This window comes from Thermodesulfovibrionales bacterium (assembly GCA_026417875.1).
Lineage (GTDB): Bacteria > Nitrospirota > Thermodesulfovibrionia > Thermodesulfovibrionales > CALJEL01 > CALJEL01.
Genome location: JAOACK010000003.1, coordinates 1 through 57,671 on the forward strand (window position 1 = coordinate 1; position 57,671 = coordinate 57,671).

At 40.2% G+C, this 57,671-nt stretch carries 60 protein-coding genes and 1 pseudogene (1 of these 61 running past the window's edge); 33 read left to right on the plus strand and 28 right to left on the minus strand.

Features of this window, described 5'->3' with window-relative positions:
• Positions 1-1,157 (minus strand): serine--tRNA ligase (gene serS / locus N2257_00985; GenBank protein MCX7792972.1); only part of this gene is annotated, 1,157 nt, incomplete at its 3' end.
• Positions 1,158-1,334: 177 nt separating this feature from the next.
• Here serS and N2257_00990 point away from each other — a divergent pair.
• From N2257_00990 to fdhD, 3 genes are read left to right on the plus strand one after another with little or no spacing between them, the layout of a single operon-like run.
• Positions 1,335-1,781 carry a hypothetical protein gene (locus tag N2257_00990; protein MCX7792973.1) on the plus strand — a complete coding sequence of 149 codons (447 nt, stop codon included), beginning with the start codon at positions 1,335-1,337 and terminating at the stop codon, positions 1,779-1,781.
• Complete coding sequence (locus N2257_00995; GenBank protein MCX7792974.1) at positions 1,774-2,457, plus strand: endonuclease III domain-containing protein; 684 nt, start codon at positions 1,774-1,776, stop codon at positions 2,455-2,457. The genes N2257_00990 and N2257_00995 overlap by 8 nt, the downstream gene beginning before the upstream one ends.
• Positions 2,414-3,184, plus strand: a complete 771-nt coding sequence (gene fdhD / locus N2257_01000; protein MCX7792975.1) for a formate dehydrogenase accessory sulfurtransferase FdhD — start codon at positions 2,414-2,416, stop codon at positions 3,182-3,184. Before N2257_00995 ends, fdhD begins: the two co-directional genes overlap by 44 nt.
• On the opposite strand, the gene N2257_01005 is transcribed toward fdhD, so the two are convergent.
• Genes N2257_01005 through N2257_01035 form a run of 7 tightly spaced genes read right to left on the minus strand, consistent with a single transcriptional unit; the run spans position 3,179 to position 13,603 of the window.
• Positions 3,179-4,135: a hypothetical protein gene (locus tag N2257_01005; protein MCX7792976.1), complete on the minus strand. Its 957-nt coding sequence runs from the start codon at positions 4,133-4,135 to the stop codon at positions 3,179-3,181. The genes fdhD and N2257_01005 overlap by 6 nt on opposite strands.
• Entirely contained in the window at positions 4,132-5,511 is a 1,380-nt protein-coding gene (locus N2257_01010) for a sigma-54 dependent transcriptional regulator (protein ID MCX7792977.1), read from the minus strand. The genes N2257_01005 and N2257_01010 overlap by 4 nt, the downstream gene beginning before the upstream one ends.
• Before the next feature lie 5 nt (positions 5,512-5,516).
• Complete coding sequence (locus N2257_01015) at positions 5,517-7,145, minus strand: ATP-binding protein (GenBank protein ID MCX7792978.1); 1,629 nt, start codon at positions 7,143-7,145, stop codon at positions 5,517-5,519.
• Positions 7,142-8,344 (minus strand): type II secretion system F family protein, encoded by a 1,203-nt coding sequence (locus N2257_01020; GenBank protein MCX7792979.1) that lies wholly within the window; start codon positions 8,342-8,344, stop codon positions 7,142-7,144. Before N2257_01020 ends, N2257_01015 begins: the two co-directional genes overlap by 4 nt.
• A 4-nt stretch (positions 8,345-8,348) precedes the next feature.
• On the minus strand, positions 8,349-9,446 hold the full coding sequence (locus N2257_01025; GenBank protein MCX7792980.1) for a type IV pilus twitching motility protein PilT: 1,098 nt from the start codon (positions 9,444-9,446) through the stop codon (positions 8,349-8,351).
• A gap of 18 nt (positions 9,447-9,464) precedes the next feature.
• Positions 9,465-11,246 carry a type IV-A pilus assembly ATPase PilB gene (gene pilB, locus N2257_01030; protein ID MCX7792981.1) on the minus strand — a complete coding sequence of 594 codons (1,782 nt, stop codon included), beginning with the start codon at positions 11,244-11,246 and terminating at the stop codon, positions 9,465-9,467.
• A gap of 35 nt (positions 11,247-11,281) precedes the next feature.
• On the minus strand, positions 11,282-13,603 hold the full coding sequence (locus tag N2257_01035; protein ID MCX7792982.1) for a vitamin B12-dependent ribonucleotide reductase: 2,322 nt from the start codon (positions 13,601-13,603) through the stop codon (positions 11,282-11,284).
• A 313-nt stretch (positions 13,604-13,916) separates the two neighbouring features.
• Here N2257_01035 and N2257_01040 point away from each other — a divergent pair.
• From N2257_01040 to N2257_01130, 19 genes and pseudogenes are all read left to right on the plus strand, one after another.
• A pseudogene (locus N2257_01040) lies at positions 13,917-14,192 on the plus strand (NADH-quinone oxidoreductase subunit A).
• Positions 14,183-14,710, plus strand: a complete 528-nt coding sequence (locus N2257_01045; protein MCX7792983.1) for an NADH-quinone oxidoreductase subunit B — start codon at positions 14,183-14,185, stop codon at positions 14,708-14,710. The pseudogene N2257_01040 and the gene N2257_01045 overlap by 10 nt, the downstream one beginning before the upstream one ends.
• Positions 14,692-15,240, plus strand: coding sequence for an NADH-quinone oxidoreductase subunit C (locus tag N2257_01050; GenBank protein ID MCX7792984.1), 549 nt, complete (start codon positions 14,692-14,694; stop codon positions 15,238-15,240). The genes N2257_01045 and N2257_01050 overlap by 19 nt, the downstream gene beginning before the upstream one ends.
• On the plus strand, positions 15,237-15,674 hold the full coding sequence (locus tag N2257_01055) for a hypothetical protein (protein ID MCX7792985.1): 438 nt from the start codon (positions 15,237-15,239) through the stop codon (positions 15,672-15,674). Before N2257_01050 ends, N2257_01055 begins: the two co-directional genes overlap by 4 nt.
• Positions 15,675-15,687: 13 nt before the next feature.
• Complete coding sequence (locus tag N2257_01060) at positions 15,688-16,458, plus strand: hypothetical protein (GenBank protein ID MCX7792986.1); 771 nt, start codon at positions 15,688-15,690, stop codon at positions 16,456-16,458.
• A gap of 760 nt (positions 16,459-17,218) precedes the next feature.
• On the plus strand, positions 17,219-18,244 hold the full coding sequence (nuoH, locus tag N2257_01065) for an NADH-quinone oxidoreductase subunit NuoH (protein ID MCX7792987.1): 1,026 nt from the start codon (positions 17,219-17,221) through the stop codon (positions 18,242-18,244).
• A gap of 9 nt (positions 18,245-18,253) precedes the next feature.
• A complete protein-coding gene (gene nuoI / locus N2257_01070) occupies positions 18,254-18,865 on the plus strand; it encodes an NADH-quinone oxidoreductase subunit NuoI (GenBank protein MCX7792988.1) in 612 nt (203 codons plus the stop codon).
• Complete coding sequence (locus tag N2257_01075; protein ID MCX7792989.1) at positions 18,865-19,368, plus strand: NADH-quinone oxidoreductase subunit J; 504 nt, start codon at positions 18,865-18,867, stop codon at positions 19,366-19,368. Before nuoI ends, N2257_01075 begins: the two co-directional genes overlap by 1 nt.
• A 10-nt stretch (positions 19,369-19,378) precedes the next feature.
• Positions 19,379-19,681, plus strand: coding sequence for an NADH-quinone oxidoreductase subunit NuoK (gene nuoK, locus N2257_01080; GenBank protein MCX7792990.1), 303 nt, complete (start codon positions 19,379-19,381; stop codon positions 19,679-19,681).
• 8 nt (positions 19,682-19,689) lie between these two features.
• Positions 19,690-21,633 (plus strand): NADH-quinone oxidoreductase subunit L, encoded by a 1,944-nt coding sequence (gene nuoL, locus N2257_01085; protein ID MCX7792991.1) that lies wholly within the window; start codon positions 19,690-19,692, stop codon positions 21,631-21,633.
• 24 nt (positions 21,634-21,657) lie between these two features.
• Positions 21,658-23,118, plus strand: coding sequence for an NADH-quinone oxidoreductase subunit M (locus N2257_01090; protein MCX7792992.1), 1,461 nt, complete (start codon positions 21,658-21,660; stop codon positions 23,116-23,118).
• Between the two features lie 13 nt (positions 23,119-23,131).
• Entirely contained in the window at positions 23,132-24,541 is a 1,410-nt protein-coding gene (locus N2257_01095; protein ID MCX7792993.1) for an NADH-quinone oxidoreductase subunit N, read from the plus strand.
• A 40-nt stretch (positions 24,542-24,581) separates the two neighbouring features.
• Positions 24,582-24,983 (plus strand): EamA family transporter, encoded by a 402-nt coding sequence (locus tag N2257_01100; GenBank protein MCX7792994.1) that lies wholly within the window; start codon positions 24,582-24,584, stop codon positions 24,981-24,983.
• Positions 24,984-24,991: 8 nt separating this feature from the next.
• Positions 24,992-26,029, plus strand: a complete 1,038-nt coding sequence (locus N2257_01105; protein ID MCX7792995.1) for a deoxyguanosinetriphosphate triphosphohydrolase — start codon at positions 24,992-24,994, stop codon at positions 26,027-26,029.
• A gap of 20 nt (positions 26,030-26,049) precedes the next feature.
• The gene (gene mqnB, locus N2257_01110) at positions 26,050-26,772 is read left to right on the plus strand and encodes a futalosine hydrolase (protein MCX7792996.1); all 723 of its coding nucleotides are present in this window, start codon (positions 26,050-26,052) and stop codon (positions 26,770-26,772) included.
• Positions 26,773-26,944: 172 nt separating this feature from the next.
• Positions 26,945-27,175 (plus strand): RNA chaperone Hfq, encoded by a 231-nt coding sequence (gene hfq / locus N2257_01115; GenBank protein ID MCX7792997.1) that lies wholly within the window; start codon positions 26,945-26,947, stop codon positions 27,173-27,175.
• Complete coding sequence (locus N2257_01120; protein ID MCX7792998.1) at positions 27,168-27,560, plus strand: NUDIX hydrolase; 393 nt, start codon at positions 27,168-27,170, stop codon at positions 27,558-27,560. Before hfq ends, N2257_01120 begins: the two co-directional genes overlap by 8 nt.
• An 18-nt stretch (positions 27,561-27,578) precedes the next feature.
• Positions 27,579-28,241, plus strand: a complete 663-nt coding sequence (locus N2257_01125; GenBank protein ID MCX7792999.1) for a SurA N-terminal domain-containing protein — start codon at positions 27,579-27,581, stop codon at positions 28,239-28,241.
• A 261-nt stretch (positions 28,242-28,502) separates the two neighbouring features.
• Positions 28,503-28,913: a hypothetical protein gene (locus N2257_01130; protein MCX7793000.1), complete on the plus strand. Its 411-nt coding sequence runs from the start codon at positions 28,503-28,505 to the stop codon at positions 28,911-28,913.
• Between the two features lie 49 nt (positions 28,914-28,962).
• On the opposite strand, the gene N2257_01135 is transcribed toward N2257_01130, so the two are convergent.
• The 4 genes from N2257_01135 to N2257_01150 are packed head-to-tail and all read right to left on the minus strand — an operon-like array spanning position 28,963 to position 31,851.
• Entirely contained in the window at positions 28,963-29,304 is a 342-nt protein-coding gene (locus tag N2257_01135) for a histidine triad nucleotide-binding protein (protein ID MCX7793001.1), read from the minus strand.
• The gene (gene hisI / locus N2257_01140; GenBank protein ID MCX7793002.1) at positions 29,304-29,639 is read right to left on the minus strand and encodes a phosphoribosyl-AMP cyclohydrolase; all 336 of its coding nucleotides are present in this window, start codon (positions 29,637-29,639) and stop codon (positions 29,304-29,306) included. The genes N2257_01135 and hisI overlap by 1 nt, the downstream gene beginning before the upstream one ends.
• A 51-nt stretch (positions 29,640-29,690) precedes the next feature.
• Positions 29,691-31,613: an ASKHA domain-containing protein gene (locus tag N2257_01145; protein MCX7793003.1), complete on the minus strand. Its 1,923-nt coding sequence runs from the start codon at positions 31,611-31,613 to the stop codon at positions 29,691-29,693.
• A gap of 58 nt (positions 31,614-31,671) precedes the next feature.
• Positions 31,672-31,851 (minus strand): ferredoxin, encoded by a 180-nt coding sequence (locus N2257_01150; protein MCX7793004.1) that lies wholly within the window; start codon positions 31,849-31,851, stop codon positions 31,672-31,674.
• 127 nt (positions 31,852-31,978) lie between these two features.
• Here N2257_01150 and N2257_01155 point away from each other — a divergent pair, with 127 nt between their 5' ends.
• The 3 genes from N2257_01155 to N2257_01165 are packed head-to-tail and all read left to right on the plus strand — an operon-like array spanning position 31,979 to position 35,590.
• Positions 31,979-32,737 carry an AAA family ATPase gene (locus N2257_01155; protein ID MCX7793005.1) on the plus strand — a complete coding sequence of 253 codons (759 nt, stop codon included), beginning with the start codon at positions 31,979-31,981 and terminating at the stop codon, positions 32,735-32,737.
• 44 nt (positions 32,738-32,781) lie between these two features.
• The gene (locus tag N2257_01160; GenBank protein ID MCX7793006.1) at positions 32,782-34,185 is read left to right on the plus strand and encodes an ATP-binding protein; all 1,404 of its coding nucleotides are present in this window, start codon (positions 32,782-32,784) and stop codon (positions 34,183-34,185) included.
• 34 nt (positions 34,186-34,219) lie between these two features.
• A complete protein-coding gene (locus N2257_01165) occupies positions 34,220-35,590 on the plus strand; it encodes a sigma-54 dependent transcriptional regulator (GenBank protein MCX7793007.1) in 1,371 nt (456 codons plus the stop codon).
• Positions 35,591-35,621: 31 nt separating this feature from the next.
• Here N2257_01165 and pfp read toward each other — a convergent pair whose 3' ends face one another.
• From pfp to N2257_01195, 6 genes are all read right to left on the minus strand, one after another.
• Entirely contained in the window at positions 35,622-36,890 is a 1,269-nt protein-coding gene (gene pfp / locus N2257_01170; GenBank protein MCX7793008.1) for a diphosphate--fructose-6-phosphate 1-phosphotransferase, read from the minus strand.
• Entirely contained in the window at positions 36,887-38,128 is a 1,242-nt protein-coding gene (locus tag N2257_01175) for a class II fructose-bisphosphate aldolase (protein ID MCX7793009.1), read from the minus strand. The genes pfp and N2257_01175 overlap by 4 nt, the downstream gene beginning before the upstream one ends.
• Positions 38,115-38,303: a hypothetical protein gene (locus tag N2257_01180; GenBank protein MCX7793010.1), complete on the minus strand. Its 189-nt coding sequence runs from the start codon at positions 38,301-38,303 to the stop codon at positions 38,115-38,117. Before N2257_01180 ends, N2257_01175 begins: the two co-directional genes overlap by 14 nt.
• Positions 38,300-39,139: a hypothetical protein gene (locus tag N2257_01185; protein ID MCX7793011.1), complete on the minus strand. Its 840-nt coding sequence runs from the start codon at positions 39,137-39,139 to the stop codon at positions 38,300-38,302. The genes N2257_01180 and N2257_01185 overlap by 4 nt, the downstream gene beginning before the upstream one ends.
• Before the next feature lie 2 nt (positions 39,140-39,141).
• The gene (locus N2257_01190) at positions 39,142-39,546 is read right to left on the minus strand and encodes a secondary thiamine-phosphate synthase enzyme YjbQ (protein MCX7793012.1); all 405 of its coding nucleotides are present in this window, start codon (positions 39,544-39,546) and stop codon (positions 39,142-39,144) included.
• Between the two features lie 106 nt (positions 39,547-39,652).
• A complete protein-coding gene (locus N2257_01195) occupies positions 39,653-40,135 on the minus strand; it encodes an adenosine-specific kinase (protein MCX7793013.1) in 483 nt (160 codons plus the stop codon).
• Positions 40,136-40,262: 127 nt separating this feature from the next.
• Between N2257_01195 and N2257_01200 the strand changes: the two genes are divergently transcribed.
• Genes N2257_01200 through N2257_01210 form a run of 3 tightly spaced genes read left to right on the plus strand, consistent with a single transcriptional unit; the run spans position 40,263 to position 44,484 of the window.
• On the plus strand, positions 40,263-40,931 hold the full coding sequence (locus tag N2257_01200; protein ID MCX7793014.1) for a DUF4390 domain-containing protein: 669 nt from the start codon (positions 40,263-40,265) through the stop codon (positions 40,929-40,931).
• Complete coding sequence (locus tag N2257_01205; GenBank protein ID MCX7793015.1) at positions 40,928-43,078, plus strand: ATP-binding protein; 2,151 nt, start codon at positions 40,928-40,930, stop codon at positions 43,076-43,078. The genes N2257_01200 and N2257_01205 overlap by 4 nt, the downstream gene beginning before the upstream one ends.
• A gap of 38 nt (positions 43,079-43,116) precedes the next feature.
• On the plus strand, positions 43,117-44,484 hold the full coding sequence (locus N2257_01210; GenBank protein ID MCX7793016.1) for a sigma-54 dependent transcriptional regulator: 1,368 nt from the start codon (positions 43,117-43,119) through the stop codon (positions 44,482-44,484).
• Positions 44,485-44,494: 10 nt separating this feature from the next.
• Here the strand turns inward: N2257_01210 and cobA are convergent, their stop codons facing one another.
• From cobA to N2257_01235, 5 genes are read right to left on the minus strand one after another with little or no spacing between them, the layout of a single operon-like run.
• Positions 44,495-46,012, minus strand: a complete 1,518-nt coding sequence (cobA, locus tag N2257_01215) for a uroporphyrinogen-III C-methyltransferase (GenBank protein MCX7793017.1) — start codon at positions 46,010-46,012, stop codon at positions 44,495-44,497.
• 2 nt (positions 46,013-46,014) lie between these two features.
• Positions 46,015-47,001, minus strand: a complete 987-nt coding sequence (gene hemC, locus N2257_01220; protein ID MCX7793018.1) for a hydroxymethylbilane synthase — start codon at positions 46,999-47,001, stop codon at positions 46,015-46,017.
• A gap of 1 nt (position 47,002) precedes the next feature.
• Positions 47,003-48,277 carry a glutamyl-tRNA reductase gene (gene hemA, locus N2257_01225; GenBank protein ID MCX7793019.1) on the minus strand — a complete coding sequence of 425 codons (1,275 nt, stop codon included), beginning with the start codon at positions 48,275-48,277 and terminating at the stop codon, positions 47,003-47,005.
• Positions 48,278-48,287: 10 nt separating this feature from the next.
• Positions 48,288-49,118, minus strand: coding sequence for a c-type cytochrome biogenesis protein CcsB (ccsB, locus tag N2257_01230; protein MCX7793020.1), 831 nt, complete (start codon positions 49,116-49,118; stop codon positions 48,288-48,290).
• 17 nt (positions 49,119-49,135) lie between these two features.
• Positions 49,136-49,774: a hypothetical protein gene (locus N2257_01235; GenBank protein ID MCX7793021.1), complete on the minus strand. Its 639-nt coding sequence runs from the start codon at positions 49,772-49,774 to the stop codon at positions 49,136-49,138.
• Positions 49,775-49,875: 101 nt separating this feature from the next.
• Here N2257_01235 and N2257_01240 point away from each other — a divergent pair, with 101 nt between their 5' ends.
• The 3 genes from N2257_01240 (at position 49,876) to N2257_01250 (ending at position 51,373) form a co-directional block, all read left to right on the plus strand.
• Positions 49,876-50,298, plus strand: coding sequence for a DUF3842 family protein (locus N2257_01240; protein MCX7793022.1), 423 nt, complete (start codon positions 49,876-49,878; stop codon positions 50,296-50,298).
• A 1-nt stretch (position 50,299) separates the two neighbouring features.
• The gene (locus tag N2257_01245) at positions 50,300-50,494 is read left to right on the plus strand and encodes a CooT family nickel-binding protein (GenBank protein MCX7793023.1); all 195 of its coding nucleotides are present in this window, start codon (positions 50,300-50,302) and stop codon (positions 50,492-50,494) included.
• A gap of 108 nt (positions 50,495-50,602) precedes the next feature.
• Positions 50,603-51,373, plus strand: a complete 771-nt coding sequence (locus tag N2257_01250; GenBank protein MCX7793024.1) for a lipoate--protein ligase family protein — start codon at positions 50,603-50,605, stop codon at positions 51,371-51,373.
• Here N2257_01250 and N2257_01255 read toward each other — a convergent pair.
• Together N2257_01255 and mqnE are read right to left on the minus strand one after the other, a co-directional pair.
• A complete protein-coding gene (locus N2257_01255) occupies positions 51,302-52,186 on the minus strand; it encodes a hypothetical protein (protein ID MCX7793025.1) in 885 nt (294 codons plus the stop codon). The two genes, N2257_01250 and N2257_01255, sit on opposite strands and share 72 nt — an antisense overlap.
• A gap of 38 nt (positions 52,187-52,224) precedes the next feature.
• Positions 52,225-53,304, minus strand: a complete 1,080-nt coding sequence (mqnE, locus tag N2257_01260; protein ID MCX7793026.1) for an aminofutalosine synthase MqnE — start codon at positions 53,302-53,304, stop codon at positions 52,225-52,227.
• A 194-nt stretch (positions 53,305-53,498) separates the two neighbouring features.
• Here mqnE and N2257_01265 point away from each other — a divergent pair, with 194 nt between their 5' ends.
• Both N2257_01265 and N2257_01270 read left to right on the plus strand, forming a co-directional pair.
• The gene (locus N2257_01265) at positions 53,499-53,918 is read left to right on the plus strand and encodes a lytic transglycosylase domain-containing protein (protein MCX7793027.1); all 420 of its coding nucleotides are present in this window, start codon (positions 53,499-53,501) and stop codon (positions 53,916-53,918) included.
• Positions 53,918-54,943 carry a tetratricopeptide repeat protein gene (locus N2257_01270; protein ID MCX7793028.1) on the plus strand — a complete coding sequence of 342 codons (1,026 nt, stop codon included), beginning with the start codon at positions 53,918-53,920 and terminating at the stop codon, positions 54,941-54,943. The genes N2257_01265 and N2257_01270 overlap by 1 nt, the downstream gene beginning before the upstream one ends.
• On the opposite strand, the gene N2257_01275 is transcribed toward N2257_01270, so the two are convergent.
• The 3 genes in view from N2257_01275 to N2257_01285 are tightly spaced (at most 1 nt apart) and all read right to left on the minus strand, a layout consistent with a single transcriptional unit that may run on beyond the window.
• Positions 54,893-55,780 carry an AAA family ATPase gene (locus tag N2257_01275; protein MCX7793029.1) on the minus strand — a complete coding sequence of 296 codons (888 nt, stop codon included), beginning with the start codon at positions 55,778-55,780 and terminating at the stop codon, positions 54,893-54,895. The genes N2257_01270 and N2257_01275 overlap by 51 nt on opposite strands.
• A 1-nt stretch (position 55,781) precedes the next feature.
• Positions 55,782-56,996, minus strand: a complete 1,215-nt coding sequence (locus N2257_01280; protein MCX7793030.1) for a type II secretion system F family protein — start codon at positions 56,994-56,996, stop codon at positions 55,782-55,784.
• A 1-nt stretch (position 56,997) separates the two neighbouring features.
• Positions 56,998-57,671 carry the 3' portion of a GspE/PulE family protein gene (locus N2257_01285; GenBank protein MCX7793031.1) on the minus strand. 997 nt of this gene lie beyond the right edge of the window, so only the last 674 of its 1,671 coding nucleotides appear in the window; its start codon lies beyond the right edge, outside the window; the stop codon is at positions 56,998-57,000.

Consider the following 57,671-nt stretch of genomic DNA (forward strand, 5'->3'; position numbering starts at 1 on the left):
TTAAGGGTGTGAACAAACTCCGTACCCTTTTTACCTGTCCTTCTGAACCTTATATTTGCCCTCCTTGCCTGATAGGCCTCGAAATTAGAGCAGGAGGAAAACTCCCTGTATCGCCTCTGTCCTGGAAGCCAGACCTCTATATCATAGGTCTTGGAGGCAGAGAATCCAAGGTCTCCTGTGCAGAGACATACAAGCCTGTAAGGAAGTCCAAGTTTCTTTAAAATCTCCTCAGCATCAGCTGTTAGGGTTTCAAGCTCTTCATAGGAATCCTCTGGTTTGACAAATTTTACAAGCTCAACCTTGTTGAACTGATGCTGTCTTATGAGTCCCCTGATATCCTTACCATATGAACCTGCTTCTTTCCTGAAACAGGGTGTATAGGCAGTGTAATAAATTGGAAGGTCCTCCTCTCTTAAAATCTCTTCTCTATGAATGTTTGTTACAGGAACCTCGGCAGTTGGTATGAGATAGAGTTCAGGGTCAAGTGTTCTGAAAAGTTCTATTTCAAACTTTGGCAGCTGTCCTGTGCCTGTCATGCTCTGGCGATTAACAAGAAGGGGTGGAAATATCTCTATGTATCCCTTTGATGTGTGAGTATCAAGCATGAAATTAATAAGGGCTCTCTCAAGTTTTGCACCGGCTCCTTTCATGATGCTGAATCTTGTCTGGCTTATCTTTGTTGCCCTCTCAAAGTCTATTATCCCAAGTGTTTCCCCTATGTCCCAGTGATTCAGAGGCTCAAAATCAAATTCCCTGGGTTCACCCCACCTTCTTATCTCTACATTATCTGAATCATCTTTGCCGGGAGGAACACTCTCATGTGGCATATTGGGGATATTAAGCAGCAGATTGTTTAATTCTTCTTCTAGGTTTCTGAGGGTCTCCTCCATTTCGGCGATCCTGTCAGATACTGCCTTGGCCTCAGATAATCTGGACTCAATCTCAGGTGAAATGTCCTTCTTTGCTGCTCTGAGCTCTGATATCTCCTTTGAAATTCTGTTTCGTTTCTGCCTCAGTTCTTCAACCTCTCTGAGAAGGGACAATCGCATTGAATCTTTCTCTAGAAAGGAATCAAGAATTTCTGTCCCGTAACCCCTTAGATTAAGGGCAGACCTGACCTTATCAGGATTTTCTCTTATAAATTTTGGATCAAGCATGATATATTAAAATAACAAAAGAATGCTAAAAAGTAAATCTGAGGTGTAAAGCTGGATATTCTTGTTTTCATAAGTGCACTGGTAATTACTACAGGTATTTCCCTGCTTATAACTTATGCATTAACAAGATTTACAGGTCTCAGGAGAATTCCTGAGTTTGAAGATGCGGGTGTGATTTTGAAAGCGATAAAGGAAAGGATTGAAAATGAGGATTTTCCACTTGACATTAAGGATTTAGCAAGGCTCAGAGAATTTCTTAACGAAAGGATATTAACTGAGTTACAGGAATCAGCAAAGGAACTGAACATTCTTTTTATGATAATGAAGAGAGAACTTGTTCCAATGCTGGATACCTCAGGATTAATTGAGAGCTCAGAGGATGAGCTCAGACGTGCCCTTTCCATCGAACAATTTATCATAAAATGTGGGGAGGATAGTCTTTCTGAAGAGGAACTCTTGAAAATACCGTCGGAGAAAGAAAGGCAGGTTTTTATTCTCAGGGATGATGTATTAAAAAGATTCTGCAAAGAATTAAAAGAAAAAAATTCTGTAAAGAGATTTCTGGAGGCCAAGAGGGACTTTTTATCACTAATAGAGAAGCTGGTATCAAAGATAGATGGATAGAAAAAACCATAGGAGAACCCTTAAAGAGATATTCATAAAGCTCTACAGTACCTTTGGTCCCCAGCACTGGTGGCCTGCCGAAACACCCTTTGAGATTGCTATAGGAGCTATCCTTACTCAGAATACGAACTGGCAGAATGTAGAGAGGGCGATCAGAAACATTAAGGAAAGGGGAATTCTTGAACCAGCTAAACTTTATGTTATCAAAACAGATGAGCTTGCTAAACTCATCAGGCCTGCTGGATATTATAATGTCAAGGCTAAAAGGCTTAAAATCTTTGTTGATTTTTTAGTAAGGGAATTTTCCGGTCGGATAGAGAATATGGCTTTAATGGATACAGAGGATATCAGAAAAAGACTCCTTGAGCTTGATGGCATCGGACCGGAAACTGCTGATTCTATTATCCTTTATGCACTGAATAAACCCGTCTTTGTTATTGATGCTTATACAAAGAGGGTGCTTTCCAGGCATGGTATAATTGAAGAAAATGCCTCTTATGAAGAGGTTCAGTCCCTTTTCCATAAAAATCTTGAAAGGGACAGTGCTCTTTATAATGAATATCATGCCCTTTTTGTTAGACTTGGTAAAACCTTCTGTAAAACAAAACCAGTCTGCGAAGGATGTCCTTTAGATGAGCGGAATAATAAAAAGAAAGGTAAAAAAGGCAAAAATTAAAGAGAATACCCTTCATATTGAAGAGGTTGATGACCCCATAGCAGTGGAGAGGGCCTTAAGGATCAGGGTAAATGGAAAGGATGTCCTGAGACTTTACTGTACACCACTCATGGTAAGAGAACTGGTTGTGGGTCTTCTCCTTGGCGAGGATATTATAAGGGGCTCATGGTGTGCTGAAAGGATGGAGATTTTATACGGAGACGAGATAACGGTGAATGTCATTGCAGAGGAAGAGCCTGTTCTTGAGGGTGTAACTATTACATCAGGATGTGTTGGTGGTTTAACCTTTGAAAAAAAGGAGCTGAGACATGTGGGAAGCCAGTCCCTTAGACTTGAACCCTTCAGGCTAAAGGAATTATTCAATGAATTCCAGCTTCGCTCCATACTCTACCGTAGCACTGGATGCATACACAGTGCAGCGCTTTCTGATGGCAAAATACTACTTGCCTTTGCCGAAGATATAGGAAGACATAATGCCATTGACAAGATTATAGGTTATTCTATTCTTGAGAGAATTGAACTTGAGGGCAAGATTATCTTTGCCAGTGGAAGGCTCTCTTCAGAGATGATAACCAAGTGTGCACGATGGTCAGTACCTGTTGTGGTCTCAAGGACAGCGCCAACAACGAGGGCCCTTGATATAGCTGAAAGAACAGGAATGACAGTTGTAGGTTTTATGAGGGCTGATCGTTTTAATGTCTATACCCATCCTGAAAGGATATTATAGTTCCATTATCCTCTTTTTGAGAATCAGTATCTCAAAACTCAGTGCCGCCATTGATGAGATTCTTAAAAGATGGGAAATATTAGCATTAAGCACCGATTCGTTACCGTTGTCAATATAAAGCATTAAGACAATCCTGTCCCTTATGTTAACAGGAATGAGAAGAGCATCCTGTGGTGCTCCACCGAGAAACTTTATAATTCCTTCATTTCCTTTTATTTTCAGCACCGGTCCCCTGTAATAATTTTTTGTTCTTAAAACCTCTGAGAAGATAGAGGTCTCCTCCTCGGGCAATTCAAATCCCTCAATATTCAACCCCTTTGCCTTCCATCCCGTGATCTTCCCATCTTTTATTAAAAAAAGTGCTGCCCTTTCAGCTATTCTCCTTGCTTCATTTAGAAGGATTGCTCCAATCTCGTCTCTGTCTTTCACTCCCGCAAGTGCCTCTTTTATTTTATTTATTGATTCTTCTTTAATCTCATCCTGTTCAGGCCTTTCTCTCTCAGGAATGCTTATGTATCTCAGGTCTCTCTTTATTCCGTAATATTTTTCCATTGCAAACAGAAGTCTCAATTCAGTAATAACATATGGTATGATATCAAATCCTGTTGTGAACCTCAGTTCATCAATAGCTCTCATGTCCTTTGGATTGAGCATTGCTACATGGAGCCTATTTTTGTCCTTTCTGAAGGGTATGATCCTGTATTTTTCTATTGTTTCCTTGTTTAAGCAAGCTGTAACATCTTCTGGCACCGAATTCAATTCTTTTAAAGGTACTGCCGGCAGTCTGAAGTATTTGCTTAAGAACTGTAGAAGTTCATCTTCTTTGATAACGCCAAGTTCTACAAGATTTGTCCCTATTCTGCCACCGAAGATTACCTGTCTTTCTAGGGCCATGTTTAGCTGAGCCGGGGTTATTAGACCTTCCTTTACTAAAGCCTCTCCGAGTTTCATATCTCTATATTGTATTTTTTAAGTCTGTATCTGAAGGACCTGAAAGTGAGACCCAGAAGTCTGGCTGCCTCAACCTTTGTATTCTTTGTAAGTTTAAGGGCTTTCATTATATATTGCTTTTCTATCTCCTCCACGATCCTGTCAAGGTTTATACCTGATGGGGTCAGTTCAGGAATGAGTGGTTTTTCTTTTGCATCTATTATAATCTCAGGAGGCAGGTCTTTTAATTCAATCAGGTCAGAGCTTACTAAAAGGCATAGCCTTTCAATAACATTCTCAAGCTCCCTCACATTACCTCTCCACCTGTAATTCTTTAGTGCCTCCATTGCCTCTTGAGAGATACTTTTCCCGGGATGGTATTTTTTTATAAAATGCTCTATGAGTAAAGGTATATCTTCTCTTCTTTCCCTGAGAGGAGGGATATGGACAGGAATTACATTAAGTCTGTAATAAAGGTCTTCTCTAAATTTTCCTTCTTCCACCTCCTTTTTTATATCCTTATTTGTAGCAGCAATTATTCTAACATCTACCTTTATATCAGAGATTCCGCCAACCCTTCTGAATGTTCCATTTTCTATTACTCTAAGGAGTTTTGCCTGTAGACTGATGGGCATGTCTCCTATCTCATCAAGAAATACTGTACCACCATCGGCAATCTCAAAAAGCCCCTGTTTGTTATAATGGGCATCTGTGAAAGCACCTTTCATATGTCCGAAGAGTTCACTTTCTAGCAACCCCTCTGGAAAGGCTGCACAGTTTATTGCAACAAATTCTTTGCTGGCTCTGGGACTGAGCTTATGAAGGGCATGGGCAAATAGCTCTTTACCCACACCGCTTTCACCTGTGATTAAAACATTTGAACTTGACTGTGCAATCCTTGGAAGGGCCTCCATGAGGGTTTTCATCTTTTCACTGCTGTAAATAATATCTGAAAGTGCCTCGGTTCTTTTAAGACGTTCCTGAAGTGAAAGTCTTGAGACAAATTTCTTTCTCTCAAGAGCTCTCTTTATAACAACTCTGATCTCCTCTATCTTGAATGGTTTTTCTATATAATCATAGGCACCGAGCTTTATTGCCTCAAGGGCTGATTCTGTTGTACCATAGGCCGTTATCATAATAACCACTGTATCAGGAGAGACCTCTTTCACCTTTCTGAGCACCTCAAAACCATCAGCTCTGGGCATCTTAATATCTGTAATTACAAGGTCAAATATATCTTTTTCCAGTGCCTCTATAGCAGCTCTACCATCCCTTACAGAAAGGGTCCGGTAACCCTCCTCCTGAAGAAAGATTTCAAGAACCTCCCTCATTCCCTTTTCATCCTCTGCAATCAATATCTTTGCCCTGTCCTGATTTGTCTGTTTTGTTTTTTCCATGTTATTCACTTTGGTAAAATCACCTCAAAAGTTGTTCCAGGATCATTGTTTCTTACAGATATTTTACCACGATGCTCTTCTATTATCTTATAAGCAATTGAAAGGCCAAGCCCTGAACCATTTTCTTTTGTTGAATAGAAGGGAATGAAAATCTTATCGAGATCCTCTTCTTTTATACCTTCACCTGTATCGGAAAAACTTATTCTTACTGAATCCCTCTCATTGAAGACAGATATGGTAAGACTTCCTCCATCTGGCATCGCCTCTAGGGCATTGTTTCCCAGATTTAAAAATACCTGTTTGAGCTGGGCTTCATCAGCTTTTACTGAAAGGCTATTAGGACCCTCTCTCTGGATTCTGATTTTCTCTGCCATAGGAGAACTTTTAAGCATGATTATAATATCATCAATTAGTTTTATCAGATCAAAGGTTTTCATATCTGGAGGAGCCGGCCTTGTATATAGTAAAAAATCTGTTATTATCTTATTAAGCCTGTCCATCTCCTTAATGGCTATCTCCATCAATCTTCTTTTTTGTTCCTCAGATATCTTATTTTCAAGAAGCATCTCAACAGAACCCTTGAGGGATGCCAGGGGATTCCTAATCTCATGGGCTATGCTTCTTGATAATTCACCAATTGCGGCAAGCTTTTCCCTTCTCTTTGCCTCATCTTCTGCCTTTTTTATATCTGTAAGGTCCTGAAATACACCTATTAACCCCCTCGATAGTGTTGCCTCTTCACCAGATTCAAAACTATTTACTGTTATTCCGATAATCTTTTGGGTTCCTTTAACTTCTATTATGCCCTCTGTCCGGAAACGGAGGTTTGAGGTCAGACCGGAAATTTCATTTTTATTCTCCCTCTCTATAGCTGACTCTCTGTGAAGATAAGGAATGCGGGTCTTGAGAAAAGGAAAGATTTCAGTTATATTTTTCCCAATTACATCTCTTCTATTAAGTCCTGTAATTAGCTCAGCATTGGTATTAAATGCTATTATCCTTCCTGCACTATCAGCTGTAACAATTCCACTCGGTACATTCTCTACGATCAATGTGTTCAGTGTCTTCAGCTCTGTAAGGTCTTTTTCTGTCTTTTCAAGAGTTTTTGATGTCTTCTCCAGCCTGCTTGTGAGATAACCTGCAAGATAGGCGACAAGATAGAGGGCTGAAATGTGAATAAAAATATTATATACAAAGTGGGTTACCTTCAAGGTTGAATCATACTCTAGTGGTATAATCCTGTAAAACTGAAGATCAATCATTACACCATATAGGATGCTAAGTATAGTGGCTATAATAAATCCAGCACCTCTTCCAATAACAATAGCTCCAGCTATTACGTTCAGAACCATCAGAAAACTGAACCAGCTCTCTACTCCTCCTGTCATGAAGATGAGGGCAATAATAAATAGGGCATCAACGACAAGTTGAAAATATGCAAAAAGATAAATTTTTTTGATGTATTTTAAAAGCACAAGATAAACAAGACTTAAAAAGAGCACAGCATAAATAAGATATTTGATTAAATGATGATACTGGAAAGGATGCGGTCCAATTTTAAAAAAGAGATAAGAACCAACCAGCACCGTCGTGATTATTAAACGGAAGAAGATAAGACTTTTAACTTTTGTCACTTTATGAGTGTAATGAGCCTGAATATTGGCAGATACATTGCAATTATAATAAAGCCAACTGTTGTTCCAAGAAATACCATTAACATTGGCTCCATCATGGCAGTAAGGTTTGAAACAGTAGCATCAACCTCATCATCATAAAAATCTGCTATCTTTGAAAGCATCTGGTCAAGGGCACCTGTTGACTCGCCAACTGCTATCATATGGGTAACCATTGGAGGGAAAACCCCAGATTTCATCAGAGGTTCGGCAAGGGTCTTACCTTCTGAAACAGCCTTCCTCACTTCCCTTACAGCGTATTCAATAACCTTGTTACCAGCTGTCTTTGCCGTGATATCAAGTCCGTCAAGAATAGGAACTCCACTCGATACCAACGTGCCGAGTGTCCTTGTGAATTTAGCAACAGCAACCTTTCTAATAAGCACACCAAATATCGGGAGTTTTAAAAAAATAGCATCAGTAATATATTTGCCTTTTTCAGTTCTCCTTAGTCTGGTGAATAATATAGCAGATATTACAAGAATTGCCAGTATAGCGGCACCTCCTGTACCTGCGAGGAAGTTACTTATATTAATAACAATTTTTGTAGGTAATGGAAGCGTTCCTCCAAGCTGGGTGAACATCTTTGCAAATGTTGGAACAACAAATATCATTATAATGGCTACCACTAAAACCGCTACAGTAGTAACAACAGCAGGATATACCATTGCACCCTTAACTTTTTTCTTCAATTTCATGGCCTTTTCCATGTAGGCTGCAAGTCTGTTAAGAATGGTATCAAGAATTCCACCGGCCTCACCGGCAGCAACCATATTTGCATAGAGTTCACTGAATACCCTTGGATGTCTCTTGAGGGCATCAGCAAAGGTTGAACCACCCTCAACATCAGTCTTAATCTGAGCAAGAATACTTCCAAAATATTTATTCTCAGACTGGGTTGAGAGGATATCAAGGGCCTGGACAAGCGGAAGTCCTGCATCAATCATTGTTGCAAACTGTCTTGTAAAGACAACTATATCTTTATCCTTTACCCTTCCTCCGAGTCTCTTTTTCTTAGCCGCCTTTTCAGTTACAAGGGTTGGGGTTATTCTCCTCTGTCTAAGCTTGGCAATAACCTCATCCTTCGATGAGGCAATCATCTCACCCTGTTCCACTATACCCTGGGCATTCTTACCAGCCCATTGAAATACAGTGGCCATAATTTTACCTCCTTACCCCTTGAGGACTGCCAGGAGCCTGTGCTCTCTGTAGCATATTTATCATCTCCTCTGGAACAGGTGATCTTACAAGGGCATCCTCATAGGATATAAGACCTTTCTGGAAAAGCTCAAAAAGTGATTGATTCATTGTTTGCATGCCATACTTTGCCTGACCAGTCTGCATCATTGAATAGATCTGGTGAATCTTATCTTCCCTTATCAGGTTCCTTATAGCAGGGTTTGGAATCAATATCTCTATTGCAAGTACCCTTCCTCCACCTATTTTTTTCGGTATGAGCTGCTGACAGATGATGCCTTCAAGAACAAAGGATAGCTGAACCCTAACCTGTTCCTGCTGATGGGGCGGAAAGACATCGATTATTCTGTTTATTGTCTGAATTGCGGTATTTGTATGCAGTGTGGCAAGGGTTAGATGTCCTGTCTCAGCAACAGTGAGTGCAGCTTCAATAGTCTCAAGATCCCTCATCTCACCTATAAGAACTACATCTGGGTCCTGCCTTAATACATATTTCAGTGCATCCTTAAAAGATTTTGTATCAGCATTTACCTCTCTCTGATTTATAAGGGCCTTTTTATGGGAATGAAGATATTCTATAGGATCTTCGATAGTTATAATATGATCAGCCCTTTCTTCATTTATCTTGTCAATCATTGCTGCAAGTGTGGTGGATTTACCACTACCCGTGGCACCTGTAACAAGAATAAGACCTCTTGGTTTTTTTACAAGTTCATTGATTATGTCAGGAAGTCCAAGTTCTTTAAAGCTCTTTATCTGCCAGGGTATCTGCCTTATTGCTGCTGCAACAGCACCCCTCTGCATAAAGATATTCGCCCTGAAACGACTTAAACCCTTAACTCCAAATGAAAGGTCAAGCTCGAGATGTTCCTCAAATCTGTGCTTCTGGGCATCTGTCAGAATGCTGTAGCATAGTTCCTTTGTATCAGTTGCTGAAAGAGGAGGCATATTTAATGGCACGAGTTTACCGTCAACCCTTATCCTTGGCGGTGAACCTGTTGTTATGTGAAGGTCCGAGGCATTGCTCTTTACCATTAATTCTAGAAGTTCATAGAGAGTGGCCATTCATTATCCTCCAGATATTTAATCACCAAAGGTTACCCTTAATACTTCCTCTATTGTTGTTATTCCCTCTTTTATCTTTGTCAGCCCGCTCATCCTCAAGGTCTTCATTCCAAGTTTTATGGCAGCCTTCTTAAGTTCTCCTGCTGATGCACCTTCAAGTATCAAATCTTTTAATTCATCCTTTATCGGCATCACCTCGTAGAGTGCTATCCTTCCCTTATATCCTTTATTGTTGCATGAGGGACATCCCTTTCCTCTATAAACCTTTATGGAATGAGCTTCTTCCTCAGAAAAGCCGAGCTTTACCAGTGCCTGGGGTGGAACATGTTCTTCGGTCTTGCAATTAGCGCAGATCTTTCTGCAGAGTCTCTGGGCAAGTATCAGTATTACAGAAGAAGATACAAGAAAGGGTTCTATACCCATATTGAGAAGCCTTGTTATTGTGCTTGGTGCATCATTGGTGTGAAGGGTGCTAAGAACAAGATGGCCCGTAAGCGCAGCCTTTACCGCAATCTCTGCAGTCTCAAAATCCCTTATCTCACCGACCATTATTATATCTGGATCCTGTCTGAGAAATGATCTTAAAGCAGCTGCAAATGTAAGACCTATCTCTTCTTTTATCTGTACCTGGTTTATACCCATGAAATTATATTCAACGGGATCCTCTGCTGTCATTATATTAACATCAGGTTTGTTAAGATGATTCAGAGCTGAGTAAAGGGTAGTGGTCTTACCGCTTCCAGTTGGTCCTGTAACGAGAATCATTCCATAAGGTTTGGAGATGGCCTCCATGAAATCATCAAGCTGTTGTTTTTCAAAACCCAGTTTTGTAAGATCTATCTGGAGATTGGATTTATCAAGAAGTCTGAGAACTACCTTTTCTCCAAAAAGGCATGGTAATGTTGATACCCTGAAGTCAATCTCCCTGTCCTTTCCGAGTTTTAATTTTATCCTTCCATCCTGGGGCAGCCTTCTCTCAGCTATATCTAACTTCGACATTATTTTTATTCTTGAGGTGAGGGCACCCTTTATCTTTGTAGGAAGATTCTGCACAGTATACATCACTCCATCAACCCTGTACCTGACCCTCAGATTATTCTCATAGGGTTCGATATGGATATCACTTGCCCTCTGCTGTATCGCATTAATGAGTATGGAATTAGCAAGTTTCACAACAGGAGCATCAACGTCTTTTACGAGCTCTCCCTCTACAATCTCTTCTTCTGTTTCTATTACCTGTATTGCTGCCTCTGCAATCTTCTCCATATCACCGAGTTCCTGAGTGAGATCTTCTATTGTTACTTCAGCTGTAGTTTCGGATTTCTTTATAGTTCCGGCCTGGATCGGTTCCCTCGGTCCCTGGCTCAAAACCAGAGAGGCTCCATAATATTTTGATATTGCCTCCACAATTGCTGACTCACTCGCAACTACAACCTCCACATTATAACCAGTAATGAATTTCACATCATCTATTGCAAATACATTGGTAGGGTCAGCCATTGCTATTGTAAGGTTCGGGCCTACCCTTGTTACCGGTATGATAAGATGTTTCTGGGCTAGGTCTTTTGGAATAAGTTTTATTATATTGGGATCTATCTTGTATTCTGCAAGATTTATTGCAGGCACTCCGTACTGCTTGCTGAGAAAGGAGACTATCTTCTCTTCAGTAACAAATCCAAGTTTTACAAGCTTGCTTCCTATCCTTCCACCTTCCCGCCTCTGGAGGTCAAGGGCCTGTTTCAGCTGCTCTGGTGTTATAAGATTGGCTGCAACAAGCAGTTCACCAAGCTTTGGTGCCATACAAAGAATAACATATTATAAAAGGATATATAATGTCAACTGCATTTTGTAAATCCGCAGCTTCTGCACACAGCGCATCCACCTTCATGCTCTATAGCACCACCGCACTCGGGACAGCTACCGAAGGGTATGCAGTCAGTGTAATCAGAAGCATGGAGGATTGTAAGTTCTGAAGTGCCAAGGGCTTCCATGCCTCTATGCTTCTCTTCGGCGCCCTTATCCTTCTGAATTAATGCCCTGTATTTCTCAATAGCTTTTGCTATAGCATCCGAGCAGCTCAGGATCCTGCCACCGTTGTGCCAGGCAGGCTGATGGCAGGATATACCTTTCAGTTGTTTAATAATCTCCTCTGGAGCGATGTTTGACCTCAGGGCGAGGCTCACAAGTCTTCCTATTGCCTCTGACTGACTTGCAGCACATCCTCCAGCCTTTCCCATATGAGTGAAGACCTCAAAAAGTGAACCATTTTCATCAGCATTAATTGTTACATAAAGATTTCCGCAGCCTGTCTCCATCCTCAGGGTTGCACCTTTTACGAGCTCCGGTCTTTTTCTGGGAATAATCTTCTGACTCTCCTCAGCTTTCTTAGGTGAGGACTTTTCTTTGCTCTCCTTTCCTCCACCTTTTGTAATAACCTGACTTTCCCTTGAGCCATCTCTATAAACAGTAACACCCTTACAGCCAAGCTCATAGGCTAGGAGATAAACCTTTCTTACATCCTCAACTGTAGCAGAGTTAGGAAAATTCACTGTCTTTGATACAGCATTATCCACATACTTCTGGAATGCTGCCTGCATCCTTATGTGATCTTCTGGAGTTATGTCATGGGCTGTAAGGTATATCCGCTTTATATCTTCCGGGATGCTGGAAAAATTCTGTATGCTGCCGGTAACAGATATTGCCTCCATAAGCTTTTCTGACCAGAATCCTCTTTCACGGGCTTCTTTTTCAAAATAAGGATTTACTTCTATAAGCTTTGTTCCATCAAGGACGTTTCTTACAAAAGTAACAGCAAAGAGGGGCTCTATGCCTGGCGAACAGCCTGCAATTATAGAAAGGCTTCCTGTGGGTGCTATTGTAGTAAGGGTAGCATTCCTTAGACGGATCTTTCCATCATAAATACTTCCAGGATAATTGGGGAAAACTCCCCTTTCCTCGGCAAGCATAGAGCTGCATGCCCTAGCCTCTTTATGAATAAATCCCATTACCTTTTCTGCCAGTTCAAGGGCCCGTTTTGAATTGTAGGGTATTCTAAGCTGTATTAACATATCTGCCCAGCCCATTACTCCAAGCCCTATCTTTCTGTTTGCCTTTGTGTTCTGCTCTATCTGGGGAAGAGGATATTTATTTACATCAATCACATTGTCAAGAAAATGCACAGAAAGCCATGTGGTTTCTTTAAGCCTCTGCCAGTCAACCTCGGGTTTGCCATCATTCTTTACGAATTTTGCAAGGTTAATTGAACCGAGATTGCATGACTCATAAGGAAGAAGGGGCTGCTCACCGCAGGGATTTGTGGATTCAATGCTCCCTACATGGGGTGTGGGATTGGTCTGGTTAATTCTGTCAATGAATATTATACCGGGTTCACCATTAAGCCAGGCATGATGGACTATTCTGTCAAAAACCTCTCTTGCCCTTAGTTTCGAGACCACTTTTTTTGTTCTCGGATTTATCAGCTCGTATTCCCTGTCTTCAAGTACAGCCTTCATAAACTCTTCTGTAATAGCAACAGAGATGTTGAAATTTGAAAATCTACCTTCTTTATCCTTACAGGTTATAAACTCCAGGATATCTGGATGGTCAATCCTTAATATTCCCATATTTGCACCCCTGCGGGTACCACCCTGCTTTACAGCCTCTGTTGCTGTATCAAAAACAGTCATAAAACTTACTGGGCCAGAGGATATGCCTTTAGTTGAACCGACAACATCTCCCTTTGGCCTGAGCCTTGAAAAACTGAAACCTGTGCCGCCACCTGTTTTATGAATAATTGCTGCAGCCTTAACAGCATCAAATATACTTTCCATTGAATCCTCAACAGGTATGACAAAACAGGCACTGAGCTGTCCCAGGGGTTTACCTGCATTCATCAGAGTGGGAGAATTAGGAAGAAAAGAAAAGCTCGTCATTAATTTATAAAATCTATATGCAAGCTCCTCCACATCTTCAGGAGATTTTCCATAAAGGAGTTCTGCAGAGGCTATATGTTTTGCAACCCTCCAGAAAAGCTCCTCTGGTGTCTCTACAATCTGACCCTCTTCGTTTCGTGTCAGGTATCTCTTTTCTAGGACTGTAAGGGCATTCTTTGAAAGCTCTACAGAAGATAGAATAGATAAATCCTTATGTAGTGACATACATCCTCCTTGTTTTAATTTTTTTATGAAATGATTTCGTTTTTTTATAGCATATAACCATTATCTTGTCAAATTAAATTTTTTAATAAGATTATTCAATATATAGTGTTAATTATTAAACTTGTATCTATATATTGTAGATTTAAAACTCTTTTAATTAAAATTTCAAAAAACTGTACACTTGACAAAGGATGGTTTTATAAGTTATAAAACACCCATGCCTGGAACATATATGCCGGAGGAATATCTTCCTGTACTGGTATTCATATTGCTGGCATCAGCAACGGCTATTGGAATTCTTATATTTGCCTCATTGCTTAGACCAAGTAGACCCTATCCTGAAAAACTCATGCCCTATGAATCAGGAATTACACCTGTTGGAGAGCCGAGATATAGATTTTCTGTAAGGTTTTACATCATTGCAATGCTCTTTGTTATCTTTGATGTTGAGGCAATCTTCCTTTACCCCTGGGCTATTGTATTTGATCAACTCGGTCTCTTTGCTTTTATTGAAATGGTAATTTTTATTGTAATCCTTCTTGTGGGTTATCTTTATGCCTGGAAAAAGGAGGCTTTCATATGGCAATAATAGTTGATACAGCAGTTGACCTTGTTGAGGTTGAAGAAGGAATAAAGATAATCCCTGGAGCAAATACTATAATCACCACTCTTGATAAAATTATTAACTGGGGCAGGGCATCTTCTCTATGGCCTGTAACATTTGGCCTTGCATGCTGCGCCATTGAAATGATGACCACTGGTTCAAGTCATTACGATGTAGATAGGTTCGGTGTTATATTCAGGGGTTCACCAAGACAGGCAGACTTCATGATTGTTGCTGGCACTGTTACAAAGAAGATGGCTCCTGTTGTAAGAAGGGTTTATGACCAGATGCCTGAACCAAGATATGTTATAGCAATGGGAAGCTGTGCCTGTTCTGGGGGTATTTATAATACTTATTCTGTTGTTCAGGGATGTGATAGCTTTCTTCCAGTGGATGTTTATGTTCCTGGCTGTCCACCAAGGCCAGAGGCCCTTATGCATGGAATTCTTAAGCTTCAGGAAAAGATTAAAAAGGAGCACATGAGATGGAGCCCCTTCAGATAGCAGAAAGGCTTAAAGAAAGATTTCCCTCCGATGTAAAAGAAATAACAGAATTCAGGGAGCAGGTCTCTGTTATTGTTAAAAAGGACAATATAATTGAGCTAATCCGTTTTCTTAAAGAAGAGCCCGATATTCAGATGGATTATCTCAGGGACCTTACAGCAGTGGACTGGCTCGGCAAAAAGATTCCAAGATTTGAGGTTGTCTATCATCTTTATTCAATAAAATTCAGACATATGTTGAGGCTGAAGGCAGAGGTCTCAGAAGATGACCCGGTAATAGACTCAGTTGTTCCTCTTTATGCAGGTGCGAACTGGCATGAGAGAGAATGTTATGACATGTTTGGTATAACCTTCAGGGGGCATCCAGATTTAAGAAGGATCCTTCTTCCGGAAGACTGGGAAGGTTATCCTCTCAGGAAGGATTATCCCCTTCGTGGTCATACTGGAGAAAAGGAGTGGTCAGGTTTTAAAGAGGTTCTCAAGATAGCTCAGAAAAACAGGAAATATGACTGGTATGGAGAACAAAAATGAATGCCGAGATTAATGAACTGAAAGAAGATATTCAAACAGGTCTTAGAACAAAGGAACTCATTCTCAGCATGGGACCCCAGCATCCATCTACCCATGGTGTGCTGAGACTTGTACTTGAGCTTGATGGTGAGACAGTTGTTAAATGCACACCCTATGTGGGTTATCTTCACAGGGGTACTGAGAAATTATGTGAACACAGAACCTATCTGAATGCCCTTCCTCTAAGTGACAGGCTTGATTATATAGTATCCATGTCAAACAATGTGGGTTATGTGCTTGCTGTTGAAAGACTATTTGGAATAGAAGCACCGCCCAGGGCAAAATACATAAGAACCATAGTTGCTGAGATGGCAAGGATTTCAGGTCATATCTTATGGATAGCAACCCATGCCCTTGACCTTGGAGCAATGACAGTATTTTCTTTATTCCTTTAGAGAAAGGGAATGGATACTTGACCTCTTTGAACATCTCTGCGGTGCAAGGCTCACAACAAGTTATCCACGGATTGGTGGTGTTAGAAATGATGTTACAGAGGAATTTCTTGATAGCCTCTATCAGTTTACAGAGGAGTTTCCTTCAAGGATAGATGAATACGAGACACTCATTGACCAGAACAGGATATGGCTCCAGAGGACAAAGGGTATAGGAGTTATTTCTGCTCAGGAGGCAATAAACTGGGGTCTTACAGGTCCTGTGCTCAGAGGTTCAGGAGTACCCTATGATGTGAGGAAATTCGCTCCCTATGACGCCTATCCATGGGTGGATTTTGAGGTACCGGTAGGAAAGAATGGAGATGTCTATGATCGTTATAAAGTCAGGATGCAGGAGCTGAGACAGTCAAACAGGATAATTAAACAATGTATAGAAAAAATGCCGAAGGGCCCTATAATGGCACCTGATGCACCTAAGTTTACCCTTCCACCAAAAGAAAGGATTATGTTAGATATGGAATCCCTTATTCACCATTTTGTCCTAATAACAAAGGGGCCAATAGCTGCTCCAGAAGGTGAAATTTATTCAGCCATAGAGGCTCCAAAGGGAGAGCTCGGATTTTATATTGTAAGCGATGGCACGGGTAAGCCCTATAGACTGAGGCTCAGATCACCTTCTTTTGTACATGCATCGGTGCTTCCAAGGCTCTGTGAGGGCCATCTTGTTGCTGATGTGATTGCAAATATTGGAACAATTGATATTGTTCTTGGAGAATGCGATAGATAATTATATAATATAAACCTGAAGCTCTAGGCATTATCTTGAGTTTCTTAAAAATACAGAGTTATAAAAGAAACAATCTCTGCAGGTAATTTTAAACCTTAATGTTTAAAGCCTCCTTTAAGAAAAAAATCAGAAAAAAATAATCTCTCCATAAAAAGTTCTTTATCCTGCAAAAATATAACTCCTGTAATGCACATAATGAAGTATATAAAGAAAGAGATGGTTATATCTCTGATCAGGGTAATATTACAGGTAACAGGTCTCGGTCCTTTTTTATTAGATAGGTGAGCTTTTTACTGAATGTATATTTGGCATAAAGAAAGATAGATATTATAAATAAGCTTCCTCCGGACTAAGGATGTCTTTCAAATGAAAACAGGAAGATATCTCATGAATACCATTGATTGACTTCGTATCACCTTAGAAAACAAGATGGTTACTGGGTATATCAATCCATTACATTCTATTGAGGATATATGAAGAGAGAGATAGTTCTGTTTCATTTCCTATCAAAAAATCAGTATTGAATATATTATAAAAGGCACTATAAGACAAAAGACCTTTCATAAAGGGATAAATTTAATACCTGAAGACTAAAAAGAGCCTGAAAATAACAGTTGAAAAATCCCCCTTGCTTTCTGCTACAATTAGCAGGTATTCTAAAGCCCTGAGTTTAATCCTTTAGAGGGGCTACTATAGAATGGTACACCGGTCAGAAAATTTTCTGACCGCTGTTCTCATCCATAAAAAGGAGGAAGGAATTATGTTATCCTTCATCAATGAGCCTGCTGTAACAAACCTTGTTCTTATTTTTCTGAAATCCATAATACTTGTTTCTGTTGCCATGTTTCATGTTGCCTATGCAACCTATTTTGAAAGAAAGGTCATAGGCCATATGCAGGTAAGGATGGGACCCATGAGGGTAGGACCTCATGGACTGTTACAGCCCGTTGCTGATATGGTAAAGCTCCTTTTTAAGGAAGATATTATTCCGCAGCAGGCTGACAGAACAGTATTTTATTTTGCACCGGTTATAGCATTTGTGGCTGCTATAAGCTCTCTCTCTGTGATTCCTTTTTATACAGACTGGTATGTGGCAAATATAAATATCGGGCTTCTATTTATACTTGCAATGTCTTCCCTGGGTGCCTATGGCATTGTTATGGCAGGATGGGCATCAAATTCAAAATATGCCTTTCTTGGAGGCCTGAGGTCATCTGCACAGGTCTTGAGCTACGAGATCGCCATGGGGTTGAGTCTTGTAGGAGTAATGATAATGGCAGGTTCTTTAAATCTAAAAGAAATAGTAGAGGCTCAGGCTAAACTACCCTATGGCATGTTTGCCATTCCCCAGATACTTGGTCTCTTTGTATTTCTTGTAGCAGCCTTTGCAGAGACAAACAGGGCACCCTTTGACCTTCCAGAGGCTGAAAGCGAACTTGTTGCTGGATATTTTGCAGAATACTCAGGTTTCAGATTTGCCCTCTTTTATGCTGGTGAGTATGTTGCAATGATAGTTATGTCTTCTCTGCTTACAGTATGCTATTTCGGAGGATGGACATTACCTCCTCTGCTTTTAAATGTCTTTCCTTTTCTGGAATTCATACCTGGTATAGTATGGTTTGTTCTGAAGGTTTATTTCTTTATCTTTCTCTATTACTGGATAAGGGCAACACTTCCAAGATACAGGTATGATCAGCTAATGTCAATAGGATGGAAGCTTCTGATCCCTCTGAGCCTTTTAAATATCTTTATAACTGGCACTCTGAAGTTACTCAAAGTCTTTTAGGAGGATTTTATGCATGTTAAAGAAATTATTAAAAAGGTCTTATTCATAGAGATCATTAAAGGCATGGCTCTCACCCTTAGCAGGCTTTTTATTAAACCTGTAACAAGACAGTACCCTGAGGAAAAAAGACCAGCCCTTCCAGGTTTCAGAGGACTGCATGCTCTTCCAAGAAGACCCGATGGTACTGCCAGGTGTGTTGGTTGCGGACTCTGTGCAGCAGTCTGTCCAGCAGAATGTATACATGTTTATACAACAGAAGGTCCTGAACACCAGAAGATTGTTGTTGGATATGAGATAGAGGTTTTAAGGTGTGTTTACTGTGCCCTCTGTGTTGAGGCCTGCCCCTTTCAGGCAGTTGTCCTTACAGAGCACTATGAATATTCAAACTATTCACGGGATGATTTTTACATGACCATGGACAGACTTCTTGAAAACTGGGATAAATATATGGCATCAAAAGGAGAGGAGTACTTTAAAAAATTCTGGCATCCTATTGAGAATGATTTCAGGGAATATGAAGGTCAGCCTGTCTTTGATCCTGAGAGATATAAGAAGAGAAAGGGGAAAATAAGGGATATAAGAGGAGAATGGCTGATTTATAAAGGAAACGGGAGGAAGTAATGATTCAGATATTTTTTGCCTACCTCGCCATAGCAATAATCGGTTTATCAATCTTTATAATTACAAGAAAGAATCCTGTACACAGTGTCCTGGGAATGCTCTTTATGTTTATCCATGTGGGCGCACTTTATCTTTTTCTCAATGCCGAATTCCTTGCTGCTGTACAGGTGATAGTTTATGCTGGTGCAATACTTGTTCTTTTCCTCTTTGCAATAATGATATTGAATATAAAAGAGGAATTGAAGACAGAGCTTTTTATAGGTTCATGGGTAATGGCAATACCTGTTACAGCAGGACTTGCGATAATGCTGTTACTTGGCCTAAGGACCATTAAACCAGGATATACAGGATCTCATTCAATTGAGTATATAAAAACAATGACCCATACAAAGGCCTTTGGTAAGGAACTCTTCATGAATTATCTTCTACCATTTGAGTTAGTATCGATAATTCTCCTTGTTGCAATAGTAGGAGCTATAGTGCTTTCAAAGAAGAGGTTATAGGAGGTTATAGATGGTTGAATTGAAATGGTACATATGGCTGAGCCTCGCAGTCTTTACAATAGGTATGCTTGGCTTCCTTACAAGGAGGAATATCATCCTAATATTCATGTCCATCGAACTTATGCTAAATGCAGTGAATATCAACCTTGTTGCCATTAGCCATTACATGCAGGATATTCGTGGACAGGTACTTACCCTCTTTGTTATTGCTGTGGCTGCTGCAGAGGCTGCTGTAGGTCTTGCAATACTGATCGCCCTTTTCAGAACAAAGGCAGCTGGCCATATTGATCAGGCCACTGAACTCAAGGGATAGGAGGCAAGATGACAAAGATTGCATTAATACCCTTTTTACCGCTCCTTGGTTTCTTCATAAACATACTTCTGGGCAGGAAATTCCTGAAAGATAGGGCTCATCTGGTATCTGTACCCCTTGTTGGTATTTCAATGATACTTGCAATTATGACAGTTCTTGAGGTTACCAGTGGCAATGTTATAAATAAAGATCTTTACACATGGGTTGTCTCTGGAGATTTTAAGGTATCTGTCGGTTTCCTGATTGACCAGCTCACTGCTGTCATGCTTGTTGTTGTTACGGTTGTGAGTTTTCTTGTCCACGTCTATTCCATAGGCTACATGCACGGTGACCCCGGATTCTACAGATTCTTTGCCTATCTCAATCTCTTTACGTTCTCTATGCTCATGCTCATTATGTCAAATAATTTTCTTCAGCTTTATTTTGGATGGGAGGCTGTTGGACTCTGTTCTTATCTCCTAATAGGATACTGGTATGAAAAGAAATCAGCCTCTGATGCTGGAAAGAAGGCCTTTATAGTAAATAGATTCGGAGACTTCGGTTTTGGTCTAGGTGTTATTCTGATCTTCCTCACATTCGGGACTCTACATTATGCACCAGTATTTGAGAATGTATCTTCAATTGCTGAGAAATCTATTACTCTTTTTGGCCAGGAGATCCACCTTATAACTCTTATCGCCCTTCTTCTTTTCTGTGGAGCAATCGGAAAATCTGCCCAGATACCCCTTCATGTGTGGCTTCCTGATGCAATGGAAGGTCCCACACCTGTGAGTGCCCTTATCCATGCAGCAACAATGGTTACTGCAGGTGTATTCATGGTGGCTAGGTGCAATCCCATATTTAATCTCTCAGAGACTGCAATGATGGTTGTTGCTATTACAGGTGCAGTAACAGCTCTTTTTGCAGCAACCATAGGACTTGTCCAGAATGATATTAAAAGAATTATTGCCTATTCAACAGTAAGCCAGCTCGGTTATATGTTCCTTGCCTGCGGAGTGGGTGCCTATGGAGCAGGTATATTTCACCTCTATACCCATGCCTTTTTCAAGGCCCTGCTCTTCCTGGGTGCAGGAAGTGTTATGCATGCAATGGCAGGTGAGCTTGACATATGGAAGATGGGTGGTCTGAAGAATAAACTAAGGATCACCTATATAACTATGCTTCTTGCCTCATTAAGTATATCAGGGATACCGGGATTTGCAGGATTCTTCAGCAAAGATGAGATACTTTACCAGGCCTATCTACATGGAGAGATTGGGAAGATCCTATGGTTCATAGGAACAATCACTGCCCTTCTTACAGCCTTTTATTCCTTCAGGATAATTGCAGTCGCCTTTCATGGAAGATTCAGGGGAACTCATGAGCAGGAACACCATCTTCATGAATCACCTCCTGTTATGACCATACCACTGATTCTGCTAGCAATAGGTGCTGTCGGAGCAGGATGGATAGGGATACCACCTCTTATTGGAGAGGCCTTGGGACTTCATGGCACTGCCTGGTTTTATGAATTCCTTGCACCGGTACTCGGCCATCCCCATTCAGAGGGAAGTCATTCTGCTGAGCTCATGGTTATGACACTGAGCATAATAGTAGGAATTGGAGGAATAGCACTTGCCTTTTATCTATATTCAGATAATGGAGAGCGGGCAAAGGCACTCCTGAAAAGGCCGCTTCTTAAGAAGATTTATACCATGCTATGGAACAAATATTATGTTGATGAGTTCTATCAGTTAATTATTGTGAGACCCACACTATGGGTGGCAAGGACTGTAGTTGAGGCTGTAACTGATATAGGAATCATTGAAGCAGTGGTTAATGGTGTTCCTTCTATGATAGGAAGACTATCTACAAAATTAAGAGCTATACAGACAGGGCTTGTTAATCACTATGCAATCTTCATGGTTGGAGCAATGTTCTTTATATTAGCATTTATACTCATTGCAAGGTAAAAGTAATAGTTAGGGAGGTACAGGATGGAATACCCTGTTTTAAGCACAGTAATATTTCTTCCAGTCATTGGCGCACTGATTCTACTTCTTATAGGAAGAAGACAGGAAATAGCAATAAAATGGCTAAGCCTTGTTTTTACCCTTCTGACCTTTATTGCCTCACTTCCACTTTTTTTTAATTTTGACAAATCAAGAAGTGATATGCAGTTTGTGGAGGTTGTGGATTGGATACCTGCCTGGAATATAAAATATTATCTCGGTGTTGATGGCATAAGTGTTCTGTTTGTTCTTTTAAGTGCACTACTTGGACCTCTCTGTGTCCTTATTTCATGGCATTCCATAAAGGAAAAGGTAAAGGAATTTTACATTGCCCTGCTTCTAATTGAAGCAGCCATGATAGGTGTCTTCTGCTCCCTGGACTTCTTCCTCTTTTATGTATTCTGGGAGGCAATGCTCATACCCATGTATCTCATTATCGGAGTATGGGGAGGTCCGAGAAGGATATATTCAGCAGTAAAATTCTTTCTCTATACCCTTGTGGGTAGTGTGCTCATGCTTGTAGGAATAATCGTGCTTTATTTCAATGGAGGCAATACCTTTGATATAGTACACCTGATGTCCCAGAAATTCCCCTATAAACTTCAGCTCATGCTTTTTTGGGCCTTCTTTGCAGCCTTTGCAGTGAAGGTTCCTATGTGGCCTGTTCACACATGGCTTCCAGATGCTCATACTGAGGCACCAACTGCTGGGAGTGTAATACTTGCTGGAATACTTATAAAAATGGGAGCCTATGGATTTCTGAGATTCTCCCTGCCCCTTTTTCCTGATGCCACAAAGGCAATGGCACCGGTGATGCTTATCCTTTCAGTAATTGCCATAATATACGGAGGAGTAATATGTCTTGTCCAGTCAGACCTGAAGAGATTGATTGCCTACAGCTCTGTGAGCCACATGGGCTTTGTTACTCTCGGAATATTTGCACTGAATCAGCAGGGCCTTGAAGGTGGAATATTACAGATGATAAATCATGGTATTGTCACAGGAGCTTTATTCTTACTTGTTGGTATGATTTATGATAGAAGCCATTCAAGGGAGATTTCCCATTATGGCGGAATGGCAACTGTGCTGCCTGTCTATGCTGGTTTTTTTATGACTTTTACCCTCGCCTCAATAGGACTTCCTGGACTTAATGGTTTTATAGGTGAATTTTTAATCATCCTTGGTGGATTCAGGGCATCCATGCTTGCAGGTGCCTTAGCAGCAACAGGCATAATAATAGGTGCTGCCTATATGCTCTGGCTCTATCAGAGGGTATTCTTCCAGGAAGTTAATCAAAATATTAAAGGATATAAGGATATGGATCTTAGAGAGATAATTACACTTTCACCCCTTGTTATACTCGTAGTCTGGATTGGTATTTATCCCAATACCTTTCTGAGCTTTATGCATGAAAGCGTAAAGGCATTACTGATAAAGTTGCATTAATAGGAGGTTATAAATGGATTTTTCAAAGGATATGTTATTAATAAAATCCGAATTATGGCTTACTATACTTGCACTCCTAATACTTATAACAGAACTCTTAATAAAAAAGAAGGAAGCCATAGCTCTTCTGAGCATAATAGCTCTTGCTCTTACCGGAATTATCACAATAAATACTTCTTCTGGAATTGCCTTTTCAGGTATGTTTGTTTCTGATAGCTATTCCATGTTTTTTAAATTTATATTCCTTGGTAGCTCTCTTCTTACAATACTTCTCTCAATGAGATACCTTAGCAGAGAAAATGCCCATTATGGAGAGTATTACAGTCTGCTTCTTTTCTCTGTTTTAGGTATGAGCTTCATGGCATCTTCAAATGACCTTATCCTTCTTTATCTGGGTACAGAACTGATGGCACTTTCTATCTATGTACTGGCGGGATTCAAGAGGCACGATTCAAAATCAAATGAGGCAGCCATTAAATATTTTTTACTCGGTGCCTTTTCTTCAGCACTTCTTCTATATGGCATATCATTTATTTACCTCCTTACAGGAACAACAAACCTGAAAGGTATAGCCCAAACTCTGGCTCAGTCAAGCACCGAACCGGTATTGATGATTGCCCTGCTTTTTCTTGCCTCAGCCTTTGCATTCAAGATTGCGGCAGTGCCCTTTCATATGTGGTCACCTGATGTCTATGAAGGAGCTCCCACACCTGTGACAGCCTTTATGTCAGTTGCTCCAAAGGCAGCTGGTTTTGCAATTATAGGAAGGGTATTCATTACTGCCTTTGGTGCTATAGACCTTGACTGGAAGGCTGTGCTCATAGTTCTTTCTGTTCTGACAATGATTATAGGAAATATCCTTGCCATAAGCCAGACAAACATTAAAAGGATGCTGGCCTATTCATCAATTGCTCATTCAGGATATGCCCTTCTCGGTATAATAGCAGGCACGCCTGAAGGTATTGGAAGCACAATGCTTTATTTATTGATTTATGCCTTTATGAATCTGGGTGCCTTTGCAATTGTAACCATCCTTGGCAGAGAAGGAGAGGAGCTTTCCCAGTATGAGGGACTCGCAAAAACAGAGCCTTTATGGGCAGCCATCATGCTTATATTTATGTTTTCTCTCACAGGTATACCGCCAACAGCAGGTTTTGTCGGTAAGTTCTATTTATTCATGTCTGTTATAAATGCTGGCTACACAGGACTTGCAGTGATTGCTGTTATAATGAGCGCGGTTTCTGCCTATTTTTATCTGAGGGTTGTGATGTTTATGTATATGAAGGAGCCTCAGCGAGCTGTATCCATCAGTCCCAGCGTTTCTGAAACCCTGGCTGTTACAATTACAACAGGTTTTGTAATTTTAATAGGTTTATCACCCTATTATTTTATAGAATTTGCACGGGCATCAATGATTTTATAATTAAATTTACTTCATTTAATCCATCCGTAAAAGTACAGATATGTGGTTCTATCAATCTCTAATTACACTTTTACTCTGGGGTCTCTGGGGTTTTTTTGCAAAGATTGCCTCCAACTATATATCTGCCCAGTCAGTTTATCTCTGGGGAAGTGCTGGAGCATTAATAGTTACCCTGCTTTCATTAATTATAGGTTTCCGTTTTGAGACCAGTACCCCTGGCATAATATACGGTCTGCTTGCCGGTCTAACAGGTGGAGGAGGAGTAATATTCTTCTATTATGCACTGAAAGAGGGAAAAGCATCACTTGTAGTAACAATGACAGCACTCTATCCTCTGGTCACAATTATGCTTAGTTATCTTATTCTTAAAGAGGACATCACTTTAAGACAGGCAATAGGCATGCTCTTTGCGCTGATTGCAATGGTCCTGATGGCAGGTTAAAATATTTTATGACTATAAGGGAAATAATTGAGGATATTGAAAAAAAGAACCTACATCCAAAGGCCTGCCTGAGTTCCAGATCAAAGGGAAGACTGAGAGATGAACCAGAGGATGAAATAAGAACATGTTTTCAGCGTGACAGGGACCGCATTATCCACAGCAAGGCCTTCAGAAGACTGAAACACAAAACTCAGGTCTTTCTTGCTCCGAAAGGAGATCATTACAGAACGAGGCTCACCCATGTGCTTGAGGTTTCACAGATAGCAAGGACAATAGCAAGGGCCTTGAGACTAAATGAAGACCTTACAGAGGCAATTGCCCTCGGTCACGACCTGGGCCATACACCTTTTGGACATGCTGGAGAGGCAGCCCTGAGAGAGATTCATCCTGGAGGTTTTGACCATTATCTTCAGAGCCTGAGAGTGGTAGATGTGCTGGAAAAAGATGGAAAGGGCCTGAACCTAACCATTGAGGTAAGAGACGGGATTGTGAAACATTCAAAAGGCAAGGGAATGATTATTCCTGAAAATCCTAAAGACAGGGCAATAACCCTTGAAGGGCAGATAGTCAGGGTTGCTGATATAATTGCCTATGTGAATCACGACCTTGATGATGCCCTGAGAGCGGGAGTAATAAAAAAATCAGAGATTCCATCTTCTGTGTTAAAGCTCCTCGGCGAGACTCACTCAAAGAGGATAGATACTGCTGTAAAGGATATAATAAGGAATTCTCTCAAGGACGAACTTTCAGAAATCAGGATGAGTTCAGAAGTCTCCGAGGCTATTTATAAATTGAGGGATTTTCTCTTTGAGCGTGTTTATGAGAGTGAAGTGATACTGAATGAGTTTAAAAAGACAAAAAAGATTATCCAGGAGCTCTATGCCTATTATCTTGACCACACAGATGAGATTTACAGGGACACTCCCTTAGAAAAAAAACAGGAGAGACACAGAATTGTCTGTGACTTCATTGCAGGAATGACAGATAGATTTGCCCTCTCAACCTATGAACGGCTATTTCTTCCCAGGGGATGGGCAGTTTATTGAAAATTTATGAAGGCTAAGAATTGAGCAAGATTATAGCCATAATAGCATCTGTTGAATTTGAGCTCTCCTTGATCCAAACTCATCTGGGAGTAGGAGGATTTCGATTCCATGAGCCGGTAAAAAAGGGGGAGGTCATACTCTATCTTTCAGGAATAGGAATGGTTAATGCAGCCATAGCAGCTACAAGAGTCATAGACTCCTATTCTCCATCACTGATTATTTCAACCGGTATATGTGGTGCCTACAGAGAATCAGGTCTTAATATAGGAGACATCGCGCTGGCAGAAAAAGAGATCTATGGTGATACAGGTGTAATAGGTGGCAGGGATTTTCAGGATTTAAAGGCACTCGGGTTACCAGTTATAAAAATTTCATCATCCAATATTGAAATATTTAATGAGATACCCATCAGGAATTCTCATAAACATAAGATATACGAAATCTGCAAAGAGCTTTCCCTTAATCTTCAATGTGGCAGTTTTGTTACCGTCTCTGGAATTACCGGCAATCCCGAAATTGCAGAGAAAATGCATAAGAGGTGGAATGCTATATGTGAAAATATGGAAGGTGCTGCTGTTGCCCATGCTGCATTAATAAATAATATTGATTTTATGGAGATAAGGGGTGTCAGTAATATTGCTGGAGAAAGAGATAAGAGCAGATGGAACCCTGAGCTCGCTTCAAAGAACTGTCAGGGTGTTCTTATGGAATTTATTAAGTGGTATCTGAACTCTAACTTTTAATTAAAAATTTTTTCTATAACAAATTTATTTATCCATAAAGGATTTTGCATCAATGTATTCCTTTTAACCTTAACAAAATTTGGTTAATGTTATAACTATTGTCTGTACTTGAGCACGACTATGGTATAATTAACTGATTTTGAATTATTTATAAACAGTCACGAGGTGAGGTATGTCTAAATCACAAAATTACCAGGATGCCTATCTTAATCAGCTGAGAAAGGAGAAGATTCCTGTTACTGTCTTTCTCACAAACGGTGTAAGGCTAAAGGGAATAATAAAAGGATTTGATAATTTTGTAATTATGATAAAAGAATCAAACACCATGATGATTTACAAGCACGCTGTTTCCACAATAGTGCCCGAAAGGGAGATTGAATTCACAGCTCAAGAGGATGCATAAAAATCCCTTACCAACAGTTGATGTAATTATTGAATACAGAGGCGGAATAGTGCTTATAAAAAGGAAAAACGAACCCAGGGGATGGGCGATACCGGGAGGATTCGTTGATTACGGCGAAACCCTTGAGGCTGCTGCAGTTAGAGAGGCAAAAGAAGAGACCAACCTTGATGTAGAGCTTATAAGACAGTTTCATACCTATTCTGATCCCGGGCGTGATCCAAGGAGACATACCATTTCCACAGTCTTTATCGCAAGGGGATACGGTGAACTCAGACCTGGTGACGATGCTGAGGACGCTGGAATCTTTACAGAGAATGATCTTCCTGAACCTATAGTCTTTGATCACAGAGAGATATTGAATGATTATTTTTCAAAGCGGTACTGATAAAGATGGAGGTACAGTATGCTTAAATTTATGAGAAAACACGCAAAGTTTTTCTATTTCTTCTTCTTCATTATCATAATCTCTTTTGTCTTCTTCTATGTTGGGCCAATAGATAAGTCTCAGAACCTGGTGGTTGTGAAAATAAACGGAGACAGAATTTACGCTGAAGAATTCTGGAGAACCTTTGAGAATCTCAGGAGATATTATTCAGAGAGAACACAGATTGATGAGGCAATGGAAAAGAGACTCAAAGAAGAGGCACTCGAAGCACTCATAAATGACAGGATACTTTCGAGAATAGCGAATGAATTTGGTATTGAGGTAAGTGACAAAGAGGTAGAGGATGCGGTTGTTAATAACCCTCTTTTCATGAAAAATGGTGTATTCAGCAAGGACCTGTATATCTCAATTCTGAGGCAGAACAGGCTCACTCCTGAAATTTACGAACAATCTCTCAGAAAGTCACTCAGAATAGCAAAACTTAGAAGACTCATTGAGGGTGCTGCTGAACTTGAAGGCTCCCTAACAATATCAGGTGAGAATGAACTTGCAAGGGCATTAAGAGAAGCAGTCCTTTTTGAGGAAAAGGATAAACTTCTTAAATCTTACATAAATGGATTTAAAAACTACATGAAGATAGAAAAGAATGCTGAGTTTTTGAAGAGCGAAGGCTTAATATAAATGAAACGCATCCTGCTGAGCACTTAATGTGGCCTGCCTTTTTTCTATCGCAATTTAAAGTTAATCCTAATCCGCCATAGAGATCAATTAATCCCTTTATGTTAAAGGGTAGACTGATGTTTTAAGGTTTTTTCTCTAAAGGTAAATTCCTTCCTTAAATAAGGAAAAAATGTTTTCCATTTACTTTAAGTTTTCAATATGATTTTAAATGGCATAGAAATTGCAATTTTAAAATCTAAATTCCAAAGAAAGGAGGTGAACATGATGAAAAAATTCTTGATTCTTTTGTCAGTTATGCTTTTTGCTCTTACAGCCACAATTGCCTTTGCACAGCAGGCAACAGTACCAGCAGCTCCGGAAAAAAAGGAGACTGCACCAGCACCTGCTCCGACAAAATATCTTTCAGTAAAGGGCGAGGTTACAGCAGTTGATCCTGCAAAGAACAGCATAACAATCAAGAGCAAAAGGCAGGAAGTCCAGCTTACAGTTACTGATAAAACAAAGGTCATGATTAACAAGGAAAAGAAATCCCTTGGTGATGTGAAGGTAGGAGATTCAGCTACTGCAAGGTATAAGAAGGAAAATGAAAAGAATATCGCTACATCAATCAATGTGACACCGAAAACTGAAGCGGCTCCTGCACCTGCTCAAGCAGCACCTACAAAGAAGTAAATAGAAAAGAGAGGTTGAGGTGGAGAATTTTTCTGCCTCAACCTTATTTTTATCCTGGTGGCCAGTGCATAGATCTTCCACCAAGGACGTGAAGGTGAATATGAAAAACGGTCTGTCCTGCATCCCTGTTACAGTTCATTACAAGTCTAAATCCTCTTTCAGCAATACCCTTCTGATCAGCTATGTTGTTTGCAACAAGAAAGAGATGCCCTATAAGCTCTCTATCTTCTTCCTTTAATTCAAGCACGGTGGATATATGCTTTCTCGGAACAACAAGTACATGTACAGGTGCCTGTGGATTTATATCCTCAAAGGCAAGGGCGAAAGCATCTTCATAAAGGATTTTTGAGGGAAGTTTCTTTTCAGCTATCTTACAGAACACACAGTCCATTACCTCTCCACCTCCTCTCCTTTTATGTTTCTATAGAAACAGGTCCTGTGACCTGTATGGCAGGCTCCAGGACCATGCTGGATCACCTTAATAAGTAGGGTATCGGCATCACAATCCACAAGTATCTCCTTAACCTCCTGAACATTTCCCGATGTTTCACCCTTTTTCCAGTACTTCTGCCTGGACCTTGACCAGAAATGGGTATATCCCGTCTCGATGGTCATTCTCAGAGAATTTTCATTCATGTAAGCCATCATGAGAACCTCTCCAGTGTTTATGTCCTGGATTATAGCAGGTATCAAACCCTTCTCATCATATTTTAAACCCTCAATCATGTCTCCTCCTTAAATTGTAAAATACCGGGTATATGCAATGAGTGAAACCTGTTATCTCCCAGCCCTGATACTTGAAATCTCCCTTGCTACAGAAGGAAATCTTTCAAGATCTGTATGGGGCAAAAAAAGTGCTGAAAGATACTCATCCATAAAGCTCCTTAAAACACTAAGTTCCATATAGGTCATTTTCTGGCTGATCTCCTCAGCCTCCTTCCTCATTCTTTCTGACAGCAAGCAGAGATAGGCTCCTGCAATAGAGGTGTTTCCAAGAAAGGTGAATCTCTCAACGGGAAGGTCAGGCAGCATTCCCAAGATAATAGCCTTCTGGGGGTTAAGGTAATTTCCAAAACCACCGGCTATATATACTCTCTGAATTGAATCAATGTCAAGACCCGCTTCCTTTAATAAAAGAGAGACACCTGCATATATTGCAGCCTTTGCTCTAATGATATTTTCAATATCAGGTTCAGTAAGAACAACACTGAATTTTGTATCACCTCTTATTTCTTCATAAAATACGTACTCAGGACCATCCTCTCCTTCTCTTATCCTTTTTGATCTCTCCTTCACAAATCTTCCCTTCTGGTCTATTAAACCATTAAGAAACATTCCCGAGATCGCATCTATCATTCCTGAACCGCATATGCCTATGGGTTTGCCGTTTCCGATCACTGAAAATTCCGGCTCAAGGGTCTCAGGATTGAATCTTATCTGCTCTATTGCACCTTTTGTTGCCCTCATTCCTGATTTTATCCCGCTACCCTCGAAACAGGGACCTGCAGAACAGGCTGCTGTCATAAGCCATTCATTATTGCCAACAACTATTTCTCCATTTGTGCCTATATCCATAAAAAGAGATATCTCTGGGCTTCTGTGCATCTTTGAAGCAAGAACACCTGCTACAATATCTCCGCCAACATAGCTGGCTACACAGGGAAGGGTGTATACAGGTGCCTGGCTGTTTATATTGAGGCCAGCTGTTCCAGCCCTCCATACAGGAAAGGAGTTAACTGAGGGTATATAGGGCTCTTCCCTTATAGGCCCTGGATCCAAACCCCAGAAAATATGGCTCATGGTTGTATTGCCGGCTATGCTCGCCACAAGAATATCGGCTGTATCAATGGATTGCCTCCTTGCCATAGAATCTGTCAAAGTATTAATGTCCTCCACCACAGTCTGTCTCAGTTCTTCAAGCCCGTTTTTTTCTGTTGCATATATTATCCTTGTAATAACATCATCACCGAATCTTATCTGGGAGTTATATGTTGATGCCACATCAATTATCCCGCCATGGTCAAGATTTACAAGATAAACAACTATCGTGGTTGTGCCTATATCAACTGCAATGCCATACCTGGGCTCATCTATCTGCGGTGATATAAAGAGGGCTTCAAGATAACCTCTGTCTTTCAGAGAGCTGCATCCAATACATTCTGTATAATTAATCCTTATACTCCAGCTGTTCTTTCTCAATTCCTTAGCAAGCTCCCTCAGGAACTTATTTGAGAATCTAAGGTCCTCCAGTCCCCTGAGTCTTAAAGCCCTTCTCAATCTCTCAAGGTCAGCAATATTGTCTGTTATTGTTGGTGGTGGCAGATTGAGGTCAATATATTTAACCAGGGGAGAGATATCACCACCAAGGGAAAGAAGTAATTCAAAAAGATCCCTTCCTCTTGATATGGCAATCTTATCTCCTACGGTGAGCTTCGAATCTTCAGGTATCTCAATTATAAGATCAGAAAGGGCAAAAGTCTGGCAGGCAAGAACAAATCCCTTTTGTCTTTCCTGAGAAGTGAGTTTCCCATAACCCTTTGCCTTATAGGAGCCATCAACAATCCTTACTCTGCATTTTCCGCAGGTACCTTTGCCACCACAGGAAGCAACAAGATAAATCTCAGCATCCCTGAGAGCATCGAGAATGCTCTGCCCCCCTTTGAGGTGAATATTCTCACCGCTTGTAAGCTGGAGATTCATCTAATATAAATTTAACTTTAATGTGTCAATAGATTATTACACATTACGGCTCAGATATTCACTCTAACTTAATTGCCTGAGTGGGACAGATATCAGCAGCTTCCTGACAGTTGCAGGTGTTACATTTATCAGGACCTATTACCCAGGCCTTATCATCTCTCAGTTCAAAGACCTCAGGACAGAGTTCCACACAGGAACCACAGCCAATGCAAAGATCCAAGTCAACTACTGGAGTCATAATTTACCTCCTCTTATTAATTTAAGGCGATTTTAAAAATCACCCTTTGTATTATAACAACATTCCTTTAAAAAGTTTATAAGACTCAAAAGGACTTTTTTTTAAGTTGCCTGTGTTAATATAAAAAATGTCATTTGTAATAGCCTTTGCGGGAAAGGGCGGTACAGGAAAGACTACCCTGTGCGGTTTGACCATAAGGTTTATTCTTGAACGAAGAAGAGGTCCGGTGCTTGCTGTTGATGCTGACAGTAACTCCTGTCTAAACGAGACACTGGGCGTAGAGGTTCATACAACGGTTGGAAGACTGAGAGAGGAATCTCTACAGAAAGTAAGAACCGGTGATGAAAGGCCTGGCGGGATGAGCATGGAACAGCTCTTTGATTACATGATCCAGCAGTGTCTTATTGAGGCTAAGGGTTTTGACCTTCTTGTCATGGGAAGACCTGAGGGCCCGGGTTGCTACTGCGCTGCAAATAATATTATAAGAAAATATACCGACAGACTTTCTGAACATTATCCCTATGTGGTTATTGATAATGAGGCTGGTATGGAGCATCTATCAAGGAGAACAACACATAATGTGGATATCCTTTTTATTGTGAGTGATGCAACCAAAAAGGGTATCCTTACGGCAAAGAGGATTAATGAACTTGTAGATGAGCTCAATCTTGATGTAAGGTCAAGGTATTTAATCATAAACAGGGTCTCAGAAGACCCTGATTCTTTAATAAGCCTTGCAAGAGAATTTAATTTAAATATTGCAGGATGGCTACCTGATGATCCCCTTGTTCAGGAATATGACCTAAAAGGAACACCTGTTATCCAGTTACCTGAAGACTCCGGAATTCTGAAAAAATTTTATGGAATACTGGAAAGACTGATTTAACCCTGGTTAATTACTATCATTACCTTAATCTGCTATAATAACCCATGCCTCTGAGCCTCAAGCAGAAGCTTGTCCTCATGATGGTTGGTCTTTCGTTTATTCTTACAAGTCTGCTTCTGATTCTTTACTACCAGGCTGAAAGAATTCTCTACAAAAATCTCGAAGCCCAGATAGAGGACCTTTCAAAGATAATTCAGGTAGGTGTTGAAGAACTTACAGGTTCCTCAGATGAAAAACGACTGAAGGACTATCTTTCAAGACTGAAATCAAAGGGTATAAAAGAGGTTTCCATAATAAGCCATACTGATGAGATTCTTGCAAGTACAAATCCTGAAAAATCAGGAAGTACCATTAACCCAACAAAAAAAGAGATGATAATAAGGGCAGAACTTGGAGAGCCTGTTACCGCTGAGGGAAGGACGTATAATGTAATTGTCCCTGTGATCATGAACAATGAACACTATGGATACCTTCATCTAAAGATAAATACCGAGGATTTTTCCAGTATGCTAAGGTCAAATCTTTATAACAGAATATTAGTAACCCTGATTGTTTTTGGAGCTGGCATTGTCATGATTGTTTTTTTATCCACAAGATACACAAGACCCATCCAGGAGATTATAGTGGCTGTAAGAAATATAATGGCAGGAGAATACAACTATACCATGAAGATTAATACTCCCGGAGAGATAGGCGAACTTAGCGAGAATATTGAGAGAATGAAGAGGCTCCTTGAAGGACAGCAGAGGCTCCAGGAGAATCTCAGAAAGGCAGAACATCTTGCCACTGTCGGTCAGTTTGCAAGAGAAATTGCACATGAGGTAAGGAACCCTTTAAATTTTATTAATCTCACCATTGACCATGTAAAAACAAAATTATTAAAAAATAGTGATTTCATTAAGGAAGCAGAACTCCTGGAGGCTGTCAAGAGGGAAGTTCACAGGCTTGATAATCTCGTGAATAATTTTCTTGAATATGCAAAACCACTAATTCTGAAAAAACAGAGGATTGATACAGGAAAACTCCTGACAGAGATAATAGAACTCATAAAGGCAAAAGCAGAGGCTTCAGGGATTGAGATTATAACGGAATTCAGCACCCTGCCATTTATTGATGCAGATCCCGATCTTCTTAAGACAGCTTTAATGAACATCATAAAAAACGCCTTTGAGGCAATGCCGGAGGGAGGGACATTGACCCTTAGGACTGGGATCGAGGCAGATAATTTTTACATTGAGATCTCTGATAATGGTGAAGGTATTCCAGAAGACCGGCTTACAAAGGTATTTGACCCTTTCTTCACAACTAAAGAGAAGGGTCTCGGGCTGGGCCTCACAACGACCAAAAGAATTATAGAGGAACACGGAGGAAGGATTTTCATAAAAAGTAAAGGTGGTACAGACGTAAAATTGATTTTTGGTCGGGATCGCCAAGGAGATATTTTTTGACTTATAAAGATATCTGCTTTACAGGGGATTAATTATGGCAAAGGTCCTGGTTGTAGATGATGAGGAGCAACAGAGAGATATAATCGTTACAATACTGGAAGATGAGGGAATTAATACACTGGGTGCCTCCTCCGTTCAGGAGGCATTGGAGCTTATAAACAAGTATGAGCCAGAAGTTGTCCTTACAGATCTCAGGCTTGGCAAAATGAACGGAATAGAGCTTATGGAAAAAGTTTTAAATTCCAAGAATACAGAATCTGATCGGCTCAAGCCTTCATTCATCATTCTAACAGCCTACGGAACGATCAGTTCCGCAGTTGAAGCTGTTAAAAAAGGAGCCTTTGATTATCTTACAAAACCCATTGACAGGGACGTGCTTCTGATATCAGTAAGAAGAGCACTTGAGAGGGAAAGAATAGTAAGAGAAAATATTAAATTAAAAAAAGCCCTCTCAGAGCATTTTAAGGTTGAAGGTATAGTGGGAAGAGCTCCAGGTTTTGTAAAGGCCATCTCTATGGCAAAGCTCGTATCTCAAACAAATACTACAGTACTTATCACAGGTGAAAGTGGAACGGGAAAGGAACTTATTGCAAAGGCTATCCATTATAATAGTCCCAGGCATTCAAAACCCTTTGTAGCAATAAACTGTGCCTCAATACCTGAAACACTTATTGAGAGCGAGCTCTTCGGCTATGAGCCTGGTGCTTTCACAGGCGCAGCAACAAGAAAAAAAGGCCTTTTTGAGATTGCAGATGAAGGAACATTATTCCTTGATGAGATTGGAGAGCTTCCACTGAGCACCCAGGCAAAACTCCTGAGAGCACTTCAGGAAAAGGAAATATGGAGAGTAGGAGGAAGGGAACCGGTCAGGATAGATGTAAGGATTGTAGCAGCAACAAACAGGAACCTAGAAGAGGAGCTAAAAAAGGGAAGATTCAGGGAAGATTTATTTTATAGATTAAGGGTTGTAACAATTGAGATGCCACCACTCAGGGAAAGAAGGGAAGATATTCCCGTTCTTGTTGAACATTTCATAAAAAAATATTCAAAGGAATTTCGGAAGGAAATAAAGAGCATAGAACCTTCTGCTTTAAGAAGACTTGAAAGATACCACTGGCCGGGAAATGTGAGACAGCTTATGTCTGTAATAGAAAGGGCAGTTATTATGGCAGATGATATTATAAGGCTTGAACATATAGAGGATGAACTTAAAGATTTTTCTGGCAGAAGCCCCTATGATGTTGATATACCACCTGAGGGTCTTAATCTTGAAGAGCTTGAAAGAGCTCTATTTAAAAAGGCTATGGAACGTGCAAATGGCGTGATTGCTAAGGCCGCAAAGCTCCTCGGTCTTAGCTACAAGGCATTCTGGTATAGATGGCAGAATATGAATAACCGTGATTGACTTAAATCATCAGATAGAAGGCTTAAAGTTTTTACAGACATACCGGCCTGCAGGAAAAATCCTCTGTGAGATAAATAAATCTTTTTCTGAATTCCTCAGGGCTGATACCACAGACTCCAGAGAGTTTTTTAAGCATTTCCCCTTTGAAATCACCACTTTCAAGCCTTATCATATACATCCTGCCAACCATATAGGTCTCTGAATTAATATCCACAAGTCTCAGACTGATTCTACCTTCCTTATTTGTAAGTTCTTCAAAAGGAACAGGATGGAGTTTACCATCATGAAAGGATACGAGTGCGCCCCTGCCGCCCTCAAGAAGGAATTTTACCGCACCGTAACCAAGATTTCTTGTATATTCCACATCGAAGGGTATTGGAGCTGCTGCCCTTAACTCATAGCCAATATTTTTGTCAACAATAGTGATATTTATCCCGTGCTCTTTAAGGGTATTTTTTACCTCATGTTTTAAAATCCTTCCAAGCTGTATCTCTGATAACCTTATCCTGCCAGTCTCATCCTTCTCGAGATATTCATACTTACTCAATTCATTAATATCAAGTTTTTCTGCTATACCTTCTGCAAGAATCGCCACTCCGTGAGTTCTTCCCATCGCAAGCCTTTTTATTATTGAACCTGCAAGGAGATCAGATATCTTTTTTAAAGGAACAACTTTTTCCCGAAACTCCTCTGGTATAAGTGTGATTGTCGCACCTGAAGATTTTCCGATGCCCAGGGCAAGATGGCCTGCATGCCTTCCCATGGTAGTAACAAAATACCACCTCTCCATTGTCCTGGCATCTTCCATTATATTTTTTACAATCTCCACTCCCCAGTGTCTTGCTGTTTCATAGCCAAAAGTCGGCATGCCTCCTGGAAGGGGAATGTCATTATCTATAGTCTTTGGAACATGGGCAACAGAAAGCCACTTTGCCTCTTTCTGTATCCAGTTTGCCATAAATACTGTGCCTTCTCCACCGATGGTGATGAGATAGCGAATCCCTAAGTCACGAAGTGTCCTGATAAGAATACGAAATCTCTCCTTGACCCTGTCAGGATAATCCCTTGATGTTCCGAGTATGGACCCACCCTGGGTATGTATCCTTGAGACATCATTGATTGTAAGTTTAACTACTGATTTTTTATCACCATTAAATAAAGTTTTAAATCCACCTTTAATTCCTATTACCTCGCAGCCCTCATTTATTGCCTCGATTGTAGCCGAACTTATAACACCATTGATGCCTGGTGCAGGACCGCCTCCAACAACAATCCCAAGATATCCTTTACCTTTTCTCATCTCTTTACTGTAGCTCTTACAATTTCTGAGGTATTTACTACCTTAAGCTTCTTGAATAATAACTCAAATCTATCTCCAAGCTCCTCCCTTAGGCCTGCCCTGACCTTTTCAGGCAGGTCCCACCACCTTTTTTTCAGTGAACCGAAACCCTTTTTTCTTATCTTATATATAAACTGTTCATCGGTCTCGCCCTCTTTTCTCTCTGAAGCAAATTCTTTTTTAAGGTATTCATAAACCTCCATTCTAAATTCTTCAGGAAGTACTTTACTGTCATAAAGGATATTCTGGAATCCTGTTGCAAGATGTATCTCAGCAGTGCCAACTTCTGGAAACATATCAAAGGCATTCTCAGGAAGTGTAGATGCTCCATGCTGCACAGCACCTGCAAGTCCATATTCTCTTCTTGCTATATCAGAAAGAACCCTGAGGGTATCAAAATCTATATTTACCTCCTTGAGACTTCCATCTGGTAGCACCACCCCTCCATGGCTTGTCCCTGTCTGGACACTTATCTTGCATAGTCCGCCACTACCTCTGAATGTCCTGTTAAAACCATCAAGAAATGCCCTGAGCTCCTCTGGTGTGCTGTTTTTATGACCTATCTCTCCTATCTCTCCTCCTATTGATATAGAAATTCCTTCCGGTTCAAGAAGTCTTATATGTTCAGCAAGCCTTGCGGTATGCTCAAAATTTGGCCTCTGCTGTTCGTAAACAGAGTCTCTGGATAGGTCAACAAGGGTCGAGCTATCAATATCTATATTGTAAAACTCTGCCTCTATTGCCTCCTTTATTAATCTCTTTAGATAATTTATTTCTCCCTCGGGATCTTTCTCAAAATTTCTCTTTACGATCTGGAAATGGTCACCCTGAAGAAAAACCGGTCCTCTGTAACCCTCTCTAACAGCTGCAGAAAGTATTACTGCTGAGTATTCAAGGGGTCTCTGTTTTGTATATCCTATTTCTGAACGGGCTATTTCAAAGATCACTGCTCCAACTTTATGTTCAATTGCCTTTTTGAAAGCAGCTCTTGCCACATCATAAGTGAGTCCTCTGATGTTTATAGCTGGTACAGTAAAGCCAGGAAATTCCTTTGCAAAGGTCTCATAAAGACCCTTTATGGATGCGGGCCATACACCCTGATTCTTTGCTTCTTCCTTCAACTTCTTCAAGGACTTAATTTTCTTCTCTTCATCATCTGTAAATACTGCCTCATAAACTGCCATATCAAGGATTTCCATTATTCTCCTCCTCAAGTTCTTTAGGTTTTTTGACTTTATCTTCTTCTGATAATAAAATCTTGATACTTATATCCCTGACAAACTCTGGACAGTGCAAAGAACTTCCGGATAAGGAGAACTTCTTCTGACAGGTCTCCCTCCAGGCACATATGGCACAGCATTCTATGCTATTCATGAGCTCACCTTTTTACTATAATACCATGAAAGAATCGTCTCGATGTTCTGTATAATAGAATCTCCGGAGTTCATTATGAAAAGACTGTTCTCTAAATGAAATATCTCTTTTTTAATCCTTTCAAGGGGTGTTTTTAATTCTTCTTCGAACATAGGAACTATCTTGTCCTTCATCCTCAGTTCTGTATCCATAAAGAAGATGCTTAATTCAGGTCTGAGGATCTTTATTCTATCAAGGAACGCCTTAATCTCCTTCTGGTATATCTGTTTTGGAGGAGAGGATTTGACCTCGGCATAAAGTATGGAATGGTTAAATTTTGCTATTACATCATAATCACCCCCAGGTGGCGAGGTAATAGCTACAGGTTTCTTAAATCTCACTCCCCATGTCGCTTCCATCAGAAATTCTCGTTTCAGGATTTCAGAGAAAAACCACTCAAGGGTCTCACCAAAACTTTTCACTGATTTTTTAAGAAAAAAAAGATGTCTATTTAACCTACCAATAAGTCCTATTTTTCTTAGATAAGCTACATAGTTCTCTATAACTTCTCTCGTGGCATAGCGGGTCACATCCTCTAATGAAAATCCTCTCTGGAATTTTATAACATCCCTTAGAAAAAGACGGAAGGAATATTTATGGAGTTTTTTATAGTACTGATTTAAAAATTGAGATTCAGGTATAAGTAGATCATCAGAAGGTTCCTTTTTAAAAACCTTCAGGCCTCTTCTTCTTAAAAGGGCTTCAAGGGAAGGAGGAGTATCCCTTATAATCTTTCTTAATCTTTTAATCTCCCTTTTCAGGGCCTTTATGTCATTCCCGCAATCGTTACAGAACATCTTCAGTCATCAGAAAGAATCTTTACAGCTACACGCCTGTGTCTCGGCCCATCAAATTCACAGAAGTATATAGCCTGCCAGGTTCCAAGAACGAGCCTTCCATCTTCAATAAAAATAAATTTATCAACTCCCACAATGGTAGATTTAATGTGGGCATCTGCATTGCCTTCCCTGTGCAGATAATTCAGGTCCTGAGGAACGAGTCTTGAAAGGAGTGCCTGTACATCCCTCTGGACTGAAGGATCAGCTCCCTCATTTATTGTTATACCTGCTGTTGTGTGGGGAACAAAGAGGAAGCATATTCCATTTTTAATTCCCTCAGCGTCAATCACCTTCTGAATTTCTGAGGTTATGTCAATAAATTCTGTCCTAGCCTTACTTTTTACAGTGATGGTTTTTATCTTCATCTAAACCTCCCGGTATAATAATTCCGTAATAGATCAGACTTAATGAATAATAAACAGGCTTTATATCTAATGCCGATCACGCATATGGTCTGCTGCAAACTTAAAATTAAAGCTTATAGCCGATCTTTCTGAGAAACTCCTTCCTCTTAACCTTATCCTCCTGTACCTCAATTCCCTTTGGAGAAGCTCCATCTATAACACCCAGTATGCCCCTGCCCTGCTCTGTTTCAGCAACAATAACCTGTAGTGGATTTGCTGTAGCACAGAAGATTCGGCACACCTCAGGACATAATTTTATCTGATTAAGGACATTAATCGGATAGGCCTTTCTAAGCAGTATACAGAATACATGACCTGCACCTATATCTTGAAGTATCCTTGCACAACTCTGTATAAGTTCCTCACTATTGCCCTCAGTCCTAATGAGACAGGGGCCCGAAGCCTCTGTAAAGGCAACGCCAAATTCCGCACCAGGTATTGTGCCTGCCATTATTTCATAGAGGTCTTCAGTTGTCTTAATAAAATGGGTCTGGCCAAGGATAATATTACAACCTTCAGGAATATTGATTCGCACAGTTTTTATCTCCATAGCCACCTCCTAAATTATGCAAATGAGTAAATCTATGAGTATCCATCAATTTTATCTATAATGATAGGGCATAAACTTTTTCGATTTCAAAGGGTAATATGCCCTTTGTGCTATAATGAATAAAATTATGACTCAAAAGACAGAGATAATGCAAGAAGAGGAGCCATTCCTTAAAGAAACCAGCGCATTAAGATTGAGGCTGAAAAAATTATTTTCATCCTCAGCCTCGTTGGCCAGCACATTTCTATGCATAACCTCTGTTCTTCTCTTCCTGTTGTTCCTGACCACATGCCTTCTTGCTCAGGAGATAGGAGATATTGATGTAAGAATGAATGGCGATGAACTGGTGGTTTCTACCTCGGTAATTCTACCAGAGAATTTTATAAACGAGATTAAAAATGGCATTCAGAAGGAGCTTGTTTTTTATATAGACCTCTTCAGGGTCTGGAAAAATTGGCCTGATGAATATATCTTCGGTAATTCTATAGTCAGAAAAATTGAAGGTGATGTTATAAAAGGTGAGTATGTAATGAGTTCTTTTGACAGAAACAGGAAGATAATCGTAGAAAAAAAATTTAAAACCCTTGAATCTATGCTTAGCGCAATGTCCGTCATTAGCTCCCTTTCCCTTATAAACATAAAGGGGATTGAACCAGGTGATTATTACATAAAAGTAACAGTGGAATCACGATTGAGAAGACTTCCGCCCGTGGTTGGCTATCTCCTCTTTTTTATACCTGAAAAGGAATTTTCCATATCAAGGGATTCAGCCATATTCAGACTCAGTTCAAAATGAGATATTATAAGATAACATTGATATTTCTCCTTCTGCTGTTATTCGTTGCAGCAAATATTCTTCTTTTTATAAGATTTATTAAACTTGGCAATGAACCCCTTTATGCCATACTTTTTCTCGCCGGCATTAATCTTAATCTTCTCGCTCTCCTCATACTTTTTTTCTATGTCGGAAAAAATATTCTAAGGCTTTATATAGAGAGAAAAAGAAATCTGCCGGGTCACAGATTCCAGATCCAGCTTGTGAGCATATTTGTTATCCTGACCTTAATACCTGGAATATTTCTTTTCATCATTGGAAGTGGTCTGGTTACAGGATATATCGAAAGATGGCTTACACCCCAGAGCCTTTCATCTCTTGAAGAGTCCCTGAATATGGCAAGAATATATTATGAAGAGAAAAAGGAATTGCTTAAATCAGAAGGCCTGAGTCTGAAGGCCAGAATTGAGGCCGGTCTTGGGTTTAAAGACATTAATTTTAAATCTGAAAGCAGGTGGGAATTGCTTAATATACCTGATGATGAACTCACAAAAGAAGCTTACTCTAGGAAGGAAGCCATGGCGATCTCAAAAACTCCTGAAGGAGAATATATAAGGATAGCCCTTCGTACAGAGAAAGGTATTCTAAGGGGCTCCTTAACTATACCCGGGGAAATAACCCGTGCTGTGGAGAGATTAAAAAATGAATATGAAGAGACGACCCTTAAACTAAAATGGAAATTTCCTTTGAAGGTAAACTTTGTAATGACCTTTGGATTTTTCACACTCCTTATTATTATGCTTGCACTATGGACAGGCTTAAGGATATCTAAGAAAATAACTGAACCTGTAAGGGAACTCACTGGAGCAACAATGGCAGTAGCATCAGGAGATCTTGATGTAAGAATAAAAACAGAAGAGGGCAGAAATGATGAATTCGCCTACTTAATAAAAAATTTTAATTTCATGATTGAAGAACTTAAAAAGAGCAAGCTCCAGTTGCAGGAGGCATTAAGGGAAACAGAGGGTCAAAGGATAAGGCTTTCAAGTATCCTTGAGAACATCCATACAGGTGTCCTTTTTATTGATAGTGAAGGAGTTATAAATTCCATAAACAAGGCAGCTCAAAGGATACTGGGAATTCATCAGGATTATTTTACAGGCAAAAATTACAGAGAACTTTTGAATTATATAGGTTCCGAGGAACTCGATAGCCTTATAAGGGATATAAGGCTAAAGGATCTACTAGAATCATCTGATGGAAAGAGAATAACAGTGAGCAGGGGTTTTGAGAAAGAAATAAGGCTTACAGTCAAGGATAGGTCCATGATTCTCCGTGTATTTATAACTGCAATAAGATTGCCTGAGAGAAAAGGTGATATTATTGGTCTCATAGTAGTATTTGATGATATAACAGAAATTATTAATGCCCAGAAGGCTGTCGCCTGGCAGGAGATTGCCTCAAGGATAGCCCACGAGGTTAAAAATCCACTGACGCCTATAAAATTATCTACCGAAAGGCTTATTAAAAAATGGTATAACAGGGATAGCGATTTTGAAGAAGTATTCGAAACCTCTACAAAAACAATTATAAGAGAGGTAGAGAGCCTGAGGCGCCTCGTTTCTGATTTTGCCCAGTTCGGAAGGATGCCAAAGATTGAAAAGAAGGTCATTGATTTGAGGGAGATATTGCGTGAGGTTTACTATCTTTATTCAGGCTTTAAAAATGTAAGGCTCCATCTCTTCCTTCCTCCTGAGGACGTCAAGGTAGAGGTTGATCCTGAGCAGATAAAGAGGGTTTTCATCAATATAATTGATAATGCCATTGAGGCCTTAAAATCAGTACCCGAAGGTGTTCAACTAGGGGAATCAGGTATGGATTCATCATTAAAGGGCAATATCTTTATAAAACTCATAGAGGATGCCGAAAACAGGCTTGCAATAGTCAGCATAGCTGATGATGGACCAGGTATACCTGATGAGATTAAGGATAAACTTTTTATTCCTCATTTCACAACGAGAAAGGGCGGCTCCGGTCTCGGTCTTGCGATTGCCAATAGGATTGTTACCGAACACAGGGGGTTGATCAAGATAAAGGACAACAGTCCTAGGGGAGCAATCTTCATCGTAGAATTACCATTAACATTGTCTGGCAAGGGGTATTCCTGATTGAGAAAACTATATGTTAAAAACAGGCAGGAGGCAATTTGACTAATTTAATACTTGTTATAGATGATGAAGAAGGTATAAGGGATAGCCTCAGGGGCATACTTGAGGATGAGGGTTATGATGTTATCACATCTATGAATGCTGAAGAGGGTCTCAGGATATTTGATGAGCAAACTCCAGACCTCGTCCTTCTTGATATATGGTTACCGGGCATGGATGGTATAGAGGCATTAAAGAGAATGAGGGACAGAAGACCATCTGTGCCTGTAATAATGATATCAGGTCACGGAACCATAGAGCTTGCCGTCAAAGCAGCAAAACTTGGTGCCTATGATTTTCTTGAAAAGCCTCTGGCACTGGAAAGGGTAATAATTACAGTCAAGCGAGCCCTTGAGAAGGCTGCTCTTGAGGGTACACTTAGGGCAATTAAGGAAGAAGAAGAAAAATACAGAATTATCGGAGAATCTCCTGTTATAAAACATTTAAAACAACAGATTGAACTTATAGCTCCATCAGGTAGCGTGGTGCTCATAACAGGAGAAAGCGGTTCCGGAAAAGAACTTGTAGCAAGGGAGATTCACAGGAAAAGTCAGAGACAGAAAGGGCCTTTTATCGAGGTAAACTGTGCTGCCATCCCAAGGGAACTAATTGAGAGTGAACTTTTCGGTCATGAAAAAGGTTCCTTCACAGGTGCAACAGAAAGAAAAAAGGGGAAATTTGAGCTGGCTGATGGAGGTACACTCTTTCTGGATGAGATAGGAGACATGTCAAAGGAGGCACAGGCAAAGGTCTTGCGAGTAATAGAGACAAAGGAATTCCAGAGGGTTGGAGGGTCAAAAAATATAAAGGTTGATGTACGGATCATAGCTGCTACAAACAAAGACCTTTCTGATGAGGTAAAGAAAGGAAATTTCAGGGAAGACCTTTTTTTCAGATTAAATGTTATTCCTGTAAGGGTGCCATCTTTAAGAGAAAGAAAGGAAGATATTCCTCTACTGGCAGATTATTTTCTCGAGTTAATAGCACAGCAGTTTGGCAAGCCAAAGAAGAGCATCTCCAGTGCTGCAATAAAAGCCCTTCTGGATTATAACTGGCCTGGCAATGTCAGGGAGTTAAAAAATCTAATCGAAAGACTTTTTATTCTGTCGTCAGGAGAAATTATAACTGAAGAAGACATAAGGGCCTCCATGGGAACAATACAGACGCCCAATATTCAGAGCTATCTCAGGTTCAGGACCCTAAAAGAGGCTAGAGATGCTTTTGAAAGGGACTTCATACTGAGAAAACTTGAGGAAAATAACTGGAACATATCAAAAACTGCAGAAGCAATAAACCTAGAAAGAACAGCCCTTTACAGAAAGATGAAGTTGCTGGGGCTGAAAGAGATTGAGGAACAGAAAGATTAGTTCAAGAATCTTAATCACTGCTAAGATATTCAATAATCGCTTCCACAAGGTCTTCATTCGTTGCCCTTTCAGGCATGATAGAAACCCTTAGACCTGTGGATTCAACCGCCTTTCTAGTTACAGGACCTATCACAGCAATTTTTACATTTTCTAAAAATTCCATTGCCTCTTCACCTACAATTTCCACAAAATTCTTAAAGGCAGCACCACTTGTAAAGACAGCAACTGTTATCCTTCCTTCTTTAAAAAACCTCTTTATCCTCTTTGCGTGACTCTCTGGCTTTTGAGACCTGTAAGTAACAGGAGCATCAACAAAACCTCCCAAGGCCTTTATCTTTTCCGGTATTACCTCTCTTGCATTCTCTGCTCTTGGAAAGAGGAACCTTAATCCACTGAGGTTTCCTTTATAAATGTCATTCAGGACTTCCATCAGACCCTCAGCCCTGAATTCATCAGGCAGAATGTCCACCCTGAGACCATATCTTTTAAGCTCCTCTTCTGTCTTTGTCCCAACAGCGCATATCTTTATGCCCTTCAAATCCCTGATATCTCTGTTATTTTGAAAAAGCCTTTCCATAAAATATTTTACAGCTGTCTTTGAGGTAAAGATAAGCCATTGATAGCTCTCAAGCCCTTTTATTGATCTATCAAGTTCTGTCCAGTCCTCAGGAGGCAGGATATCTATGGCTGGAAATTCAATTATCTCTGCACCGAGAAATTCCAGCTTCTCATATTGAGATGAATCCCTGCCTGTAAGGAGTATCCTGTGACCGAAAAGAGGTTTTTTTTCATACCATGAAAGGGTTTCTCTAAGTCTCACCACATCTCCTGTTACAAATATAGCGGGTGGTTTTATATCATTCAGTTTAACCATTTCAGGAATTGTCTTTAGTGTTCCAGTATATGTTACCTGGTCCGCCCTTGTACCCCATCTTATAAGTGCAGCTGGTGTATCAGGATCCTTACCATTCTTTATTAGTTCACGAGTGATAAATTCAAGATTTTTTACTGCCATCAAAAAAACCAGTGTGCCGCCGAGCTCTGCTAGAGCCTTCCAGTTTATCTTACTTTCAGGCTTTGTGATATCTTCATTTCCTGTTATTACTGTAAAAAGAGATGAATACTGTCTGTGGGTAAGAGGGATACCTGCATAGGCAGGAACTGCTATTGCTGAGGTTATACCTGGGATAATCTCAAAGGGTATGCCTTCCCGTGCAAGAACCTCTGCTTCCTCTCCGCCTCTTCCAAAGACAAAGGGATCTCCACCTTTTAATCTTACAACAATCTTACCTTCTTTTGCTTTTTCTACAAGAAGCCTGTTTATATCTTCCTGACTAAGTTCATGATGGCCCCCGCGTTTACCAGCATAGACAAATTCAGCTTCTTCTTTTAGATAATTAAGTATCTGGGCATTTATATGAAAATCATAAATAACAACATCAGCCATCTGCAGACACTTCAGTCCCTTTATTGTGAAGAGCCCGATGTCGCCTGGACCTGCTCCAACAATGTAGACCTTACCTTTCATATTTACTGCATGTAAACTTCATCAAGTATCTCCCTTGCGCCTCTTTTCAGAAGATCCTCAGCGAGTGTTATACCTAATCTCTCTGCTTTATCTATTAATTTTTTCTCCAGGCCTGAAGTTTCCTCGGGAAAGCCTGCCTCTTCAGCATGCCCTCTTATTATTTTATCTCCAGGAATAGAACTAACAAGTCCATCCATGACAAGCTTTCCGTTAAAAAATCTTGCATGAGCAGCAATAGGGACCTGACAGCCTCCCTCAAGCCTTTTGAGAAAGGCCCTCTCAGCAATTACTGCTATTGAGGTCTTGTAATCATTTAATGGTCTAACAAGAGAATTTATAAATTCATCATCTATACGACATTCTATTCCAATCGCTCCCTGACCTATTGCTGGAAGGCTTATTTCAACTGGAAGTATCTCCGTTATCCTGTGCTCCCAGCCGAGTCTTTTAATGCCAGCAGCAGCAAGTATCATTGCATCAAACTGACCTTCATCAAGTTTTCTGAAGCGTGTGTCCACATTCCCTCTTAACTGGATTATTTTAAGATCCGGCCTTATACTTAGAATCTGGCATGCCCTTCTCAGACTGCTGGTGCCAACCCTTGCACCATGGGGAAGTTCCTTAAAACTTTTATATCTAAATTTTGAATCCCGAAGGGGACTGATAAAGGCATCCCTGGGATCCTCCCTCTTGCATATGGCAGCAAGGTGAAGTCCCCCGGGCAAGAGTGTTGGTACATCCTTCATGCTGTGTACAGCAAGATCAATCTCTCTGCTGAGAAGTGCATCTTCAATCTCTTTTACGAAGAGACCCTTTCCACCAACCTTTGCAAGAGGTACATCAAGTATCTTATCCCCTGTTGTTTTTATCTTTTTAAGTTCTATCTGAAGGTCTGGGTTTAACTTTAATAATTCATGCCTCACCCATTCAGACTGCCAAAGGGCAAGTTTTGATCCTCTTGTGCCAATAACTATCTTCCTCTTTTTCATCTTAATCCTCTTCTCCATTTAGGGAATAGAGTTTTTTGAGTGTTGCAATAAGAATCTCCCTGTCATCAGAATCACTTTTTAGAGCGGCTGTAGGAGGATGAATCAGCTTATTGACAATCGTGTTCGCAAGCTGAATGACTGCCTGTCTCTGTTTTTCCTCCATTGACGGAAATTTATTGAAGAATTCTTTGAGCTCTGAATCCCTTATCTCTTCAGCCTTTCTTCTGAGTGCCACTATTGTTGGCACCGAATCAAGGGAATTATACCATTTCTGGAATTTTTCCACCTCTTCATTGATTATGTCCTCTGCCTTCTGGGCCTCCTTCTGCCTCAGATGCATATTTGAATCAACAACTCCCTGAAGGTCATCAATATCATAAAGATAGACATTGTCAATCTCATTGATTGCGGGATCAATATTTCTTGGCACAGAGATGTCTATAAGAAAGACAGGTTTATGCCTTCTTTCCTTTGCCACCCTCTGCATCTGTTCCTTTGTTATCACATAATGTGAGGCTCCTGTAGAGCATATGACTATATCTGTATGTACCAGCTCCTTTAAAAAGTCTTCAAATTTTATAGCCCTCCCATTGAATTCCTTTGCTAGCTCACAGCCTCTTTCATATGTCCTGTTTGCTACAGTCACAGACTTCACTCCATTTGATATGAGGTGTCTTGCTGCAAGTTCTGCCATCTCTCCTGCTCCGAGGAGCATAAAGGTTTTTGTCGAAAGGTCCTCAAAGATCTTTTTTGCAAGCTCAACAGCAGCATAGCTCACTGAGACAGCATTTTCAGCAATCCTTGTCTCAGTCCTTACACGCTTTGCTGCTGAGATGGCCTTTTTAACAAGGGTATTGAGAATGAGGCCTGTAGTTTTTCGCTGGAGGGCAAATTCAAAGGCATCCTTTACCTGTCCAAGTATCTGGGGTTCTCCGACAACCATGGAATCAAGACTTGATGCAACCCTCATTAGGTGTCTTACAGCATCCATGCCATTAATTATGTAAAGGCTCTTCCTCAACTGCTCAATATCTACTGAGTGAAATTTAGAGAGAAAATTAATCACTTCCTGAGCTGCGGAATTTTGACCTGAACCCTCTTTTGAATAAAAGTATAGTTCTACCCTGTTACAGGTGGATATTATGAATACCTCCTTTATCAGGGGATGGCTGGAGAGTTCCCTTAGCCCTTCTTCAAGTTTCTGACCATTAAAGGCAAGTTTTTCCCTTATCTCTATTTCAGCAGTTTTATGATTTGTGCCTATTACCGTAATCATAATTTATATTTCAAAGAGGCTCTGTTCCTCTGAAACTGTGATATGTTTTTAACAACAAACTGACTCCAAAGAATGTAAACATCACAAATATAAAGCCAAGTATGGAAAGAAAGGCCGCCCTTCTTCCACGCCATCCTGCAATAAGTCTTGCATGAAGAAGAAGGGCATATATAAACCATGTAATAAGAGACCACGTCTCCTTTGGATCCCATCTCCAGTATGTACCAAATGCCGTCTCAGACCAGATTGCACCTGTAATTATGGCAAGGGTAAGGAGAGGAAAACCGAAGGTGATTAATTTGTAATTTATCTCATCAAGACTCTGAAGGCTGGGAAGTTTTGCAAAGAGACCGGAAGGATGCTTTGATTTCAGATAATATTCCTGTATGAGGTACATGATACCTATTACAAAAGACAGAGCAAAAGCAGCATTCCCGAGGAAGGCAAAAAGGGTATGAACAGGCAGCCAGAAACTTTCAAGTAAGGGATTGAGTGGCCTCAGTTCTCTTGGCAGGAGTGATGAGGAAAGCATTAGAACAAAGACAAGGGGCATTATAAAACATCCAAGAAGCCCGAGCCTGTATCGTGATTCGAGAAAGAAAAAGAGAAGAAGTATTGCCCAGGCATAAAAGGAGGATGCCTCGTGGAGATTTGTAATTGGCAGATAACCTCCTTCAAGATACCTCATAATTATTGAAAGGGTGTGGAAAAGGAATCCACCAATTGCTATATAGGTCACAGGCCTTGATGTTGCCCTTGAACCCATCCAGAGCTCAACAATACTTACTATGGCACCGGCAAAATAGAATGTAAGGGCAATCTCAAATAAAAGTGTTCGCAATCTTCACCTCTATCATTCTAAAAACATCCCAGCTCACAGTTTGTAATTTTGATTCCCATACTATCAGCGGCTCTACCAACCTCTCTGTAGGAAAACCCGAGACTTTCAGCGAGCTCCCTTGCAGCTTTACAGGTTATTCTTTTATTTACAGCTCTCTTTATAAGCTCCTGAGCCAGAATCTCTTTTTGCTGAATCAGGTCTTTTGTTTTTTCAAGCCCATCTTTCATATCTTTTATCTTTATAATTATATCTGCCCTTTTTTTAACCTTTTCTGACGAGGGTTTAGGTGGCCTTTCTTCTCCATCTAAAAATACTACTATATCCGGGTCTAAAAACTCAATCGGACTGTTTCCCTCAATAATGATGCCCCTGTATGTAGAGAGCCTTGTGATTGCGATATCAAGCATTTCAGATAAAGACTCCCTGGGACCCTGCAGCCAGAGAACCTCCTCAGCACCAGCCTCAATATACTTACCTGTATCTTTGTTTTTTTGGGATATTAACTCTTCTGTGTCTATAATAGAAGAGTAAAAACCCGTCTTCGTGTATTTTATAACACCCCAGTTTCCTCCAAGATACTTAAGGAGCTGACTTCCGAAGGTTGTTTTTCCTGCTCCGCTGTAAGAACCTCCTATGAGGATTATAAGGGGCTTCATAAACTGTTATGCGCCATTTTTTAAATAGTAGAAAATTAAAAATGCCTTTCCCCGCCTTCTACAGGTGGCGAGTATTCATCAACTGTTATATAATATCAAAAATGATCAGGATAGCTGTTATAGATGGTCAGGGTGGAGGGATAGGTCATCTCATTGTAAAGAGATTAAGGGAGGAATTTGGCGAGGCTGTAGAGATAATCGCCCTTGGCACAAATTCTACTGCTACAACTCAGATGATGAAGGCAAAGGCAAATAAGGGTGCCACAGGAGAAAATGCCATTATTTATAATTCAAAAAAGGTTGATATTATAATTGGAACCATGAGCATAATTATTGCAAATGGTATGCTTGGAGAATTAACCCCTGCCATGGCAGAAGCAATAGGCTCTTCATCCTGTCCTAAATTTCTTCTCCCTCTGAACCAGGAACAGGTGAATATTGTGGGTATAAAACGAGAGCCTCTTCCCCATCTTGTGGAAGAGCTCATAGGGATACTCAAAGAGCATATTAAGAAGGAGGTATAAGATGTGCGAGGCAAATGCCTATGTTTATGAAGATGGAAAAGAGGTCCTCTTTCTTGAAGGAGTTGATATACTTATACCCGAGGGCGAGAGACTTTTTCTCAGAAATCTCTTTGGTGAACAGAAGACCTTCGAGGGAAGGATCAGGGAGATATCCCTTGTAAAACACAAGATTGTTCTTGAAAGGATACCTAGATAGTAATTAAAAAATCAGATGTCAGCAAGGGAAGATCAGAAACCGGACACCTTTTACTCTGGTACTTTCTGGCGACTTATTGATTCAGGGCCACAGGAACCAGATTTCAACATGGCCCTAGACATCGCCATAACAGAATCTGTATTAAGAGGAGAATTTCCTCCAACTTTGAGGTTTTATTCCTGGATAAGACCATCTGTAAGTCTTGGATACTTCCAGATAATTAAGGATTTATCTGTTGAAAATTGTCAATCCCTCCATATTCCGATTGTTAGAAGACCAACAGGTGGAAGGGCAATCCTCCATGGAAGAGAGTTAACCTACAGTTTTGTCTCTCCTTACCACAGTCTTTTTAAAGCAAATCTTTACGAAACCTATAGACTTATTTCTCTCTGTTTTACCGATGCCTTAATCAGGCTCGGTCTGCCTGCAAGGATCGAGGATAGAAAAAGGGTGAGATACGGACACAATCCACTCTGTTTTCTTTCTACAAACTTTGGAGAGGTTATGCTTGAAAATCATAAGATAATGGGAAGTGCCCAGAGGAGATTCAGAAAGGGTTTTCTACAGCAGGGAAGCATGCCCTATTACATAGAGAGGCATTTATTAAAAAAAATATTTAACAACACTTATCAGCTCTCCTTTCTTGACAGACTCTCAGGACTCTTTGAGCTCCTGGAGAAAGAGGGTAAAGAAACTCCGGATGAAGCTGCGCTTAAAGAAGAGATAATAAGGGCCTTTGAAAGTAGGTTTAACATAAGGTTTAAGATACAGACTCCATCAACAACCGAATTAAAAAGAGCAGAAGAATTAAAAAGATTCCTTGAGGTAAACAAAGGCACAGGATATAACAGAGAGATTAATATAAATCTGAACTATTGACAGCAGAAGCTGGTAAAGAACAAATCCGCCAGGCCCTTTAAATGATGTACCTATAATCCCGAAAATCATAGTAAGAATTATTGCTGCAATGCTCAGTATACTGTAGAAGACAAGGCTTTCAGGTTTTCTTATTATAAACTTAAGAGCACCTTTTAAAGCTTCAAATACTCCTTTTACTGAAGAAGTAATTGATTCATTCAACAAAAGAATACCAGCAGCATATGTGAAGATAGCCATAAAAAGGATCACCATTCCCAGAGAAAGAAGTATCGAAAGAAGATAGAAAAAATTGGTGAAAAATTCTTTAATAAAATCTTCACTAACCGGTGCTGCTGACTTTGTGAGTCCGCTTATGATACCGGCAACAAAAGACAGCACCATTAGTGTAATTAGACCGGTTATTGATAACAGGAGAAATTTTTTAAAAAATCTCTTTCCGTAACTATGAAAAAGAACCCAGGAGTAAACTTCTTTTTTTGCAATATATGACATAAGAACACCCGAGGTGCCAGCTAATGTATATATAAATATAACAGAAGCAATAACAAGGTATATTAAAAGACTGAGCATTATGGTTATGATAAGGGTAAGATAGTCCCGCAACCCAACCTTAAGTATATTTTTTAAAATATCTTTAAACCCTTCTTCCGGAAGATCAAGACCGGATTTTGCAAAGACTATTATTACCGGTGTTCCAACAACAAGGAGAAAAAGAAGAAAGGCGATTACCAGAATTCCGGTCTGAATGAAAAGGAGCTTATAATTTGTGTTAACTGTTGTTATGCCCCTTTTAATTGCTTCCCTGTAATTCACTTTTAGAGTCTATTACCTCCTTTTAAAAAGTAATTTTTTCAGGAATAACATTTTATTATATTATAAAAACTGTCCCTTTCAGCAGGAATCCTTCCTGCCTTTTTTATTAGCTCTACTATCTCCTCAACTGTAAGTGACTGAGGTGTAATAGCACCTGCCTCATGGGAAATCTTCTCTTCCATAACAGTTCCCTCAAAGTCATCAGCTCCCCAGAGAAGGGATATCTGGGCAAGTCTCTCACCAAGCATGACCCAGTAGGCCTTAATATGGTCAAAATTGTCAAGAACAAGCCTGCTTATAGCAATGATTTTTAAGTGATCGATGGCTGAAAGAGGCCTTTCATGCTGAATATAAGGTAGAGGGATAAAGGCCTGAAATCCACCTGTTCTGTCCTGAAGGTCTCTGAGCCTAAGGAGATGGTCTATCCTGTGTTCAGGAGTTTCCCCGTGTCCGTAAAGCATGGTTGCATTTGACCTGATTCCCATTCTGTGGGCAATCTCCATTATCTCCAGCCATCTCTGAGCTGATATCTTCTCAGGGCAGAGAAGATTCCTCACACCTTCATCAAATATTTCTGCTCCTCCTCCTGGCATGATGTCAAGGCCGTTCAATCTCAGAACCTCGAGAACCTTTTCTATAGAAAGTCCGGAAATCTTTGAAAAATGGTCTATTTCTGTTGCTGTGTAAGCCTTTATTTGGAGAAAAGGGAAGGTATTTTTTATCGAAGAGATTATATTTATATAACGCTCAAATTTCCATTCAGGATGGAGCCCTCCGACTATATGGACCTCTCTGAGACCCGGATCCTTGGAAAGATAGAAACTGATCTTTTCAATTATATCTTCAACAGTGAACTCAAAGGCACCTGGCTCACCTCTTGAACGGCTGAAGGCACAGAATCTGCATCTATTTATGCAGAGGTTTGTTGGATTTATGTGTATATTTCTTATAAAAAAGGCATGATTTCTGTTTTTCAATAAAGCCATCCTGCAGGCAAGTTCACCAAGCACAAAAATATCAACTTCAGTATAAAGGCTGAGGGCCTCATCTTTTGAAAGCCTTTTTTTCAGAATCTCTTCTTCTGCTTTATCTTTTTTCATTTCTGCAAACGAAAACATACTGAATTATACCATAGGTGAAGTGTCAGCTCCTCTCATTATACTTTATTTCAAGTATATGTAGCAGAGGTCTGCACATTTCTATCAAAAAAATTCAGTTAAGACCAGTTTTGACTTTACCTTTTTTTTTATGTAGAATTTAAAGTATGATGAGCATATACAGATGGTTAATTCTCTCAGCTTTTTGTTTAACTTTGGCATTATTATATACTTCTACAGGCTTATCATTCTGTTATAAAGAGGCTGGAGCTCACTATAATATAGCTCCAGAACTTCTTAGAGCAATAGCCTTATCAGAAACAGGAGAAGATCCATCTAAAATAGCTTACAACAGTAATGGCTCTATTGATTTTGGACTCATGCAGATAAACTCTTCCTGGATAGATGTGATGGAACTTGATAAAAATGCACTAATTCATGATCCCTGTTACAATGTAATGGTAGGAGCAGCAATCTTAAAATACTGTATTGACAGGTATGGTTATAACTGGGAAGCCATTGGTTGTTATAATGCAAATAGCAGGCCAAAGAGAATCTCTTATTCTTGGAAGATTTACAGAACACTCCTTAAGCTCAAAAAAGACCTCAATACATCAAAGGGAGATAGTAATTAATGAGTCTGCTTGAAGAGCTCCTAAGAAAGGCAGAAAAAAGACCTGAAAGTTCTGATATCCCTCCACAGCTTGAAGGCCTTTTGGCAAGGAAAAATAAGAGGAAAAAGACTATTTCCCTGATCATCTTTTTTAGCTTATTTCCGGGAGTTGTCCTTGTTGTCCTTCTTTTTATTGTTAATCAGCCAGGATTATCTTTGTTCCCCGAGAAGACAGAACCAGAAAGGACTTTGTTAGAGGTTAAAAATCAAAGGCTTGAAATAAAAAAACAAGGTCCAGATAGCCCTGAGTCACTTGCCGGATCAATCGCTACCGACAGCCCACAACAGTATGTAATAAACCAAGGTAGTCAGAATTCACACAATGCTCTATCAGAGCTTAACCCTCATGTTATGAGTAAGCCTGTAGACACGGAAAAAGGTAAAGGAGAATCATTAGCAAAAGAAAAATCTAAATTTAAATCAAACGAAAAAAAGAGTGAGCTCCATTCCATAACTTCAAAAGGACTGATAGCCTCAGCTCAGGAGCCCGAGGCATCTGACAGGAGAGAGCTTCTTTACAGGGCGAACTCCCTTGAACAAAGAGGTGAATATGAAAAGGCCATAGAATATTACGAGCAGATTCTAAAAACAGATCCCTCCGATCACAGGATACTGAATCAGATAGCCTATCTTTATATAAAGCTCAGACTACCTGACAGTGCAATTCATTATGCTCAAAGGATAAGAGAGCTCAGACCCGGTTATGTTCCAGGAATGATAAACCACTCGGTGGCCCTGATCATGAAAGGAGAATATAAAGAGGCTGAAAAAGTGCTTGTCGAGATCATCTCTATTGAGCCGTACAATAAAACAGCCCTTTATAATCTTGCCCTTATTCTTGAAAAGGAAGAAAGGCTTGGGGAAGCAGAGGAGTTTTATAAAAGACTTTCCTCGGCGGGCGATATCAGAGGTAATGAAGGCCTTAAAAGATTAGAGCTAAAGAAATCTCTGGTAGATAAGGGCAAGGATGAGAAGGATAAGGATTGAAAGAAGAATTCCGAGCCTAAGTTTTTTGATCCCTTCAATATTAAGGCTTTCAACAGCTGTTTCAACATGGGTGCTCCGTATCACCCTATCACCCTTAAGCCAGGCACTCATTATTGAGCGTGATGCAATAAGATTTATAAGTCTAGGAGTTCCCTTTGAATACCTATGAATGCTTCTAATGGCTGAATCTCTAAATTCTATACTTCCTTTACCTGCCTTTGTGAGCCTCCAGTTTATATACTGTCTGGTATCTTCAAGGCTCAGAGGCTTGAGCTCAAGTTTTACAGATACTCTCTGATTGAGCTGTCTTAGTTTATGACTTCTGAGTTTTTCCTCCAATTCAGGCTGGCCTATAAGTATTATCTGCAGCAGCTTTTCAGTGTTCGTCTCTATATTGGAAAGCAGTCTCAGCTCTTCAAGACTGTCATCAGGAAGGTCCTGTGCTTCATCGATAAATATGAGCACCGGTCTTTGAGCAGCGGTCTTCTCAAGGAGATAATCTCTCAGTTTTTTTATTGCATCATGTTTGGTCTCTCCTGGGCATTTAACACCCAGGTCTTCAAGTATTGCGATGAAGAGTTCATGGCTGTTTAACTGGGGAGTCAATATAAGGGCAATCTCTGCCTTATCTCGCCAGTCTTCAATAAATTTTCTTATAAGTGTGGTCTTGCCGGTTCCGGGCTCACCGGTAATCACACAGAAGCCTTCTTTCTGCTTTGCAATGTATTCCATACTACCAAGACCTGTTCTGTGGATTTCAGAAGGATAGAAGAACTCCGGGTCTGGAGTAAGTTTGAAGGGATCTTCCTTCAATCCAAAAAAATCAAGATAGGCCATTTTACATCTTCCCCAGGGTAGAGATTATCTCGTATATTGGTCCTATAAGACCTACGACTATGAAGGCGAACATTATACCTATAATTCCGATAACCACCGGTTCTATTAGCTTGCCCAGTCTCTGAGAAATATCATCAAGTTTCTGGAGATAAAAATCGGAAAGGAATTTTAATTGTTCATCCATATTTCCTGTTGTTTCACCAACCCTCAGCATCCTTCCAATAAGAGGTGGGAAGATATCTTCCCTTGCAATTCCATCAGCGATACTCCCACCCGCAATAACCTGTTCCTTTATCCTCGTTATTGCCCTTCTGAAGGGTACACTGTCCATTACCTGAAGTAGCATATCAAAGGTCCTGTCAATGGTGATGCCGGCTACAGTGAGTATCCTGAACTGTTCCGAAAAGAGTGCCAGCAGTTTATTATGAACAATCAATTTTATGATGGGCAACCGAAGAACCATTCTATCTATCATGTACTTTGTATCTTCTCTAAAACTGAGAAGCCTTAATAGAAAATAGATTCCGAGAAATCCCAGGGGCAGGATAAACCAGAACTCCCTAGAGAATTCACTTACCTTCATGAGAATCCTTGTTGTAACTGGAAGGTCAATCCTCAGGTCTTTAAAGACCTGCATTATCTTTGGAAGGACATAGACAAGCCAGAAGAACATAGCACCAAGTGTTGCCATCAGTGCAAAAAAAGGATATATCATTGCTCTCTTTATAGCCTGATTGAGGTCTTCTATCCTTTTAAGATGTTCTGATATTTCTCTCAGACTCAGATCCAGCCTTCCGGTCTCTTCTCCCACCTTAATAAGATTCAGGAAAACGGACGGGAAAATGGCCCTGTGCTGTTCAAGGGCGTCAGAGAAGGTTGAACCAAGCTCTATATTGGAAGTTATAGCCCTCAGTTTCTCTCTGAAAAAAGGATCCTTTTCTGATTCTGTAAGTTCCCTTAATGCTTCTGTTATGGGTATGCCAGCCCGCAGCATTATGGAAAGATTGTTTGAAAATTCAATCAGAGTGCTTCTCTTAATTTTTCTAAGAAGGAATCCCTTAAGGACATTTTCCCTGGCAGAAATCCTTTTTATCCTTAGGACATACAGTCCTGCTGCCTGAAGGCTGTCGAGGGCTGACCTTTCATCCACATGCTCAATTGACGATCTTATTTTCCTTCCATCCCTGTCTATTGCTATATACTGAAATTCAGCCATCTCATCCAGCAACCCTTGTAAGTTCTTCTAATGAAGTAAGACCCCTCAGAACCTTTCTTATACCATCATCCCTCATAAAAGTAGTACCTTTTTTACGGGCCGCATCTTTCATAGAAGTAACAGGCATTCCGCTGGCAATCATCTCTCTCAGTTCATCATCAAAAATAATAACCTCTCCAATAGCTGTTCTGCCAGTGTAACCAGTGTGATGACAGAATTCGCAGCCAGCGGGAGCGAAGAGCTTTCTTGTTTCTTTAATCTCTTCTTTTAATAAAGGGTCGGTGGTCTGGCCGATAAGTACTGAGAGCATATCTGGAGTTAGAGGCTTTTCAACCTTACACTTAGGGCAGAGGAGTCTAACAAGCCTCTGGGCTATCACACCGAGTATCGAGGAGCTTAGCAGAAATCTATCAATGCCAAGATCAATGAGCCTGGGCACAGCTGTTACAGCATCATTTGTGTGGAGTGTACTCAGGACAAGATGTCCTGTAATTGAGGCCCTTATGGCTATCTTTGCGGTTTCTTCATCCCTTATTTCACCGAGAAATATTACATCAGGGTCCTGCCTCATGAAATTCCTTCCCGCCATGATGAAGTCAAGTCCTATTTTTTCATTCACCTGAACCTGTCGTACAAAACTCATTCTATATTCAACTGGGTCTTCAATGCTGAGGA

Bases quoted from the DNA above. Each gene is read 5' to 3' on its own strand.
- N2257_00995 (MCX7792974.1), top strand. From the start codon at position 1,774: ATGGATAGAAAAAACCATAGGAGAACCCTTAAAGAGATATTCATAAAG.
- fdhD (MCX7792975.1), top strand. From the start codon at position 2,414: ATGAGCGGAATAATAAAAAGAAAGGTAAAAAAGGCAAAAATTAAAGAG.
- N2257_01005 (MCX7792976.1), bottom strand. From the start codon at position 4,135: ATGAAACTCGGAGAGGCTTTAGTAAAGGAAGGTCTAATAACCCCGGCT.
- N2257_01010 (MCX7792977.1), bottom strand. From the start codon at position 5,511: ATGGAAAAAACAAAACAGACAAATCAGGACAGGGCAAAGATATTGATT.
- N2257_01020 (MCX7792979.1), bottom strand. From the start codon at position 8,344: ATGGCCACTGTATTTCAATGGGCTGGTAAGAATGCCCAGGGTATAGTG.
- N2257_01025 (MCX7792980.1), bottom strand. From the start codon at position 9,446: ATGGCCACTCTCTATGAACTTCTAGAATTAATGGTAAAGAGCAATGCC.
- pilB (MCX7792981.1), bottom strand. From the start codon at position 11,246: ATGGCACCAAAGCTTGGTGAACTGCTTGTTGCAGCCAATCTTATAACA.
- N2257_01035 (MCX7792982.1), bottom strand. From the start codon at position 13,603: ATGTCACTACATAAGGATTTATCTATTCTATCTTCTGTAGAGCTTTCA.
- N2257_01045 (MCX7792983.1), top strand. From the start codon at position 14,183: ATGGCAATAATAGTTGATACAGCAGTTGACCTTGTTGAGGTTGAAGAA.
- N2257_01050 (MCX7792984.1), top strand. From the start codon at position 14,692: ATGGAGCCCCTTCAGATAGCAGAAAGGCTTAAAGAAAGATTTCCCTCC.
- N2257_01055 (MCX7792985.1), top strand. From the start codon at position 15,237: ATGAATGCCGAGATTAATGAACTGAAAGAAGATATTCAAACAGGTCTT.
- nuoH (MCX7792987.1), top strand. From the start codon at position 17,219: ATGTTATCCTTCATCAATGAGCCTGCTGTAACAAACCTTGTTCTTATT.
- nuoI (MCX7792988.1), top strand. From the start codon at position 18,254: ATGCATGTTAAAGAAATTATTAAAAAGGTCTTATTCATAGAGATCATT.
- N2257_01075 (MCX7792989.1), top strand. From the start codon at position 18,865: ATGATTCAGATATTTTTTGCCTACCTCGCCATAGCAATAATCGGTTTA.
- nuoK (MCX7792990.1), top strand. From the start codon at position 19,379: ATGGTTGAATTGAAATGGTACATATGGCTGAGCCTCGCAGTCTTTACA.
- nuoL (MCX7792991.1), top strand. From the start codon at position 19,690: ATGACAAAGATTGCATTAATACCCTTTTTACCGCTCCTTGGTTTCTTC.
- N2257_01090 (MCX7792992.1), top strand. From the start codon at position 21,658: ATGGAATACCCTGTTTTAAGCACAGTAATATTTCTTCCAGTCATTGGC.
- N2257_01095 (MCX7792993.1), top strand. From the start codon at position 23,132: ATGGATTTTTCAAAGGATATGTTATTAATAAAATCCGAATTATGGCTT.
- N2257_01100 (MCX7792994.1), top strand. From the start codon at position 24,582: ATGTGGTTCTATCAATCTCTAATTACACTTTTACTCTGGGGTCTCTGG.
- N2257_01105 (MCX7792995.1), top strand. From the start codon at position 24,992: ATGACTATAAGGGAAATAATTGAGGATATTGAAAAAAAGAACCTACAT.
- hfq (MCX7792997.1), top strand. From the start codon at position 26,945: ATGTCTAAATCACAAAATTACCAGGATGCCTATCTTAATCAGCTGAGA.
- N2257_01120 (MCX7792998.1), top strand. From the start codon at position 27,168: ATGCATAAAAATCCCTTACCAACAGTTGATGTAATTATTGAATACAGA.
- N2257_01125 (MCX7792999.1), top strand. From the start codon at position 27,579: ATGCTTAAATTTATGAGAAAACACGCAAAGTTTTTCTATTTCTTCTTC.
- N2257_01130 (MCX7793000.1), top strand. From the start codon at position 28,503: ATGATGAAAAAATTCTTGATTCTTTTGTCAGTTATGCTTTTTGCTCTT.
- N2257_01135 (MCX7793001.1), bottom strand. From the start codon at position 29,304: ATGGACTGTGTGTTCTGTAAGATAGCTGAAAAGAAACTTCCCTCAAAA.
- hisI (MCX7793002.1), bottom strand. From the start codon at position 29,639: ATGATTGAGGGTTTAAAATATGATGAGAAGGGTTTGATACCTGCTATA.
- N2257_01145 (MCX7793003.1), bottom strand. From the start codon at position 31,613: ATGAATCTCCAGCTTACAAGCGGTGAGAATATTCACCTCAAAGGGGGG.
- N2257_01150 (MCX7793004.1), bottom strand. From the start codon at position 31,851: ATGACTCCAGTAGTTGACTTGGATCTTTGCATTGGCTGTGGTTCCTGT.
- N2257_01155 (MCX7793005.1), top strand. From the start codon at position 31,979: ATGTCATTTGTAATAGCCTTTGCGGGAAAGGGCGGTACAGGAAAGACT.
- N2257_01160 (MCX7793006.1), top strand. From the start codon at position 32,782: ATGCCTCTGAGCCTCAAGCAGAAGCTTGTCCTCATGATGGTTGGTCTT.
- N2257_01165 (MCX7793007.1), top strand. From the start codon at position 34,220: ATGGCAAAGGTCCTGGTTGTAGATGATGAGGAGCAACAGAGAGATATA.
- pfp (MCX7793008.1), bottom strand. From the start codon at position 36,890: ATGAGAAAAGGTAAAGGATATCTTGGGATTGTTGTTGGAGGCGGTCCT.
- N2257_01175 (MCX7793009.1), bottom strand. From the start codon at position 38,128: ATGGAAATCCTTGATATGGCAGTTTATGAGGCAGTATTTACAGATGAT.
- N2257_01180 (MCX7793010.1), bottom strand. From the start codon at position 38,303: ATGAATAGCATAGAATGCTGTGCCATATGTGCCTGGAGGGAGACCTGT.
- N2257_01185 (MCX7793011.1), bottom strand. From the start codon at position 39,139: ATGTTCTGTAACGATTGCGGGAATGACATAAAGGCCCTGAAAAGGGAG.
- N2257_01190 (MCX7793012.1), bottom strand. From the start codon at position 39,546: ATGAAGATAAAAACCATCACTGTAAAAAGTAAGGCTAGGACAGAATTT.
- N2257_01195 (MCX7793013.1), bottom strand. From the start codon at position 40,135: ATGGAGATAAAAACTGTGCGAATCAATATTCCTGAAGGTTGTAATATT.
- N2257_01200 (MCX7793014.1), top strand. From the start codon at position 40,263: ATGACTCAAAAGACAGAGATAATGCAAGAAGAGGAGCCATTCCTTAAA.
- N2257_01205 (MCX7793015.1), top strand. From the start codon at position 40,928: ATGAGATATTATAAGATAACATTGATATTTCTCCTTCTGCTGTTATTC.
- cobA (MCX7793017.1), bottom strand. From the start codon at position 46,012: ATGAAAGGTAAGGTCTACATTGTTGGAGCAGGTCCAGGCGACATCGGG.
- hemC (MCX7793018.1), bottom strand. From the start codon at position 47,001: ATGAAAAAGAGGAAGATAGTTATTGGCACAAGAGGATCAAAACTTGCC.
- hemA (MCX7793019.1), bottom strand. From the start codon at position 48,277: ATGATTACGGTAATAGGCACAAATCATAAAACTGCTGAAATAGAGATA.
- N2257_01235 (MCX7793021.1), bottom strand. From the start codon at position 49,774: ATGAAGCCCCTTATAATCCTCATAGGAGGTTCTTACAGCGGAGCAGGA.
- N2257_01240 (MCX7793022.1), top strand. From the start codon at position 49,876: ATGATCAGGATAGCTGTTATAGATGGTCAGGGTGGAGGGATAGGTCAT.
- N2257_01245 (MCX7793023.1), top strand. From the start codon at position 50,300: ATGTGCGAGGCAAATGCCTATGTTTATGAAGATGGAAAAGAGGTCCTC.
- N2257_01250 (MCX7793024.1), top strand. From the start codon at position 50,603: ATGGCCCTAGACATCGCCATAACAGAATCTGTATTAAGAGGAGAATTT.
- mqnE (MCX7793026.1), bottom strand. From the start codon at position 53,304: ATGTTTTCGTTTGCAGAAATGAAAAAAGATAAAGCAGAAGAAGAGATT.
- N2257_01270 (MCX7793028.1), top strand. From the start codon at position 53,918: ATGAGTCTGCTTGAAGAGCTCCTAAGAAAGGCAGAAAAAAGACCTGAA.
- N2257_01275 (MCX7793029.1), bottom strand. From the start codon at position 55,780: ATGGCCTATCTTGATTTTTTTGGATTGAAGGAAGATCCCTTCAAACTT.
- N2257_01280 (MCX7793030.1), bottom strand. From the start codon at position 56,996: ATGGCTGAATTTCAGTATATAGCAATAGACAGGGATGGAAGGAAAATA.